This is a genomic window from Allobosea sp. (genome assembly GCF_030695125.1).
Classification (GTDB): domain Bacteria; phylum Pseudomonadota; class Alphaproteobacteria; order Rhizobiales; family Beijerinckiaceae; genus Allobosea.
In genome coordinates this window covers 1-56825 of record NZ_JAUYTP010000045.1, presented here as the reverse complement: position 1 = coordinate 56825, position 56825 = coordinate 1, and the positions used below count along the sequence as shown (strand labels likewise).

At 68.5% G+C, this 56825-nt stretch carries 51 protein-coding genes (1 of these 51 running past the window's edge); 21 read left to right on the top strand and 30 right to left on the bottom strand.

What is annotated here, in order from left to right; genetic code table 11:
* The 6 genes from bchZ to pufM form a co-directional block, all read left to right on the top strand.
* On the top strand, positions 1-1027 hold the 3' portion of the coding sequence (gene bchZ / locus Q8S38_RS16385; protein ID WP_305681446.1) for a chlorophyllide a reductase subunit Z. It extends 425 nt beyond the left edge of the window; the window shows 1027 of its 1452 coding nt (coding positions 426-1452); its start codon lies beyond the left edge, outside the window; the stop codon is at positions 1025-1027.
* Positions 1024-1347, top strand: a complete 324-nt coding sequence (locus Q8S38_RS16380; protein WP_305681445.1) for a hypothetical protein — start codon at positions 1024-1026, stop codon at positions 1345-1347. The genes bchZ and Q8S38_RS16380 overlap by 4 nt, the downstream gene beginning before the upstream one ends.
* Positions 1348-1474: 127 nt before the next feature.
* Positions 1475-1693 (top strand): light-harvesting antenna LH1, beta subunit, encoded by a 219-nt coding sequence (pufB, locus tag Q8S38_RS16375; protein ID WP_305681444.1) that lies wholly within the window; start codon positions 1475-1477, stop codon positions 1691-1693.
* A 16-nt stretch (positions 1694-1709) separates the two neighbouring features.
* Positions 1710-1910 carry a light-harvesting antenna LH1, alpha subunit gene (pufA, locus tag Q8S38_RS16370; protein ID WP_305681443.1) on the top strand — a complete coding sequence of 67 codons (201 nt, stop codon included), beginning with the start codon at positions 1710-1712 and terminating at the stop codon, positions 1908-1910.
* A 126-nt stretch (positions 1911-2036) separates the two neighbouring features.
* Positions 2037-2861, top strand: coding sequence for a photosynthetic reaction center subunit L (gene pufL / locus Q8S38_RS16365; RefSeq protein ID WP_305681442.1), 825 nt, complete (start codon positions 2037-2039; stop codon positions 2859-2861).
* Positions 2862-2938: 77 nt separating this feature from the next.
* Positions 2939-3907, top strand: a complete 969-nt coding sequence (gene pufM, locus Q8S38_RS16360; protein ID WP_305681441.1) for a photosynthetic reaction center subunit M — start codon at positions 2939-2941, stop codon at positions 3905-3907.
* A gap of 343 nt (positions 3908-4250) precedes the next feature.
* Here pufM and hemA read toward each other — a convergent pair whose 3' ends face one another.
* The 14 genes from hemA to bchF form a co-directional block, all read right to left on the bottom strand.
* Positions 4251-5462 (bottom strand): 5-aminolevulinate synthase, encoded by a 1212-nt coding sequence (gene hemA, locus Q8S38_RS16355; RefSeq protein WP_305681558.1) that lies wholly within the window; start codon positions 5460-5462, stop codon positions 4251-4253.
* A 51-nt stretch (positions 5463-5513) separates the two neighbouring features.
* Positions 5514-6389, bottom strand: coding sequence for a putative photosynthetic complex assembly protein PuhE (gene puhE / locus Q8S38_RS16350; protein WP_305681440.1), 876 nt, complete (start codon positions 6387-6389; stop codon positions 5514-5516).
* A gap of 12 nt (positions 6390-6401) precedes the next feature.
* Positions 6402-7481, bottom strand: a complete 1080-nt coding sequence (acsF, locus tag Q8S38_RS16345) for a magnesium-protoporphyrin IX monomethyl ester (oxidative) cyclase (RefSeq protein WP_305681439.1) — start codon at positions 7479-7481, stop codon at positions 6402-6404.
* Positions 7478-7768, bottom strand: a complete 291-nt coding sequence (locus Q8S38_RS16340) for a hypothetical protein (RefSeq protein WP_305681438.1) — start codon at positions 7766-7768, stop codon at positions 7478-7480. Before Q8S38_RS16340 ends, acsF begins: the two co-directional genes overlap by 4 nt.
* Positions 7769-7794: 26 nt before the next feature.
* Positions 7795-8268, bottom strand: a complete 474-nt coding sequence (gene puhC, locus Q8S38_RS16335; RefSeq protein ID WP_305681437.1) for a photosynthetic complex assembly protein PuhC — start codon at positions 8266-8268, stop codon at positions 7795-7797.
* A 13-nt stretch (positions 8269-8281) separates the two neighbouring features.
* Positions 8282-8947 carry a photosynthetic complex putative assembly protein PuhB gene (gene puhB / locus Q8S38_RS16330; protein ID WP_305681436.1) on the bottom strand — a complete coding sequence of 222 codons (666 nt, stop codon included), beginning with the start codon at positions 8945-8947 and terminating at the stop codon, positions 8282-8284.
* Entirely contained in the window at positions 8944-9720 is a 777-nt protein-coding gene (puhA, locus tag Q8S38_RS16325; protein ID WP_305681435.1) for a photosynthetic reaction center subunit H, read from the bottom strand. Before puhA ends, puhB begins: the two co-directional genes overlap by 4 nt.
* A 40-nt stretch (positions 9721-9760) precedes the next feature.
* Complete coding sequence (locus Q8S38_RS16320) at positions 9761-11194, bottom strand: BCD family MFS transporter (RefSeq protein ID WP_305681434.1); 1434 nt, start codon at positions 11192-11194, stop codon at positions 9761-9763.
* On the bottom strand, positions 11191-11892 hold the full coding sequence (bchM, locus tag Q8S38_RS16315) for a magnesium protoporphyrin IX methyltransferase (protein ID WP_305681433.1): 702 nt from the start codon (positions 11890-11892) through the stop codon (positions 11191-11193). Before bchM ends, Q8S38_RS16320 begins: the two co-directional genes overlap by 4 nt.
* A complete protein-coding gene (bchL, locus tag Q8S38_RS16310; RefSeq protein WP_305681557.1) occupies positions 11892-12722 on the bottom strand; it encodes a ferredoxin:protochlorophyllide reductase (ATP-dependent) iron-sulfur ATP-binding protein in 831 nt (276 codons plus the stop codon). Before bchL ends, bchM begins: the two co-directional genes overlap by 1 nt.
* Positions 12723-12817: 95 nt before the next feature.
* Positions 12818-13027 (bottom strand): hypothetical protein, encoded by a 210-nt coding sequence (locus tag Q8S38_RS16305; protein ID WP_305681432.1) that lies wholly within the window; start codon positions 13025-13027, stop codon positions 12818-12820.
* A complete protein-coding gene (gene bchB, locus Q8S38_RS16300) occupies positions 13002-14675 on the bottom strand; it encodes a ferredoxin:protochlorophyllide reductase (ATP-dependent) subunit B (RefSeq protein ID WP_305681431.1) in 1674 nt (557 codons plus the stop codon). The genes Q8S38_RS16305 and bchB overlap by 26 nt, the downstream gene beginning before the upstream one ends.
* A 2-nt stretch (positions 14676-14677) precedes the next feature.
* Positions 14678-15967 carry a ferredoxin:protochlorophyllide reductase (ATP-dependent) subunit N gene (locus Q8S38_RS16295; RefSeq protein ID WP_305681430.1) on the bottom strand — a complete coding sequence of 430 codons (1290 nt, stop codon included), beginning with the start codon at positions 15965-15967 and terminating at the stop codon, positions 14678-14680.
* Positions 15964-16482 carry a 2-vinyl bacteriochlorophyllide hydratase gene (bchF, locus tag Q8S38_RS16290; protein ID WP_305681429.1) on the bottom strand — a complete coding sequence of 173 codons (519 nt, stop codon included), beginning with the start codon at positions 16480-16482 and terminating at the stop codon, positions 15964-15966. The genes Q8S38_RS16295 and bchF overlap by 4 nt, the downstream gene beginning before the upstream one ends.
* 460 nt (positions 16483-16942) lie before the next feature.
* Here bchF and Q8S38_RS16285 point away from each other — a divergent pair, with 460 nt between their 5' ends.
* From Q8S38_RS16285 to Q8S38_RS16265, 5 genes are all read left to right on the top strand, one after another.
* A complete protein-coding gene (locus Q8S38_RS16285) occupies positions 16943-17845 on the top strand; it encodes a cobalamin B12-binding domain-containing protein (protein WP_305681428.1) in 903 nt (300 codons plus the stop codon).
* 150 nt (positions 17846-17995) lie between these two features.
* Positions 17996-19366: a transcriptional regulator PpsR gene (gene ppsR, locus Q8S38_RS16280; RefSeq protein ID WP_305681427.1), complete on the top strand. Its 1371-nt coding sequence runs from the start codon at positions 17996-17998 to the stop codon at positions 19364-19366.
* A 188-nt stretch (positions 19367-19554) separates the two neighbouring features.
* Positions 19555-20889: a BCD family MFS transporter gene (locus tag Q8S38_RS16275; protein WP_305681426.1), complete on the top strand. Its 1335-nt coding sequence runs from the start codon at positions 19555-19557 to the stop codon at positions 20887-20889.
* A 5-nt stretch (positions 20890-20894) separates the two neighbouring features.
* Positions 20895-22106 carry a geranylgeranyl diphosphate reductase gene (locus Q8S38_RS16270; protein WP_305681425.1) on the top strand — a complete coding sequence of 404 codons (1212 nt, stop codon included), beginning with the start codon at positions 20895-20897 and terminating at the stop codon, positions 22104-22106.
* The gene (locus tag Q8S38_RS16265) at positions 22106-22390 is read left to right on the top strand and encodes a hypothetical protein (protein ID WP_305681424.1); all 285 of its coding nucleotides are present in this window, start codon (positions 22106-22108) and stop codon (positions 22388-22390) included. Before Q8S38_RS16270 ends, Q8S38_RS16265 begins: the two co-directional genes overlap by 1 nt.
* Before the next feature lie 52 nt (positions 22391-22442).
* Here Q8S38_RS16265 and ppsR (Q8S38_RS16260) read toward each other — a convergent pair whose 3' ends face one another.
* Positions 22443-23924, bottom strand: coding sequence for a transcriptional regulator PpsR (gene ppsR, locus Q8S38_RS16260; protein ID WP_305681423.1), 1482 nt, complete (start codon positions 23922-23924; stop codon positions 22443-22445).
* 741 nt (positions 23925-24665) lie between these two features.
* Between ppsR (Q8S38_RS16260) and Q8S38_RS16255 the strand changes: the two genes are divergently transcribed.
* The 4 genes from Q8S38_RS16255 (at position 24666) to hemC (ending at position 32003) form a co-directional block, all read left to right on the top strand.
* Positions 24666-28445: a magnesium chelatase subunit H gene (locus tag Q8S38_RS16255; RefSeq protein WP_305681422.1), complete on the top strand. Its 3780-nt coding sequence runs from the start codon at positions 24666-24668 to the stop codon at positions 28443-28445.
* Positions 28442-29368, top strand: a complete 927-nt coding sequence (gene chlG, locus Q8S38_RS16250; protein ID WP_305681421.1) for a chlorophyll synthase ChlG — start codon at positions 28442-28444, stop codon at positions 29366-29368. Before Q8S38_RS16255 ends, chlG begins: the two co-directional genes overlap by 4 nt.
* A gap of 21 nt (positions 29369-29389) precedes the next feature.
* Positions 29390-30943 (top strand): alpha/beta hydrolase, encoded by a 1554-nt coding sequence (locus tag Q8S38_RS16245; RefSeq protein WP_305681420.1) that lies wholly within the window; start codon positions 29390-29392, stop codon positions 30941-30943.
* A 115-nt stretch (positions 30944-31058) separates the two neighbouring features.
* On the top strand, positions 31059-32003 hold the full coding sequence (gene hemC / locus Q8S38_RS16240; protein WP_305681419.1) for a hydroxymethylbilane synthase: 945 nt from the start codon (positions 31059-31061) through the stop codon (positions 32001-32003).
* Here hemC and Q8S38_RS16235 read toward each other — a convergent pair.
* The 15 genes from Q8S38_RS16235 to Q8S38_RS16165 all read right to left on the bottom strand — a co-directional run bounded on the left by Q8S38_RS16235 (position 32000) and on the right by Q8S38_RS16165 (position 48748).
* Positions 32000-32494: a TspO/MBR family protein gene (locus tag Q8S38_RS16235; RefSeq protein WP_305681418.1), complete on the bottom strand. Its 495-nt coding sequence runs from the start codon at positions 32492-32494 to the stop codon at positions 32000-32002. The genes hemC and Q8S38_RS16235 overlap by 4 nt on opposite strands.
* A 163-nt stretch (positions 32495-32657) precedes the next feature.
* The gene (locus tag Q8S38_RS16230) at positions 32658-32795 is read right to left on the bottom strand and encodes a DUF2474 domain-containing protein (RefSeq protein WP_305681417.1); all 138 of its coding nucleotides are present in this window, start codon (positions 32793-32795) and stop codon (positions 32658-32660) included.
* Positions 32795-33799 carry a cytochrome d ubiquinol oxidase subunit II gene (gene cydB / locus Q8S38_RS16225; protein ID WP_305681416.1) on the bottom strand — a complete coding sequence of 335 codons (1005 nt, stop codon included), beginning with the start codon at positions 33797-33799 and terminating at the stop codon, positions 32795-32797. Before cydB ends, Q8S38_RS16230 begins: the two co-directional genes overlap by 1 nt.
* A gap of 13 nt (positions 33800-33812) precedes the next feature.
* Positions 33813-35228, bottom strand: coding sequence for a cytochrome ubiquinol oxidase subunit I (locus Q8S38_RS16220; RefSeq protein ID WP_305681415.1), 1416 nt, complete (start codon positions 35226-35228; stop codon positions 33813-33815).
* A gap of 173 nt (positions 35229-35401) precedes the next feature.
* The gene (gene ppk2, locus Q8S38_RS16215) at positions 35402-36301 is read right to left on the bottom strand and encodes a polyphosphate kinase 2 (protein WP_305681414.1); all 900 of its coding nucleotides are present in this window, start codon (positions 36299-36301) and stop codon (positions 35402-35404) included.
* Positions 36302-36534: 233 nt separating this feature from the next.
* The gene (gene copM / locus Q8S38_RS16210) at positions 36535-37020 is read right to left on the bottom strand and encodes a CopM family metallochaperone (RefSeq protein WP_371125900.1); all 486 of its coding nucleotides are present in this window, start codon (positions 37018-37020) and stop codon (positions 36535-36537) included.
* A 22-nt stretch (positions 37021-37042) separates the two neighbouring features.
* On the bottom strand, positions 37043-37417 hold the full coding sequence (locus Q8S38_RS16205; RefSeq protein ID WP_305681413.1) for a hypothetical protein: 375 nt from the start codon (positions 37415-37417) through the stop codon (positions 37043-37045).
* A gap of 20 nt (positions 37418-37437) precedes the next feature.
* Entirely contained in the window at positions 37438-40563 is a 3126-nt protein-coding gene (locus Q8S38_RS16200; protein ID WP_305681412.1) for an efflux RND transporter permease subunit, read from the bottom strand.
* Positions 40564-40575: 12 nt separating this feature from the next.
* A complete protein-coding gene (locus Q8S38_RS16195; RefSeq protein WP_305681411.1) occupies positions 40576-42282 on the bottom strand; it encodes an efflux RND transporter periplasmic adaptor subunit in 1707 nt (568 codons plus the stop codon).
* A gap of 62 nt (positions 42283-42344) precedes the next feature.
* Positions 42345-42785, bottom strand: coding sequence for a hypothetical protein (locus Q8S38_RS16190; RefSeq protein WP_305681410.1), 441 nt, complete (start codon positions 42783-42785; stop codon positions 42345-42347).
* 188 nt (positions 42786-42973) lie between these two features.
* Positions 42974-43903, bottom strand: a complete 930-nt coding sequence (locus tag Q8S38_RS16185) for an FAD:protein FMN transferase (protein WP_305681409.1) — start codon at positions 43901-43903, stop codon at positions 42974-42976.
* On the bottom strand, positions 43893-46106 hold the full coding sequence (locus tag Q8S38_RS16180; protein WP_305681408.1) for a PepSY domain-containing protein: 2214 nt from the start codon (positions 46104-46106) through the stop codon (positions 43893-43895). Before Q8S38_RS16180 ends, Q8S38_RS16185 begins: the two co-directional genes overlap by 11 nt.
* 18 nt (positions 46107-46124) lie before the next feature.
* A complete protein-coding gene (locus Q8S38_RS16175) occupies positions 46125-46604 on the bottom strand; it encodes a DUF2271 domain-containing protein (RefSeq protein ID WP_305681407.1) in 480 nt (159 codons plus the stop codon).
* A 99-nt stretch (positions 46605-46703) separates the two neighbouring features.
* Positions 46704-48059, bottom strand: coding sequence for an ATP-binding protein (locus Q8S38_RS16170; protein WP_371125906.1), 1356 nt, complete (start codon positions 48057-48059; stop codon positions 46704-46706).
* Positions 48059-48748: a response regulator gene (locus Q8S38_RS16165; protein ID WP_305681405.1), complete on the bottom strand. Its 690-nt coding sequence runs from the start codon at positions 48746-48748 to the stop codon at positions 48059-48061. Before Q8S38_RS16165 ends, Q8S38_RS16170 begins: the two co-directional genes overlap by 1 nt.
* 146 nt (positions 48749-48894) lie before the next feature.
* On the opposite strand from Q8S38_RS16165, the gene Q8S38_RS16160 reads away from it, so the two are divergent.
* The 6 genes from Q8S38_RS16160 to Q8S38_RS16130 form a co-directional block, all read left to right on the top strand.
* Positions 48895-49170, top strand: coding sequence for a PepSY domain-containing protein (locus tag Q8S38_RS16160; protein ID WP_305681404.1), 276 nt, complete (start codon positions 48895-48897; stop codon positions 49168-49170).
* A gap of 270 nt (positions 49171-49440) precedes the next feature.
* On the top strand, positions 49441-50490 hold the full coding sequence (gene phnD, locus Q8S38_RS16155) for a phosphate/phosphite/phosphonate ABC transporter substrate-binding protein (protein WP_305681403.1): 1050 nt from the start codon (positions 49441-49443) through the stop codon (positions 50488-50490).
* A gap of 35 nt (positions 50491-50525) precedes the next feature.
* Positions 50526-51311, top strand: a complete 786-nt coding sequence (gene phnC / locus Q8S38_RS16150; RefSeq protein WP_305681402.1) for a phosphonate ABC transporter ATP-binding protein — start codon at positions 50526-50528, stop codon at positions 51309-51311.
* Positions 51308-52936 carry a phosphonate ABC transporter, permease protein PhnE gene (gene phnE / locus Q8S38_RS25000; RefSeq protein WP_371125899.1) on the top strand — a complete coding sequence of 543 codons (1629 nt, stop codon included), beginning with the start codon at positions 51308-51310 and terminating at the stop codon, positions 52934-52936. Before phnC ends, phnE begins: the two co-directional genes overlap by 4 nt.
* A 486-nt stretch (positions 52937-53422) precedes the next feature.
* Positions 53423-55972: an autotransporter outer membrane beta-barrel domain-containing protein gene (locus tag Q8S38_RS16135; protein WP_305681401.1), complete on the top strand. Its 2550-nt coding sequence runs from the start codon at positions 53423-53425 to the stop codon at positions 55970-55972.
* A gap of 261 nt (positions 55973-56233) precedes the next feature.
* Positions 56234-56825: VIT1/CCC1 transporter family protein (locus tag Q8S38_RS16130; protein WP_305681554.1), on the top strand; the 592-nt coding region annotated here is incomplete at its 3' end.

The window sequence follows — 56825 nt, the reverse complement described above, 5'->3', positions numbered from 1 at the left end:
CGGCATCGTGCCCAAGGCCAAGCCCCGCAAGGAGGGCGCTAAGCCCAAGGTCAACATCATCGGCCCGGCCTATGGCATGTTCAACATGCCCTCCGACCTCGCCGAGGTGCGCCGCCTGATCGAGGGCATCGGCGCCGAGGTCCACATGACCTTCCCGCTCGGCTCGCATCTCGCGCAGGTGCAGCGCCTGGCCGATGCCGAGGTCAATGTCTGCCTCTACCGCGAATATGGCCGGCTGCTCTGCGAGGCGCTGGAGCGCCCCTATCTCCAGGCGCCGATCGGGCTGCATTCGACGACCGCCTTCCTGCGCTCGCTCGGCGAGCTGCTCGGGCTCGATCCCGAGCCTTTCATCGAGCGCGAGAAGCACACCACGATCAAGCCGCTCTGGGATCTCTGGCGCTCGGTGACGCAGGATTTCTTCGGCACGGCCTCCTTCGCCATCGTCGCCAACGAGACCTATGCGCGCGGTATCCGCCACTTCCTCGAGACCGAGATGGGGCTGCCCTGCACCTTCTCGGCCTCGCGCTGCGCGGGGAAGAAATCCGACAACGACACTGTCCGCGCCTCGCTCAAGGAGAAGCCGCCGCTCGTGCTGTTCGGCTCCTTCAACGAGCGCATGTACATGGCCGAGGCCGGCGGGCGCGGAATCTACATTCCCGCCTCCTTCCCCGGCGCCGTGATCCGCCGGCACACCGGCACGCCGTTCATGGGCTATGCGGGCGCGACCTACCTGGTTCAGGAGGTCTGCAACGCGCTGTTCGACGCGCTCTTCCACATCCTGCCGCTGGGCACGCAGATGGATGCCGTCGAGGCGACGCCGTCGCGGCTGCACCGGGAGCTGCCCTGGTCGGAAGAGGCCAAGGCCCTGCTCGACGGGGTGCTCGACAAGCAGCCGGTGCTGGTGCGGATTTCCGCCGCCAAGCGCCTGCGCGACGCCGCCGAGGCGCGCGCCCGCCGGGACGGCGCCGAGCGCGTCCAGCCCGATCATCTCGACGCCATCGCCAGCCGGGAAGGAGCTCTCGCATGACGAGCCTCGCCCTGTCTCGACGCCGCGAGGGGCCTTCGGCCGCCTCGCCAACCAGAACAGCTTTCCAAGGGGAGAACACGACCATGACCATGCAGTTCACGGCGCGCCACTCGGAGCAGGACCATGTTCGCCGGGTGAAGTCCCTGGCTTCCGACCGGCGGATGTGCCGTCGGCTGACCGCCCTGTCGATGCCCTTCTTCCTCGTCTCCACCCTGGTGCAGCGGGCGGTCCGCCCCGCCGCCGGGGGGCACCGGCTTTCGATTTTCGCGCAGGCGCGCGCCAACGCGAATGCCACCATTCCCTTCATGTTCATGGGCTGACGCCCCGGGCAGCGAAGGTCACGCGCTTTCGCCCAGCTCGGGCGGGAGGAACTGCCGGGGGTCATAGCCTGGCAGCCAGCCGCACGGCTTCGTGCGGTAACGGCCGCAAGGCCAAAGGAGAAAAATCATGACAGAACGAGACACACTGTCAGGGTTGACCGAAGCAGAAGCCAAGGAATTCCATGGCTTCTTCATCACGAGCTTCATCGGCTTCACGGTCATCGCCGTGATTGCGCATTTCCTCGTCTGGTCGTGGCGCCCCTGGTTCCCCGGCCCGAATGGATATGCCTCGCTCGATGAGGGCGTGAAGACGGCCCTGACCACCGCCGTTTCGCTGATCTCGTAACCAAGGAGCGAAACCCATGTGGAAAATCTGGCTGCTGTTCGATCCGCGTCGCACGCTGATCGCTCTTTTCACCTTCCTGTTCGGGCTCGCCATCCTGATCCATTTCATCCTGCTCTCGACGAACAGGTTCAACTGGATCGAGGGCCCGCGCAAAGCCGCTGCGGCGCTGCAGATCGAGGTCCCGGCCTCGGATGTGACGATCACCCGGATCGGCTGACGACACTGGCGGACGGGGCGCGACCTTCGCGCCGCTCCCGTCCGCCGCTCGACCCGACGACGCGCACACGAAACCGTTCAGACGAGGCGCGGCCGCACTGGCCACCGCCCGTGGAGGGATGCGACCATGGCCTTGCTCAATTTCGAACGCAAATACCGCGTCAGGGGCGGCACGCTGATCGGGGGCGATCTCTTCGATTTCTGGGTCGGCCCCTTCTATGTCGGCTTCTTCGGCGTCGCGACGGCCTTCTTCGCCGCGCTCGGCACGGCGCTGATCTTCTACGGCGCGGCCCTGGGCCCGACCTGGAACCCCTGGCTGATCTCGATCAACCCGCCCGCGCCCGAATACGGGCTCGGATTTGCGCCGCTCAAAGAGGGCGGGCTCTGGCAGGTCATCACGATCTGCGCCACCGCCTCGTTCGTCTGCTGGGCGCTGCGCCAGGTCGAGATCTGCCGCAAGCTCGGCATGGGCTACCATGTCCCGGCGGCCTATGGCTTCGCGATCCTGTCCTATGTGACCCTGGTGATCTTCCGTCCGTTCCTGCTCGGCGCCTGGGCCTATGGCTTTCCCTACGGCATCTTCAGCCATCTCGAATGGGTGTCGAATGTCGGCTACCAGTATCTCCAGTTCCATTACAATCCGGCGCATATGATCGCGGTGACGTTCTTCTTCACCAGCGCGCTGGCGCTGTCGCTGCATGGCGGCCTGATCCTCTCGGCGACGAACCCGAAGAAGGGCGAGCCCGTGAAGACGCCCGAGCATGAGAACAGCTTCTTCCGCGACACGATCGGCTACTCGATCGGCACGCTCGGCATCCACCGTCTCGGCCTGTTCCTGGCGGTGTCGGCCTCGTTCTGGAGCGCGGTCTGCATCATCATCAGCGGCCCCTATTGGAGCGAGGGCTGGGCCGAATGGTGGGATCTGTCCCGCCACTTCTCGATCTGGCGCTGAGGCTGCGCGCCCCGGCGCGCGCCACCCCACGAGGCATCCGGCTTTCCAAGGATTCCGGCTTTCCAAGGATCAAGGCGATGGCAACCTATCAGAACATCTTCACCCGGGTTCAGATCCATGGCGCGCCCGACCTCGGCGTCCCGATCCCCGGCCGGGGCACGCGGCGCGGCACGGCGACCCGGGTGAACCATCTGTTCGGCATGATCGGCGACGCCCAGATCGGCCCGATCTATCTCGGCTGGACCGGGGTGACCTCGATCGTCTGCGGCATCATCGCCTTCGAGATCATCGGCCTCAACATGCTGGCCTCGGTGAACTGGGACCCGATCCGCTTCGTGCGCGAACTGTTCTGGCTGCAGCTCGCGCCGCCGCTGCCGCAGCACGGCATCAGGGTGCTGCCGCCATTGCAGGAAGGCGGCTGGTGGCTGCTCGCCGGCTTCTTCCTGACGACGTCGATCCTGCTGTGGTGGGTGCGAACCTATAACCGGGCCCGCGCGCTGGGCATGGGCACGCATGTCGCCTGGGCCTTCGCCTCCGCGATCTGGCTTTACCTCGTGCTCGGCTTCATCCGGCCGCTGCTGATGGGCAGCTGGAGCGAGGCGGTGCCCTTCGGCATCTTCCCGCATCTCGACTGGACGCAGAATTTCTCGCTGCGCTACGGCAATCTCTTCTACAACCCCTTCCACGCCCTCTCGATCGCGTTCCTCTACGGCTCGGCCCTGCTGTTTGCGATGCATGGCGCGACCATCCTGGCCGTGTCGCGCTATGGTGGCGATCGCGAGATCGAGCAGATCGTCGATCGTGGCACGGCCTCCGAGCGCGCCGCCCTGTTCTGGCGCTGGACGATGGGCTTCAACGCGACGATGGAATCGATCCATCGCTGGGCCTGGTGGTTTGCGGTGCTGTGCACGCTGACCGGCGGCATCGGGATCCTGCTGACCGGAACGGCCGTCGACAACTGGTACGAATGGGCGATCAAGCACAAATTCGCACCCGCCGATCCCAGCATGTGGCAGCAGACGCCGGTCCCGCCGCCGCGGGTCTGAGCCCAGGCCCAGAACGCCACCAGGCGACAACCGAGACAGATCCAGGGAGGCCGGAAACGGCCTCCCTCTTTCGTTGTGTCCGGGGGGGGCCGTCGCGGGCGGTGAAACCGCGCGCTGCGGCGCAGCGGCGTCTCTCGGCCGCCCCGGGCCGCCACAGGTTCAAGGGGGCGCGGACGCCGGCCGGAGACGGCCGTGCGACCGAGGGAGGTTCGGTGAACAAGGGAATGGCGCCGTCGCGCCCGACAGCGGGGCCGGCTCGGCCGGGCGGCGGCTCACAGAAAACGGCCGGGCTCCGAGAGCCCGGCCGTGATGCCGTGATGTGCGCTGTGCCGGAGCGGTGGGATCAGGCGGCGCGCGCGAGGCCGACCTGGCTCCAGATCGCAGTGAGGGCGCCGACCAGATGGGCGATGTCGGCGTCTGAATGCAGCGGCGAGGGGGTGATCCGCAGCCGCTCTGTGCCGCGCGGGACGGTCGGGTAGTTGATCGGCTGGACATAGATGTGGAAGCGCTCGAGCAGTTCGTCGCTGATGCGCTTGCACAGCACGGGGTCGCCGACCATCACCGGCACGATATGGCTGGGGTTGGGCAGATGCGGAATGCCCGCCGCATCGAGCCCCGCGCGAACCGCGGCAACACGGTTTGCATGGCCGTTGCGCTCGGTCTGGCTGGCCTTGAGATGGCGCACCGAGGCGAGCGCGCCCGCCGCCAGCGCCGGCGGCAGCGAGGTCGAGAAGATGAAGCCGGAGGCGAAGCTGCGGATGAAGTCGCAGGTCGCGGCGCTGGCGGCGATATAGCCGCCCATGATGCCGAAGCCCTTGGCCAGCGTGCCCTCGATCACGTCGAGGCGGTGGCTCAGCCCGTCGCGCTCGCTGACACCGCCGCCGCGCGGACCGTAGAGCCCGACCGCATGGACCTCGTCGATATAGGTCATGGCGCCGAACTCGTCGGCGAGATCGCAGAACGCGGCGATCGGGGCGATGTCGCCATCCATCGAGTAGACCGACTCGAAGGCGAGCAGCTTGGGCCGCCGCGGATCGATCGCCTGCAGCTTGCGGCGGAGGTCCTCGGGATCGTTATGGGCGAAGACGACCTTGTCGGCGCGCGAATGGCGGATGCCCTCGATCATCGAGGCATGGTTGAGGCCGTCGGTCACGACCACGCAGTTGGGGATGCGTGCGGCGAAGGTCGAGAGCGAGGCCCAGTTCGACATGTAGCCGGAGTTGAACAAGAGCGCCGCTTCCTTGCCGTGGAGGTCGGCGAGCTCGCGCTCGAGCAGCACATGGTAGTGGTTGGTGCCGCCGATGTTGCGGGTGCCGCCGGCGCCAGCGCCGCAGCCATCGAGCGCGGCGTGCATCGCGGCGAGCACGTCGGGATTCTGGCCCATGCCGAGATAATCGTTCGAGCACCAGACGGTGACGTCGCGCGGGCCGTCGGCCCCATGATAGGTCGCACGCGGAAACTGCCCGGCCTGCCTCTCCAGGTCGGCGAAGACGCGATAGCGACCTTCGCTGTGGAGCCCGTCGAGTTCCTTGCGGAAGAACATCTCGTAGTTCAGGGGCAAATTCATCGGCATGTTCATGGGCGGCCTCCTGAAAGCGCTATCGACCTAAGCGACGAGGGTTGACGGTTTGACGGCGCGCGCTGGCGCAAGGCCGGCAGGGGCGGGCGTCGAAAGGGCGGCCGGCCTTGCGGAGGCCGCCGTGGTCTCGAGCGGGGACCGCGCCTGCGCATGGGAGCGCAGGCCCCAGGCCCAGAGATCGGCGACCGGCAGCGGCACGACCAGGAACCAGTGTTCGATCAGGCCCAGCACGGCGAGCGTCGCCAGCAGGACGAATCCCGTCGTCAGGAAGGGATCGCCCGCGAGCGCGATCTTGTGGACGAGCCAGGCGCTGAGCAGCGTCGCGGCGGTGACCGAGAGCGGAAACAGCAGGTTCATCGGCTTCTGGCGGAAATAGGTCTTGAGATAGGCCAGATGCTCGGGGAGGAACTCGACCGTCGTGTTGGGCACGCCGAGGAAGATGTTGAGCTTGGTCGAGAGACGCATCGCAAACAGCAAGGCGAAGGTCGCCATGCCGAACGGATTGGCGCCGTCCCAGGTCAGGGCGGCGATCGCCGCCAGCGAGGCCAGCAGCGCGAGCTCGTGATGCAGGATCGCCCGCGTCGCGCTGGTGAAGCGAGCCCAGCCGCGCAAAGCGGGGTCGCAGGGCTCGCGGCTGGAGCCGGCGATATAGCCGAACAGGAAGGCCATCTCGTTCCAGCCCCAGACCAGCACGGCGCTGAGCACGGCGAGATAGGCCCCCGCCACGCTGGTGTCGCCGGCGGTGGCGTGGAGGCCCCACAACGCCGCCAGCCCGATCAGCGTGGCCGCCCCGAAACTCCAGCGGAAGGTCGCCCGCGGCAGGCCGTCGAGATACAAGATCGCACCGGTGGAGAACCACCAGGTCAGCAATGTCGCGACGATCGGCAGGCCGTAGGTGACCAAGATCACGCCTCCTCAATAGGCCGGCTGAAGCCGGCTGGTCGCGGGGAGCTCGTTCTTGATCGTCGGCATCAGATAGAGCCGCAGCAGGGTTGCCCCGACCTGCGCCTGATAGGCGCGCATCCGCATCCGCGCGGCGAAACCCTCCTGCTCGGAGGCTTCCGCGATCTTGCCCGCCAGGATCCGGACCCGCTCCAGGCCGGCCCGGAACTTGGGATTGTCCGTGTCGAGCATCAGCGGGAAGCACTGGCGCGAGATCTCGGAGGTGGTGCGGAAGACGGTGAAATCATACTCCGTCGGGTCGATGTCCAGCGCCTTGTGGAATTCCGGCCGGACATGGTCGCGCACATACATCGTCGCGTAGACGGCCAGGAGGAAGAACCGCACCCAGAGCTTGTTGGGGCCGGTCAAAAGATGCGGATTGGCCCGCATCAGCAGCGAGAAGGCCTCGCCATGGCGGAACTCGTCGTTGCACCACTCCTTGAACCACTTGAAGATCGGGTGGAAGCACTTGTCCGGGTGCTTCTCGAGATGCCGGAAGATGGTGATGTAGCGCGCATAGCCGATCTTCTCGGAAAGATAGGTCGCGTAGAAGATGAATTTCGGCTTGAAGAAGGTGTATTTCTTGGCCTTGGTCAGGAAGCCGAGATCGACGCCGATGCTGAACTCCTTCAGCGCGTCATTGATGAAGCCGGCATGGCGGGCCTCGTCGCGGCTCATATACTTGAAGAGCTCGCAGATGTCGGGGTTGGTGCCGCGCTTGCGCATCTCGGCATAGAGGACGCAGCCGGAAAACTCGGCCGTCAGGGAAGACACCAGGAAGTCGATGAACTCCTTGCGCAGCGGCTCCGGGATGCGCTCCAGCTCGAGCTTCCAGTCGGCGTTGCGGGTGAAATGGCCCTTGTTCGGGTCGCTCTTCATCTCGGCGATCAGCACATCCCATTCCGCCCGGACGGGGGTGACGTCGATCTTGTCGAGCTCCTCGAAATCGGTGGTGTAGAAGCGCGGCGTCAGCATGGTGTCCTGCTGGGCCATGCGGGTGGCTTCGTTGGGGGCCTGGCGCATCGCGCCGGCTGACAAGGTCGCGGCCGTCATAGCTTGGTCCTTTCCGAGAAGCTGAACTCCAGCAGCTCCATGAATTCCGCGCGGCCCGAGATCTTGGTCCAGATCTGCTCCAGCCAGCCGGCGCGCTTGACGGTCGCGACGCGGCGGAAGGTCTGGACCTCGCCATAGGGGACCTTGATCGGCTCGCCATGCACGACGACCTCGTCGCCGGGACGGATCTTGATGTCGCCGTCGAGAGTCACGTGAGCATGCAGGCTGTCGAAGGTGTGCGAGACCTCGATTGTGCAGGGGACGTCGAACTGTCTGGGTTCGGCCATGGTGCTGTCCGTCAACGAGAGATCGGTCATGGACGGGTCTCCCGGGCCGGCAGGAAGCGGGCGAAGGTCGCTGCGTTCCCGGCCCCGAAGGCGTCCAGTTCGATCCTGCCTCCGGTCGAGGGATCGCTCAAGCTCAAGCGGCCATTTTCCCGCCGCTCCAGAAGGAAGGGCAGCTCATGCGGCAGGCCGGCCTGTTTGCGCTGCCGCGCCAGGCTGCGCATCGTGCCGCGAATGAAGCCGTCGGCGCTGACGGGAATGGTATCGAGCACCCGGCCGACACCGTCGCGAACCACGACCGACCCATCGGCGCGATCCTCGAAGCGCAGAGCGACATGCGCGACAGTCCGGCTCTCGGGAACGCCGGTGACGCCGATGCCGGTCTGGCGCGCCAGGCCGGCGATCGCGATCGTGGAGACGACGAGCATGGCCATGCCGAGCAGGGCCCAGCGCGGAGGCGAGAGGCTCGTCGATTCCGGAGGGGGCAGGGCTGTGTCGCTCATGGTCGTGATCTCCTCAGCCAGCCGCCGCCATGCCTTGCGGCAGGCGCTGGTCGTTCGCTGCGATCGCAGCCGGCTGGCGCATCGGAACGGCGCTGCCGACATGGGCTGCCAAAGCGCGCGCCAGGATATCGGCGACGCGGGCGGCCTCGGGCACATCCCGCAGCATCGGCGCCGGCCGGCTCAGGCGCCAGGGTCGCACATGCGGCCAGACCACGATGTAGGAGACGCGCTCGCCCGCGACGATGCCGACCGGGATGTCTCCCGTGCCACCGCGGCGCAGGCGCAGGCCGGCCTCGCCGATGACGGAAAAGGGCAGGTTGATCGTCATCGGCAAGGCGATGCCGAAGCGCATCACCAGCCGCCGGCTGGTGATGGTGTAGACGGTGCCGCGGGCCGAGAGCCAGGCCAGGGTGCCAAGCACGGCGCTCGCGACGCAGCCCGCCATGCCGATCCAGAGCATCGGCAGGAGCGAGGCGACAACGGGCGTGCCCTGCATCAGCGCCAGCACCGGCTGGGCTGCGACCAAGGCGGCGAAGTAGAAGCCGACCTCGCGCAGATGAAAGGCGCGCCAGGCCAGGCCGCGCCAGTCCGGGGCGCCCTGCCAGAGCACGGTCTCGCCCTCGGGTGGCAGGGCCGGCAGGCCGGGGATCGGCTCGAAAGCGAAATCGTCGTGGCTCATATCAGGGGCTCCGCGCGCTGTGGCGTCGCGTAGAGCGTCCCGGCGCCGTAATAGGCGCAGATCTTCTCTTCCTCGAGCCGGGTGACGGAATCGGGTTTGCGGGTGGCGGGGACGTCGGCGAACTGCCTGGCCAGTAGCGCCTCGACCTTGATGCGGCCGACGCCGGGTCTGGCTCCGCGCGTGATGTCGGAGAAGGTGACCGGCAGCAGCACGCTGCGGCCGCCGGGCAGGGCGACCTCGAAATAGCGGATCAGCGCCTCCGAGCGATCGACCCAGAGATCGACGACCTTGCCCGCGACCTTCATGTCGGCGCCGATGACGTCGTAGCCGCGCGGGTCCTCCTTGGCGGAGCAGGCGTAGCCCGTGGCGACACGCACGGGGAGGATCTTGACGTGATTGTCGTAGGTCATCTCCGGGACGTCGGCACGCTCGGCCCAGGAGCCGGGGCCGACCGAGTCGAGCATCGGGTTGGCGCCGGTGGGCGCCAGCGGTGCGCCGGGGAACTTCGCCGTGGGCTGCGCTGCGAGCAGACGGCTGTCGCGCTGGCCGTTGGGCGCCTGGACGCTGGTGCCGTTGGAGAGCCTGAAGGTCTTGGGCGCCGGGTAGAAGACCAGGCTCGGCGCCAGCATCTTGCCGGGATGCGTGTCGGATTCGAGCGGGTAACCCTCGCGTCGATCCTCGCGGCGCAGGTAGACGACCAGCCCGGCGAAAAACAGCCAGAACAGCCAGATCGCGACCTGGGCCACGTCGATATATCCCATGATCTCACCCATCAGAGAGCCCTCCTTGCAAGGCTGTCGGCCTGAAACGTTGTCAGCCTGGAAATTCCGCGAGGCCAAAACGGGTTGACGGAACGCTGCGGGCCGCGCCGGCGCTGCGCACCAGCGGGCCGATCGCGATGAGCGTGGCGAAAAGCAAAGCAACTTCAATGTGATAGACGGTGTTATAGGCCGCCGATGCGTCGGAGAAGCCGGACCCGAGCGCCCCGGTCGCGATCAGCGCCTCGACGCCGTCCTTGACGCCGCCGCCGAGCGCGATCGCGATGCCGGCCGCGCTGGCCTGCACCGCGCCCCAGATGCCGACCGCGAGTCCGTTGTGGACGCCCTCTTCGAGCTCCATCGCGATGGTGAGCGTGCTGACCGCAAACAATCCGCCGCCGAAGCCGATCAGGGCCGTGCCTAAGCGGAACAGCGCGGGGGCGTCGATCGCGCCGGCGAAGATCACGCAGGGGAATGCGACGAGTCCCGAGACGAGGCCGAGACCGGCAAGGCGATAGGGATCGACTCCAGCCGCCAGCATCCGGGCGGCGAGCGCGAAGGCCGCCAGCGACCCCGCCGCGAGCAGCGCGGTCAGGATTGTTGTGCCGCTGACGCTAAGCTTCAGCACCTGTGCGCCATAGGGCTCGAGGATGATGTCCTGCATGTTGAAGGCGGCCGTGCCAAGCGCGACCGCGACCAGGAAACGTGCGGCACGCGGCCGGGCGATGAACTGGCGAAACATCGTGCGGAAGGCCGGGCGCTCGAGATGGGCGGCGGTGCGGGCGGGGTTGCGGACCTCCTGCTTCCACAAGGCCACGACATTGAGCGCCATGGTGACGACGGCGGCGCCCTGGACGACCTGAATCAGCCGCAGCGGCGTGAAATCGGCGAGCAGCCAGGCGAAGACGAGCCCGCTTGCGACCATGCCGACCAGCAGGGTGACATAGAGCAGCGCGACGACGCGGGCCCGGGTCGCGGGCGTGGCGAGGTCGGTGGCGAGCGCCAACCCCGCGGTCTGCGTGGTGTGGAGCCCGGCGCCGACGAGCAGGAAGGCGAGCGCCGCGCCGATCTGGCCATAGAGGACGGGGCCGACCCCGTCTCCGGACAGGACCAGGAGCGCGAAGGGCATGATCGCCAGCCCGCCGAACTGGAGCAGCGAGCCGAACCAGATATAGGGCACGCGTCGCCAGCCCAGCACCGAGCGGTGGGTGTCGGATTTGTAGCCGATCAGCGCGCGCAAGGGCGCAAACAGGAAGGGCAGGCAGACCATCGTCGCGACGAGCGCGGCGGGTACGTTGAGCTCGACGATCATGACCCGGTTCAGCGTGCCCACCAGCAGAACGGTGGCCATGCCGACCGCAATCTGGAAGAGCGAGAGCCGCAGGATGCGTCCGAGCGGCAGTTCCGGTGAGGCGGCATCGGCAAAGGGCAGCCAGCGCGGACCGATCCGCGTCAAACCCTTCACCAAGGCCGCCGAAACCGGGTTCATCTGGCGACAAGCTCCAGGGCCTGGGACTTGTAGAAGGCGCTCGAAATCCGTTGCGTGCGGCCGGCGCGCCAGGAGGCAAGGGCGCCGTCGCCGTCGATCTGGCGGCCGAGCTTGCGCTCGCTGACGGGTTCGATCGCCGGTGCCCGGTTCGAGCGCGGGAAGGCGAGGCCGACCCAGTGCATCAGGGTCAGCGCCGGGGTGCGCGGCGCATGGGTGATCAGCATGGAGCCGCTGGTGCGCGCGGCGAACTGGGCGAGCACGCGGACGATGTCGGCGGTCTTGTAATGGATCAGCGAATCCATCGCCACGACATGGTCGAAGCGGCCGAGCGCCGGATCGAGCATGTCGCCGGAGCGGAAGGTGATCGAGCCGCCGCGCAGGTCGCGCGGGCTGCGGTCCTGAGCGAGCGCGACCAGCGTCGGAGACAGGTCGATGGCGGTGACATGGGCGCCGCGCAGCGCGCATTCGACCGCGAGCGCGCCGGTGCCGCAGCCGGCATCGAGAATGCGGGCGCCGCGGATGTCGTCGGGCAGCCAGCCCAGCAGCGTGCCGCGCATCGCGTCGCGGCCGGCGCGCACGGTGGCGCGGATGCCGCTGACCGGCGCATCCGTCGTCAGCTTGGCCCAGGCCTCGACAGCGGTGCGGTCGAAATAGGTCTTCAGCTCGCTGCGGCGCCGGACATAGGTCGCGTCGGTCATCATTCGTACCCCAGGAAGTCGAAGATCTCGCGATCCTTCATCGGCCGGGCCTCGAGCGCCGGGCCGCCGGCCCACATCTGCTCGGCGAGGTTCATGTATTCGCGCTGGACGGCGAGCACCTCGGGCGCGTCGCCCATCTCGAACAGCGTCGCCTTCTTCAGCCGCGAGCGGCGGATGGCGTCGAGATCGGGGAAATGGGCGAGGCGCTTCAGGCCGGTGGCGGCGTTGAAGCGGTCGATCTCGTCGGTGCCGGCGGAGCGATTGGCGATGACGCCACCGACGCGGACCTCGTAGTTCTTCGACTTCGCCTTGATGGCGGCGACGATGCGGTTCATCGCGAAGATCGAGTCAAAGTCGTTGGCGGTGACGATGACCGCGCGCTCGGCATGCTGCAGGGGCGCCGCGAAACCGCCGCAGACGACGTCGCCGAGCACGTCGAAGATCACCACGTCGGTGTCCTCGAGCAGGTGGTGCTCCTTGAGCAGCTTGACGGTCTGGCCGACGACATAGCCGCCGCAGCCGGTGCCGGCCGGCGGCCCGCCGGCCTCGATGCACATGACGCCGTTATAGCCCTCGAAGCAGAAATCCTCGACGCGCAGCTCTTCCGAATGGAAGTTCACAGTCTCCAGCACGTCGATGACCGTCGGCATCAGCTTCTTGGTCAGGGTGAAGGTGGAGTCATGCTTGGGGTCGCAGCCGATCTGCAGGACGCGCTTGCCCATCCGCGAAAAGGCGACCGAGAGGTTCGACGAGGTCGTCGACTTTCCGATGCCGCCCTTGCCGTAGACGGCGAAGACCTTGGCGGTCTCGCAGCCCATCAACTGGTCCATCTGGACCTGCACCGAGCCCTCGCCATCCTCGCCCGGGGGCGGGGGTGTCTTGGCGCGATAATCGGCCTTGAGGCCGGGATGCTGGAACAGGACGGTCATGCCATGGCCTCGCTGCCGCATTCGACGCGGCGGTCGCGGCGGCGCCGGCTTCCGGCGCGGCGGGGTGTCGGGCCGGCGGCGTCGGTGTCCGCCCGGCCGTCGCCGGCGGATTCGGAGCCATCGCCCATCAGGGCGCGGCGGCGGTCGAGCATGACCATCGCCAGCATGGTGGGGACGAAATCAGCGGCCGAAATGGGCTTTGGCATCGTAAAGTGTCTCCACCGTGATCGGGCTGATCCCGCGTTCGCCTGCGAATTTCTCGGTGTTCCGCCGAGCCTTGCCGCGCACGAAGAACGGGATCTTCTTGAGTTCCAGCTCGGCCTCGGCGGCCCAGCTGAGGACGATCGGCTTGTCGACAAGTTCGCCGTCATTCCGGGGCGGCCCGTCGGGGTCGAACCCGGACTCCACGACGGGGTGAGCCCTGTCGTCTGGCCGGCCATCCGCGTTGAGCCCGGTCGTGGGTTCCGGGTTCGGCGCTTCGGGCCGTCCCGGAATGACAGGCTTGGCGCCATGCCCGAGATGCGAGGAGCCGGCGCCGTCGTTGAACTCGAAATCGTCGCGGAACATGCCGAGCAGATGCTCTTCCAGCCCCATCATCAGCGGATGGACCCAGGTATCGAAAATGACGTTGGCGCCCTCGAAGCCCATCTGCGGCGAGTAGCGCGCCGGGAAATCCTGGACATGGACCGGGGCCGAGATCACCGCGCAGGGGATGCCGAGGCGCTTGGCGATGTGGCGTTCCATCTGGGTGCCGAGCACGAGCTCGGGCTGGAGCTCGGCGCAGGCCGCCTCGACCTCGAGATAATCGTCGGTGATCAGGGCCTCGAGCCCAAGCCGGGTGGCGGCCTCGCGGACGTCGCGGGCGCGCTCGCGGGAATAGGTGCCGAGCCCCACGACCTTGAAGCCGAGCTCCTCGCTGGCGATGCGGGCGGCGGCGATGGCGTGCGTCGCGTCGCCGAAGATAAAGGCGCGCTTGGCCGTCAGATAGGTCGAGTCGACCGAGCGCGAATACCAGGGCAGTCGCGAGGTCTCGTCGGCCAGCACCGCCGTGGCATCGACACCGGCGAGGCGGGCCACCTCGGTGATGAAGTCGCGGGTCGCACCGACGCCGATCGGCACGGTGGCGATGGTCGGCTGGCCGAAGGCGCGCTTCAGCCATTGCGCCGCGAGTCCGGCGATCTCGGGATAGAGCACGACGTTGAAATCGGCCTGGCCGAGCCGGGCGATGTCGGCGGCGCTGGCCTGCCAGGGCGCGACGACGTTCACTTCGACGCCAAGCCGCGCTAGCAGCTCTTTGACGGCGCGGACATCGTCGCGGTGGCGGAAGCCGAGCGCGGTGGCGCCGAGGATGTTGCAGCGGGCCGGCTCGCCGGGCTTGCGTGCGGGGCGGGCGGTCCCCGGCGTCGGCATGTGAGGGCCGGCCAGGCTTCGCACCAGCTGGTAGAAGGTCTCGGCCGCGCCCCAGTTCTCCTTGCGCTGATAGGAGGGCAGTTCAAGCGGGATCACCGGGATCGGCAGCCCGAGCGCACGCGCCAGCCCGGCCGGATCGTCCTGGATCAGCTCGCCGGTGCAGGAGGCGCCGACCAGCATGGCAGCCGGCTTGAAGCGCTCATAGGCGTCATGGGCGGCGCGCTGGAACAGATCGGCGGTGTCGCCGCCGAGATCGCGGGCCTGGAAGGTGGTGTAGGTCACCGGCGGGCGCTTGCCGCGCCGCTCGATCATGGTGAAAAGCAGGTCGGCATAGGTGTCGCCCTGGGGGGCATGCAGCACGTAATGCACGTCGGTCATCGCGGTGGCGATCCGCATCGCGCCGATATGGGGAGGGCCTTCATAGGTCCAGACGGTGAGGTGCATCGCTACACCTCCAGCAGGGCGCGGCGATTCAGCGGCCGTGCGAACAGCTCGGCAAGGTCGCCGGCCTGTTCGAAGCCCTGGATCGGGGTGAAGACGAGCTCGATCGCCCATTTCGTGGTCAGGCCGCGCTCTTCCAGCGGATTGGCGAGGCCGAGCCCGCAGACGGTGATGTCGGGCGCTGCGGCCAGGCAGCGGTCGAGCTGGCGGTCGACGTCCTGGCCCTCGCTAAGCTGGACGCCGGCCGGCAGCAGCGCGAGATCGGCTGCGAGATGGTCCTTGTGCAGATAGGGCGTGCCGACCTCGACCAGCTCCATCTCGAGTTCGCGGGCGAGGAAGCGCGCGATCGGGATCTCGAGCTGGCTGTCGGGGAAGAAGAAGATGCGCCGGCCGCGCAGCGTCGCGCGCGAATGCTGCAGCGCCTTGTGGGCCCGCTCGCGCGGGGCGGAGATGGCCGCCTCGAAGACGTCGTCCGCAACGCCGAAGGCGTCGGCCGCGGCCCGCAGCCAGGCGGCGGTGCCTTCGGCGCCGAGCGGGAAGGGGGCGGCGAGCCGTGTCGCGCCGCGGTTTTCGAGCGCACGGGCCGTCTCGCCGAGGAAGGGCTGGACCAGGAGGTAGCGCGTCTGCGGCCCGACCGCCGGCATGTCGGCGGCGCGACGGGCGGGCAGGAAGGCGACACGGGTGATGCCCATCGCGGCCAGGAGCCGCCGGAACTGGTCCTCGACCGCATCCGCCAGCACGCCGACGATCAGCAGCGAGGCCTCCGCATCGACGGGCTGTGCCGGCAGGGTCGGGACGAGCGCGGTCAGGCAGGCGTCTTCGCCCTGGGTGAAGGTCGTCTCGATGCCGCTGCCGGAGTAGTTGAGGACCCGGACCTGCGGTGCGAAGCGCTGGCCGAGCCGCAGCGCGGCGCGCGACAGGTCGAGCTTGATCACCTCGGAGGGGCAGGAGCCGACGAGGAAGAGCATCCGGATCTCGGGCCGCCGGGCCAGCAGGCGCTCGACGACGGCGTCGAGCTCGGCATTGGCGTCGGCGAGGCCCGCGAGATCCTTCTCCTCGATGATCGCCGTGGCGAAGCGCGGCTCGGCGAAGATCATGACGCCCGCGGCCGACTGCATCAGATGGGCGCAGGTGCGCGAGCCGACGATCAGGAAGAAGGCGTCCTGGATCTTGCGGTGCAGCCACATGATGCCGGTCAGGCCGCAGAAGACCTCGCGCTGGCCGCGCTCGCGCAGGACCGGAGGCGCGCTGCAGCCCGATGCGGGAACCGGCGTGGCAAGCAGGGGCGCGTTCATGAGGCCAGCTCCAGCCGGTCGTCGAGCGTGCCGGGGGCTGCCGCCGCCTGCAGGCGGGCCGCGCGCAGCTTCAGCAGGAACTGGGCGGCGTTGACGACATAGGTGGCGTAGGCGGCGAGCGCGATCAGCATCTGCTCGGTCGGCGTCAGCCAGCCGGTGACGATGGCGACGAGATAGGCCGTGTGCAGGCCGATCACGATGAAGCTGACCGCGTCTTCCCAGAAGAAGGCGGGGGCGAAGAGGTAGACGCCGTAGACGTCGCGCTCCCACAGGGCGCCGGTGACCATGATGGTGTAGAGCACCAGGGTCTTGGCGATGATCGACAGATTGGCCGCGTCATACCCTTCGCCCGTGGCGAGGTAGCGCAGGACGAGGCCGAGGCTGACCAGGAAAACCACGAACTGCAGCGGGGCGAGGACGCCCTGAACCAGCGTCCACGGCGAAGCGTCGCGACGCATGCGCTGCTCGGGCGTATAGAGCGGCTTGGCGCTGGCTTGCCTCGCTGGCGATGGCATCGGACGTCTCCGGTCCGTCGCGCCGCTGGCGGAAAGCCATGGCGCCGAGGCCCGAAGATTGGCGCGACAGGTTTCGAGTGTCAACTAGACGTGACACTATTTATTTCAGTTATGTCATTTGATCTGGACATGTCGTGGCCGCGCCGCTAGCGTGGAAGTCGCCGGATCGTGAGTGGCGTTTGCGGCCACGCTCGCCCTATCGTCCGCGCCGGTTTCGCGGCGACGAAACGCGCCAGGATTCACTGGCCCTTTTGTTATGGTCAGGCCTCAAATCCGCACGAATATTGTCTGGAACCATAGTAATTTCATGATTGCGGACCGACAGGCGGCGTGCTTCACTCTGAGGCAATAGGTCGAGAGGAACTGCCATCCAGACCGTTGGACGCTCCGGCGCCCACAACGTAACAGGACCATCAGAGTTCCTGGCTGGATCCGGCGGTTGCCTCAGGGAGGTGACCTGATGTCTGATTCAGGACGCGGGTTTTTGGCGGCACGCGCGCCATATCTCGATGATCAGAGCCGATTGTCGGAGCTGCCGGGCACCAACTGGTGTCCGCTGGAGCCAGCCGGCCCTGCGCCGGAGTTGCGCACGGAATTGGCCCGGACGATCGAGACCGAGATCATCCCGCGCCTGATGCTCGCGCACCGGGCGCTGGGAGAAAGCCGCGCCGCTGCCCCGGCCGTGGCGCCGATCGTCATCACCGACGCCGATGTCGCAGCCTTCGCGGAAATGATCGTGCGCAAGCCGCTCAGTGCGGCGCGCGCGCATCTCGACGGTTTGCGCGATCGCGGGCTGACGACGGAGGCGCTGATCACCACCGTCCTGTCCGCGACGGCGCGCCATCTGGGCGTGCTCTGGGAGCAGGATCGCTGCACCTTCGTGGATGTCACGGTCGGTCTTTCCCGCCTGCAGCAATTGCTGCGGGTCTATGGGCCGGCCTTCGAGATCAGCCCGGCGCCCGAGGTCGAGCGGGGCCGTGTCCTGCTGGCCGTCGTGCCGGGTGAGCAGCACACGTTCGGCCTGGCCGTGGTGGAGGAGTTCTTCCGTCGCGCAGGCTGGCATGTTCAGTCCGAATTCCTGCCGTCGAGGCCGATTCTGATCGAGCATGTGCGGACCGAGTGGTTCGATCTGGTCGGCCTGTCGGCCAGCGGCGAGGTCTCCGCCGCCGGTGTCGCCGCTGTCGTCAAGGCGGTGCGCGGCGCCTCGCTCAACAAATCCGTTCATATCATGCTCGGCGGCAATCTGTTCGTCGCGGATCCGGCGCTGGCGGTGTCGCTCGGGGCCGATTTCGGCGCTCGCGACGCAGCGGAAGCCGTCAACCGCGTCGACTGGATGCTCGAGACGAAAAAGATGTCTTGTTGAAGATCGGCTACGCCATTATTTGCTAAGCGCCTCTCGACGCCCGTCACAGGCAGGAACCGGGTATCCGTCGTTATGAACGTCTTTGCTCCCCAGGCTCCTACGCTTGGTTTCAAGGGTCCCTCCGGTTGGCTTGGTCGGCTTGCGCCGGAGGTGGCCGGGAGCCTGATCACGGCTGCCAGCGACATTGCGCTCGTGCTCGATCGCGACGGCGTCATCCTTGATATCTCCCTGGGTACGGAAGATCTGCGGCGCGAAGGGCTTCGCGCCTGGATCGGCCGGAACTGGATCGATGTCGTCACGGTCGAAAGCCGGCCGAAGGTGCTCGACCTGATCGACAGCGCCGGCAACGAGACTTCGCTGCAGTTTCGCGAACTGAACCACCCGATGGACGGCGGCGCCGACGTGCCGATCCGGTATTCGGCAATGCAGGTCGGCGAGGACGGCACGATCGTCGCGCTCGGCCGGGATCTGCGCAATCTCGCCAATCTCCAGCAGCAGCTCGTCGAAGCGCAACAGGCGATGGAGCGGGAGTATGCCCGGCTTCGCATGGCGGAGACGCGCTATCGCATGCTGTTTCACCTCACCTCCGAGCCGGTGGTGATCGTCGAGGCTGCCAACTTCCGGATCGTCGAAGCCAACCCGGCGGCGCAGCGCGAGCTCGAACTGCCGAGCGACCGGCTGGTCAGCACGTCGCTTCTGACGAGCCTCGCGCCGCAAAGCAGCGAGGCGCTGCAGGCGATGCTGCGCATGGTGCAGGCCACGGGCCGCGCCGACGAGGCGGAGATCGCCCTGGCGTCAGGTTCGAAGCGCTTTCGGGTTCTGGGCTCGGCCTTTCGCCAGGACAATGCCGGTTACCTGCTGATCCGCCTGACGCCGATCAGCGGCGCAGCACTTCCCGATTCGGCCGCCCAAAGCGGCATCCTCGACGTGCTGGAAAAATTCCCGGACGGCTTCGTCGTGATCAGCCCCGAGATGAAGGTGCTCGAGGCCAACCGCGCCTTCCTCGATCTCACCCAGCTCGCAACCAAGCAGCAGGCGCTGGGCGAGCCGCTTGAGCGTTGGCTCGGGCGACCGGGGATCGATCTGCCGCTGCTGATGGTGACGCTGACCGAGCATGGCGTCGTGCGCAACTTCACCACGATCATGCGCGGCCAGTTCGGGACGGTCGAAGAGGTTGAACTGTCGGCGGTGCCGGCGCTGTCGGGCAGCACGCCGTCCTATGGTTTCGTGATCCGCAGCCTTGGCGTCCGCACGGCTCTGGCCGGGCATCGCGGCCGATCGCTGCCGCGTTCGGTGGAGCATCTGACGGAGCTGGTCGGCCGGGTTTCGCTGCGGGACCTGGTGCGCGAGACGACCGACGTGATCGAGAAGCTCTGCATCGAGGCGGCGCTCGAGCTCAGCCGCGACAACCGCGCCTCCGCCGCCAACATGCTGGGCCTCAGCCGCCAGAGCTTCTATGCGAAGCTGCGTCGTTACGGGCTGGGCGATCTGGACGATGCCGATCTCGGCGAGCCCAACTGACGGGCCGCAACGAGCGTCAATTTGTCTTGACGTTTTTGCCCCAGGCGGTGTCAGTTTTAATTGACAGTCACAGGGCCTGCGCCTAGCCTTCGGGCCATGACGCGCTGCTGCATTCCCTCTCGAACGGCCTCGCTTCCCTCGCTGGCAGGCGTTCCCGCCTCGCCCGCCTCTGGCCAGGCTGTGCCGCGATGACGGCGCCGCTGGGCTGGCTCGGCATCGCCCGGCTCGGTCTGGTCCAGACCGCGATCGGCGCGATCGTCGTCTTGACCACCTCGACGTTGAATCGCGTCATGGTCGTCGAACTCGCGCTGCCCGCCACCCTGCCGGGCCTGCTGATTGCGCTGCATTATGCCGTGCAGGTGCTCCGGCCGCGCTGGGGGCATGGCTCGGATGTCGGCGGCCGGCTGACCCCCTGGATCATCGGCGGCATGGCGGTCCTGGCGCTCGGCGGCTTCGGCGCGGCGGTCGCGACCGCGCTGATGGAGACACTGTTCTGGCCGGGCGTGGCTCTGGCCGCCCTGTCCTTCACCCTGATCGGCATGGGCGTGGGTGCGAGCGGCACCTGCCTGCTCATCCTGCTCTCGCGCCGGGTCGCCGATGCGCGCCGGCCGGCTGCGGCGACGGTGGTCTGGGTGATGATGATCGCCGGTTTCATCGTGACGGCGGGGCTCGCCGGGCAGGCGCTCGATCCGTTCTCGACGGGCCGCCTCGTCGCGGTCTCCGGCGTCGTCAGCGCGATCGCGCTGGCCGTCACCGTTGTGGCCGTCCGCGGTGTCGAGGGCCCGCCGCCGGCGATGCGCTCGCTCGACATGCCGGCGCCCGTCTCCTTCCGGATCGCGATCGGCGAAGTCTGGAGCGAACCCCAGGCGCGGCTCTTCGCGATATTCGTCTTCGTCTCGATGATCGCCTACAGCGCCCAAGACCTGATCCTCGAGCCCTTCGCCGGCACGGTCTTCGGCTATACGCCCGGCGAGAGCACCAAGCTGGCCGGCATCCAGAATGGCGGGGTGCTCGCCGGCATGGTTCTGGTCGCGCTGGTCACGACGCTGGCGGGCCCGAAAGCCGGCTCGCTGCGGATCTGGGCGGTCGGCGGCTGTCTCGCTTCGGCGCTGGCGCTCGCCTGCCTGTCCGTCGGGGCTTTTGCGGGGGCTGGTTTTCCGCTGAAGCCGATCGTCTTCGCGCTCGGCGTCTCCAACGGCGCCTATGCCGTCGCCGCGATCGGTTCGATGATGCGGCTCGTCGGCCAGGGCCGGCCCGATCGGCAAGGCGTGCGCATGGGGTTGTGGGGGGCGGCGCAGGGCGTCGCCTTCGGCCTCGGCGGCTTGCTGGGGGCGTCGGCCACGGATCTGGCGCGGCAGCTCTGGGGCTCGCCGGCGCCGGCCTACGCCACCGTCTTCACCCTCGAGGCGCTGCTTTTCATCGTCTCCGCCGGGCTCGCACTCGCCGTCGCCAGGCAGGCGACGGACAGCGAGCGCAAGCGGCCGCGCAACCCCGACACCCTGCTCGTCCCCAACCCAGGATGACCGTCATGACCCAGACGCCACCGATGCCGCAGGAAGCCGACCTCATCTATGACGTCGCCATCGTCGGCGGCGGGCCGTCGGGCGCGACCGCGGCCGATGATCTCGCCAGGGCAGGGCACAGGGTCCTGCTGCTCGACCGGGCCGGACGCATCAAGCCCTGCGGCGGTGCGATTCCGCCGCGCGCGATCCGCGATTTTGCGATTCCACCGTCGCAGATCGTGGCGCGCATCGCCTGCGCGCGCATGGTCGCGCCTTCCGATACGAGCGTCGATATGCCGATCGACGATGGCTATGTCGGCATGGTCGATCGCGAGCATTTCGACGAATGGCTGCGGGTGCGGGCCGCGGACGCCGGTGCGCACCGGATGACCGGGACGTTCGAGCGCTTCGAGCGCGATCCCGACGGCACGGCGCGCCTGCAGATCCGCCCCAAGGATGGCGGCCCGCTGACCAGCATCCGGGCCCGCATGGTGATCGGCGCCGACGGGGCCAATTCGAGCCTCGCGCGCGCGGCCATGCCCGACAGCAAGCGGCCGCCCTTCGTCTTCGCCTATCACGAGATCGTCCGCGTCCCCGCCGAGGCCAGCGCGCGCTATGACGCCAAGCGCTGCGACGTGATCTACCAGGGCCGGATTTCGCCGGACTTCTATGGCTGGGTGTTTCCGCATGGCGAGACTGCGAGCATCGGCACCGGCAGCGCCCATAAGGGCTTTTCGCTCAAGGACGCGGTGGCGCGGTTGCGCAGCGATACCGGGCTCGACGGCGCCGAGACGATCCGGCGCGAAGGGGCGCCGATTCCGATGAAGCCGATGAAGAAATGGGACAATGGCCGCGACGTCCTGCTCGCGGGCGACGCCGCCGGCGTGGTCGCGCCGGCCTCGGGCGAGGGCATCTACTACGCGATGCTGTGCGGGCGGCTGGCCGGTGAGGCGGTGCAGCTCGCGCTGCGCACGGGCGATGCGCGGGCACTCGCCACCGCCCGCAAGCGCTTCATGGCCGATCACGGGCGCGTCTTCTGGATCCTCGGCCTGCTGCAGTGGATCTGGTATCGCAACGACAAGCGCCGCGAGCAGTTCGTCAAGCTCTGCCGCAACCCCGACGTGCAGAAGCTGACCTGGGATTCCTACATGAACAAGGAGCTGGTACGCGGCAAGTTCATGGCGCATGTCCGGGTGTTCTTCAACGATCTCAGCCACCTGCTCGGCATGGCGCGTTGATGCCGCTGCCGCCGCTCGTCGCCACGATCGACCTGGCGCTGGCGGTCATCGCCATCGAGATGCTGGTGATCGGTCTGGCGGCGTGGCGGGGCGCGCCGTCGTCGCGGCCGGCCCTGCTGCTGACGGTGCTGTCGGGCCTGGGCCTCCTGCTGGCCCTGCGCACGGTCGCGGCCGGGGCCGATCCGCGCCTGACGCTGGCTGCGCTGACGCTGGGCGGTGTTGCCCATGCCGCCGACATCGCGACAAGGCTGCGCAGGGGGGCTGGCGGCTCTCTGGAGCCCTGACCGGGAAACCTTGGCGCGTTGAGACCTTGCCGCTGTCCCCGGTTGTCCGGTTTCAGAGACGCTCGTCCTCACCGTCGAGGTCGCCCAGGCCGTGGCGGCGCAGCTTGGCGTAGAAGCTCTGGCGGCTGAGGCCGAGCATCTGCGCGGCGGCGGCGCGGTTGTCCTTGCTGAGATCGAGCGCCGATTCGATGCAGAGCTTCTCGATCACGTCGCTGGTCTCGCGCACAATGTCCTTCAGCGCGACCGTGCCGACCAGTTGCGACAGCTGCTCCACCGATCGCGGCAGGCCCTGACCGCGCGGAGCCTGAAGGGCGCCTTGGGCCCCCTTGCTGCGGATGATCAGCCCGGTCGAGCCTGCGTCTCCGGCCCAGGCGGTGACGGCCGAGAGTTCGACCGCCTCGACGCTGCCGAAGGCGCCGCGGATGATCGTCGGGAAATTCCGGATGACACCGTGGTCGGCCAGGGTTTCCTGGATCAGGGGCAGGTCGATCCCCGGCCGTCCGAGCCAGCGATCAAGCGATTCGCCGATGGCCTGATGGCGCGAGGCGAGCTGCGCCAACTCCAGAAATGCGCGATTGGCGTGCAGGACGATGCGATCCGGGCTCATGATGACGCAGCCGTCGGGCGTCTGCTCGACCATGCCGTGCAGATGCCGCAACGGGGTGTCGCCGGCCGGCGCTCCCGTCTCCTGCCCATCGGATCGGAGCCGGACCAGCAGATTGATGGCGCCGTCCTGGCGGAAAGCGGTGGCGCTGACCCAGGTCTTGCGCTTGGCGCCCGGGCGCGACACCTCGGTCTCGTGCCCTTCGCCCGACAGCCTGGCCGTGGCCAGCATAGCTTCCAGCGCGTCGCCGCTCGTCGGGGCGAACAAGGATGGCAATGTGATCTTGCCGAGCCGGTCGGCGGTGATGGCGAACTCGTTCAACGCCGCGGGGTTGGCTTCGACGAGCCGCAAGGTGGTGGCGTCCGCGATGAGGATCGGCTCCGACGAGGAGTGGAAGATCATCCGGTAGCGTGTCTCGGCCAGCCGCAGCCGGGCATATTCCCGCTCCATCGCCTGCTGGGCTTCGACGAGTTGCTGCTGCAGCGCCGCAACGGACATCAGGTCGTGCCCGACCAGACAGCGCGCGCTGCTGCTGTCGTCACGGACGAGGCGGTAGCGGAAGGGACGATGCGCGCCGGCCTCGGCGGGGTGGTTGATCTCGCTGCCCCGGCCGGCCTCGGTGGCGGAGCTCCCGAGCAGATCCCTCGCCTTGGCCTGGCTGTCGGGGGAGACGACGTCGATGAAGTGCCGGCCGAGCCAGCTGTCGTGGTCGCCGGGTGGACAGGCCTCCCCCTTGAGCACCTGTTCGATCACGCCGTCGGGATCGACGAAGAGGGCGATGTCGGACGCGGCCGCAATTACCTGGCGCGCAAAGGACGAGAGGCGTTCCGGCCGAGGCTCGTGAGCCGGTCGCGACGTCGTGGAGTCCTGTAACGGTGCGGAGGACATGGCGACGAAGGCCCGTTCCTTGTTGAGAAGGCCTGCATTCATGCGGGATCGTCGCGACACCGGCGCTTCGGGATGCGCGATGCCGTCTCCGAAACCCGCCGGGGTCTCCGGTTCGATATCGACAGGCGAGGTCCTCCGGTCGGGGCGCCCTCCGGTCGCAGCGCCGCGCCTGGCTCGCCAGGTCGACGCGTTGACGGGTGGCGCTCCGGTCGTTGCGGCCACTCCTGCCCCATTCTTGGTCAAGCCACGGATATGGCGAGATTGTTTCAGCAACATGCCGCTCCCGTCAGGGGAGCGGAACCGTTCAGACGTGATCTCGCCCCACGCATTTCGACGGGGAGCATCGCGATGGGCGAACCCCTCGCCAAGCGCGCAAACCTGCTGACTGAAGACCGTAGCGAAAGTCGACTGATTGTAAAGTAGTCGAGACATTTTTTTGTTCCATGAGCGTCAATCAAACTTGACACATAGGGTGCTTGGCTTCAGCTTCACTGGGCCGCGAGCGCAACCGCCACCCGGTTGACGTCGTCGGCAGGAGGCGTCCCATGACGTTTCGTGCAGAATCCATCCGGCCCGCCGGCGACGGCGCCGCCACCCCCCTTTCCCTCCCCTCCGCCTATCGCCCTCATCAAGCGGCGGCGCCGATGGCCTGGACCGAACTGCGGTCCGGCCCGATGATCGGCTGTCCCACGCGAAGGCTTCTCGCTTCGTCGGCGTCACGGTCCCAAGGGCGGCCCGCCGGCGTCCCTGCGCCGGCGTCCGCTACGCCCGAGGTGCCGTGACATGGGCCTGATCGACAGGGCCGGCCCCCGCAAGGCCGAGATCGCCGCCACGCCGGTCCGCGTCGTCATCGTCACCATGGATACCCATGTCGCCAGCGCGACGGCCCGGGCGCATCTGGCGCTGAAGCGGGATCTGCCGGGCCTGGAACTCAGCGTCCATGCGGCGTCCGAATGGTCCGCCGATCCGCGCACGCTCGCGCGCTGTCTCGAGGCGATCGCCGGCGCCGACATCGTGATCAACACGATGCTGTTCATGGAAGATCATTTCCTGCCGCTGATGCCGGCGCTGCAGGCGCGGCGGGAGGCCTGCGACGCGATGGTCTGCATCATGTCGGCCGGCGAGGTCACCAAGATGACCCGGCTGGGTCGCTTCCGGATGGACGGCCCATCGAGCGGCCCGATGGCCCTGCTCAAGCGGCTGCGCGGCAACAAGGGCAAGCCGGCCGGCGGCGGCGGCGGCGCCAGCCAGATGAAGATGCTGCGCCGGCTGCCGCAGATCCTGCGCTTCATCCCCGGCACGGCCCAGGATGTGCGCGCCTATTTCCTGACCCTGCAATACTGGCTGGCGGGGTCCGAGGAGAACATCGCCAATCTCGTGCGCTTCCTCGTCGACCGCTATGCCGATGGCGAGAGGCGGGTGCTGCGCGGCACGCTGAAGGTCGGCAAGCCGGCCGAATATCCCGAGACCGGCGTCTATCATCCAGCCATGCCCGGTCGGGTCAGCGCCGATACGCAGGCCCTGCCGATGGCGGCGGGGGCCAGGGGCACGGTGGGGCTTCTGGTGCTGCGCTCCTATGTGCTGGCAGGCAATTCCGCCCATTACGACGGCGTGATCCGGGCGTTCGAGGCGCGCGGCCTCAACGTCCTGCCGGTCTTCGCGACCGGGCTCGATGCGCGCGAGGCGATCGACGCCTTCTTCTTCAAGAACGGCCGCCCGGTCATCGACGCGTTGGTCTCGCTGACCGGATTCTCGCTGGTGGGCGGCCCCGCCTACAACGATTCTCAGGCGGCGCAGGATGTCCTGGCGCGGCTCGACGTGCCGTATATCGCGGCGCATCCGGCCGAGTTCCAGACGCTCGACCAGTGGGGCCCATCGGATCGCGGCCTGCTGCCGGTCGAATCGACCATCATGGTCGCGATTCCCGAGCTCGACGGCGCGACCGGGCCGATCATCTTCGGCGGCCGCACTGAGAACGCCGGGCACTGCACCGGCTGCAGCCGCGCCTGTCAGTTCCCGCCCAGCGAAGGCCAGCGCGACATGCATGTCTGCGCCGAGCGCGCCGAGGTGCTGGCGGCACGGACCGAGAAGCTGGTGGCGCTGCGGCGCTCGGCCCGGGCCGAACGCAAGGTCGGCATCGTGCTGTTCAACTTCCCGCCCAATGCCGGCAACACCGGCACGGCGGCCTATCTCTCGGTGTTCGAATCGCTGCACCGGACGCTGCTGGCGATGCGGGCCGAGGGCTACAGCGTCGACGTTCCCGACAGCGTCGATGCGCTGCGCCAGGCGATCATCGAGGGCAATGCTTCCCGTTATGGCGCGATGGCGAATGTGCATGTCCGGATCGGCGCGGGCGAGCATATCCGGCGCGAGCGCTGGCTCTCCGAGATCGAGGCCCAATGGGGCCCGGCGCCCGGCCGCCAGCAGAGCGACGGCTCCTCGATCTTCGTGCTCGGCGAGCGCTTCGGGAATGTCTTCGTCGGCATCCAGCCGAGCTTCGGCTATGAGGGCGACCCGATGCGCCTGCTCTTCGAGAAGGGCTTTGCGCCGACGCATGCCTTCTCGGCCTTCTACCGCTGGATGCGCGAGGATTTCGGTGCCCATGCGGTGCTGCATTTCGGCACCCATGGCGCGCTCGAATTCATGCCTGGCAAGCAGAGCGGTCTCTCGGCCCAGTGCTGGCCCGACCGGCTGATCGGCGACCTGCCCAACATCTATCTCTATGCCTCGAACAACCCCTCCGAAGGCGCGATCGCCAAGCGGCGCGGGGCGGCGACGCTGATCAGCTATCTGACGCCACCGGTGGCCTCGGCCGGGCTCTATCGCGGGCTGATCGAGCTCAAGGGCTCGCTCGACCGCTGGCGCGGCCTCGCGCCGGAGGAGATGCGCGAACAGGGTGAGCTGGCTGTTCTAGTCCAGGCCCAGGCGGCCGCGCTCGATCTCGCGCCTGCCGAGCCGGCCTGGAGCCGACAGGAGCTTCCGCCGCGCATCGCAAGGCTGACCGAGACGGTGCTCGAGCTGGAATACACGCTGATCCCGCATGGGCTGCATGTCGTCGGCGAGCTGCTGTCGACCGAAGAGCGCGTCGACATGCTGCTGGCGATGGCGGAATCGAGCCATGGCCAGCGGCCCGACCGGGCGCTGATCGAAGAGCTCGTCGCCGGCGGAAGCCCGGAGCGGGCGCTGAAGGCGCTGGGGCACGAGCCGCAGGACGCGATGCTGGCGATGCTGACCGAACTGGCGGCCGCCGATGCGCTCCTGGCTGAGGATCATGAGATCCAGGGCCTGATGCGCGGGCTGGACGGGCGCTTCATCCGCCCGGCACCCGGTGGCGACCTGCTGCGGACGCCGGCCGTGCTCCCGACCGGGCGCAATCTGCACGGGTTCGATCCGTTCCGCATTCCCAGCGCCTATGCGGTGCAGGATGGCGCGAAACAGGCTGCGCGGCTGCTCGACCGCCATCTGGCCGACGGCAACCCGTTGCCGGAGACCGTCGCGCTGGTGCTGTGGGGCACCGACAATCTGAAGACCGAGGGCGCGCCGATCGCCCAGGCGCTGGCGCTGATGGGCGCCGCACCGCGCTTCGACGGCTATGGCCGGCTCGCGGGTGCGCAGCTCATCCCGCAGGACCAGCTCCAGCGTCCGCGCATCGACGTGGTGATGTCGCTCTCGGGCATCTTCCGCGACCTGCTGCCGCTGCAGATCCGGCTGCTGGCCGAGGCCGCCTTCCTCGCGGCATCAGCCGACGAGCCGCCGGAGCGGAACTTCGTGCGCAAGCATGCGCTGGCCTATCAGGCGGAGCATGGCTGCGATCTTGAGACGGCGTCCCTGCGGGTGTTCGGCAATGCCGAGGGCGCCTATGGCTCCAACGTCAACAATCTCGTCGAGAGCGGCCGCTGGCAGGACGAGGACGAACTGGCCGAGACCTATACGCGCCGCAAGGGCTTCGCCTATGGCCGGGGCGGGCGGGCGGTGCAGCAGCCCGACCTCCTGAAGAGCGTGCTCGGCGGCGTCGAACTCGCCTATCAGAACCTCGATTCGGTCGAGCTCGGCGTCACCACGGTCGACAACTATTTCGATACGCTGGGTGGCATCAGCCGGGCGGTGCGGCGGGCGCGAGGCGGGGCCTCGACGCCGGTCTATATCGGCGACCAGACCCGCGGCGAGGGCACGGTGCGGACGCTCTCCGAGCAGGTCTCGCTGGAGACGCGCACCCGCATGCTCAACCCGAAATGGTACGAGGGCATGCTCAAGCACGGCTATGAGGGCGTGCGGCAGATCGAGACCCATGTCACCAACACGATGGGCTGGTCGGCGACGACGGGCCAGGTCGAGCCCTGGGTCTATCAGAAGCTGACCGAGACCTATCTGCTCGACCCCGCCATGCGCGAGCGGCTCGCGGCGCTCAACCCGACGGCCTCCGCCAAGCTCGCCAACCGGCTGATCGAGGCGCAGCAGCGCCAATATTGGCAGCCCGATGCGGCGACGCTGGCGGCGCTGCAGCAGGCCGGCGACGAGTTGGAGGACCGGCTCGAAGGCATCGGCATGGAGGCGGCGGCATGAGCGAGACCGGCGCCACGCTCAGGCCCGGCACGGGGCCCGTGGCCTATCCCGCGCCATCGGCCGTGCTCGAACTGCTCAAGCCGATCACCTGGTTCCCGCCGATGTGGGCCTTCGCCTGCGGGGTGGTGTCGTCGGGCGTGTCGATCGCCGACAATCTCTTCGTCGCGCTGTTGGGGGTCGTGCTGGCCGGGCCGCTGGTCTGCGCGATGAGCCAGGCCATCAATGACTGGTACGACCGCGATGTCGATGCGATCAACGAGCCGCACCGGCCGATCCCCTCGGGCCGCATTCCCGGGCGCTGGGGGCTCTACATCGCGGTGATCTGGACCGGGCTGTCGCTGGCGGTGGCCTCGCTGCTCGGCTTCTGGGTGCTGATCGCAACCTGCCTCGGCCTGTTCCTGGCCTGGGCCTATAGCGCGCCGCCGTTGCGGCTGAAGCGCAATGGCTGGCTCGGCAACGCGGCTTGCGGCTTTTCCTATGAAGGGCTGGCCTGGGTCACGGGGGCTGCGGTGATGCTCGGCGGCGCGCTCCCGCCCTGGCCGGTGCTGACGCTGGCGCTGCTCTACAGCCTCGGCGCCCACGGCATCATGACCCTCAACGATTTCAAGGCGATGGACGGCGATCGCCAGATGGGCATCCGCTCGCTGCCGGTCCAGCTCGGGGCCGAAGGCGCGGCGCGCGTCGCCTGCGCCATCATGGCCGCCCCCCAATTCGTGGTGATCGCGCTGCTGCTGCAGTGGCAGCGGCCGGTCGAGGCTGTCGTGGTCGGCGCCTTCCTGGCGGGGCAACTCGTGCTGATGGCCCGCTTCCTGCGCGATCCGGTCGGCAAGGCCCTGTTCTACAGCGGCTTCGGCGTGCCGCTCTTCGTCTTCGGCATGATGGCGAGCGCGGTCGCGGTGCGCAGCCTGCCCGCGGGCTTTTGAGGCGATGGGTTCGCGCGCGGCATGACGATGCGCGAGCCGGGCCGGCCTGCCCTGGGATGGATCCGGCTTTTGCTCGGCGGTCTCGCCGTCGTCGCGATCGGTGTCGCGCTTGCGCAGTTGCAGGATACTAGGCGCGGCGTCACCACCGAATCGATGGCCGTGGACGGCACGCCGATGACGGTGTTTCGCCCGGTCCAGACCGGGGCCGCAGCCCCAGTCGTCGTGATCGCGCATGGCTTCGCCGGCTCGCAGCAACTGATGCAGCCCTTCGCCGTCACGCTGGCGCGTGCCGGCTATGTCGCGGTGACCTTCGATTTCGCCGGCCATGGCGCCAATCCGAAGCCGCTCACGGGCAGCATCTCCCGGGAGGACGGCGCGACGCGCCGGCTGGTCGACGAGACCGCGCGCGTCGCCGACAGGGCCAGAGGGCTGGGCGACGGGCGGCTCGCCCTGCTCGGCCATTCGATGGCGACCGACATCATCGTGCGCGTCGCCCAGAGCCGGGCCGATGTCGCGGCAACGGTGGCGGTCTCGATGTTCTCGCCGGCCGTCACCGCGGCGAGCCCGCGCAACCTGCTGGTCGTCGCCGGGGAATGGGAAGGGGGCTTGCGGCGCGAGGCGCTGCGCGCGGTCGGGCTGGTCTCGGCGCCGGCCTCGCCCGAGGCGGGCGTCACCTATGGCGATATCGCGGCGGGGAGCGCGAGGCGCGCCGCCGTCAGCCCCCGGGCCGAGCATGTCGGCGTGCTCTACAACGAGACCAGCCTGAGCGAGGCCCTGGCCTGGCTGGATGCGAGCTTCGGCCAGCCCACTGCAGCAAACCCCGATCTCGACGGCCGGGGCGTCTGGATCCTGCTCCTGCTCCTGGGCGTCGTCGTTCTGGCTTCTCCGCTCTCGGCCCTCCTGCCGCGCGCGGCCTCGCCGCCGGTGGGTGCGGGGCTGGGCTGGCGGCGGATCGCGCTGCCGCTGATCCTGCCGGCGCTGCTGACGCCGGTTGTGCTGCGCTTCGTGCCGACGAACTTCCTGCCCGTCATCGTCGGCGACTATCTCGCCGTGCATTTTGCGGCCTATGGCGTGCTGACGGCGCTCTGCATCGCGTTCGTCCAGCGCGGGCGCACCTCTCCGCGTTCAACCGTGTCGCGCGGCGCGCTGGCCACCGGGACGCTTGCGCTGCTGCTGTTTGGCCTCGTCGCCCTGGCCTGGCCGATCCACAGCTATGTGACGGCATTCGTGCCTACGGGCCATCGCCTGCCGCTCTTTGCCGCGACGCTGGTGGGGACACTGATCTATTTTCTCGCCGATGAATGGCTGACGCGGGGGGCGGGGGCGGCGCGCGGGGCGTACCTCGCCTCGAAACTCGCCTTCCTGGTTTCGCTCGGCCTTGCGGTCGCGCTCGATTTCCAGCGGCTGTTCTTTCTCTTGATCATCGTCCCGGTGATCGTGCTGTTCTTCCTCGTCTACGGGCTGTTCAGCGCCTGGGCGTTCCGGCGCTCCGGCCATCCCTTCATGGCCGGGATCGCCAACGCCTTCGCCTTCGCCTGGGCCATCGCCGCCACCTTTCCGCTGGTGGCGCGATGACTACATGCCTTGCGATGGGAAAGCAGTTGACGTTGCCTCGGCGACTTGCTCGGCTGATAGAGACTTCGTTCGTCAATGAGTGCGCCCAAAAGGCCCAAGGCTAGGTCATCCGTCCATGCTTCTGAAAATCGGTACGCGCCGCAGCCCTCTCGCCATCGCGCAGACGAACTACATCGCCTCGCTGATCAAGGCGAAGCATCCCGACACCGAGTTCTCGCTGCATCCGATTGCGACGATCGCGGACAAGGACCGGGTTTCCGAGTTCCACCAGTTCGGCATCATCGGCGTGTTCTCGACCGAGCATGAGGACCAGCTGACCTCGGGCGAGGTCGATATCGTCGTGCATTCGCTGAAGGATCTGCCGACGACGCTGCGCGAGGGCCTGGTGCTGGCGGCGGTGCCCGAGCGCGTCGACCCCCGCGACGTGCTCTGCGGCGCGACGCTGGCGGATCTGCGCCAGGGCGCGCGCGTCGGCACCGGCTCGCTGCGCCGGCGCTCGCAGATCCTGAGCCTTCGGCCGGATGTCGAGGTCGTGCCGATCCGCGGCAATGTCGGGCCGCGTCTGGCCAAGATCAACGGCGATGACGGGCTCGACGCGGTGATCCTGGCGCAGGCCGGCCTGCAGCGGCTCGGCCTCGAAGGCGCGACCTCGGAACTGCTCGATCCCGTGCTGTTCCCCTATGCGATCGGGCAAGGCGCGCTCGGCGTGCAGGCGCGCGACGACAACCCGACGATCCTGGCGATGCTGAAAGACATCGAGCATCCCAGGACGCGCGCCGAGGTCGATTGCGAGCGGGCGATGCTGCATGCGCTGGGCGCCGGCTGCAGCCTTCCGGTGGGCGCGAGCGCGACCTGGCAGGGCGACAGGCTGTACCTGCACGCCCAGATCACCTCATTCGACGGCGGCAAGCGGATCACCGCCAGCGATGAGCGGCCGGGCCGCGAGGCTGTCGAACTCGGCCTCGCCACCGCCGAGGCGCTGCGGCTCGCCGGCGGCGTCGATGTGCTCGAGGCGTCCTATCGCAGCGTCGGCGCCCATTTCAAATATGTCGGCGCCTAGGCGGGGCGGTTCCGGGGCGATGCGTCGGGGTTCATCCGCCAGACCGTGAAGTTCAGGCACGCCGCGAAGCTCACCCAGACGAGATAGGGGACGAGCAGCCAGGCTGCGAGCGAATCGATCGGCGCAAACAGTACGACCAGCGCCAGGATCGAGAGCCACAGCGCCGACACGTTGACGAAGGCGAGGTCCATCCGGCGCAGGCCGAAGAACATCCCCGACCACATCGCGTTCAAGACGAGCTGGAGCCCGTAGACCGTGAGCGCCAGCCCCGCGCCGGCAAAGCCGGCCTTGCGCCAGACCAGCCAGCCCGATGCCGCGATCATGCAGTAAAGCAGCGTCCAGGCCGGCGGAAAGAGCCAGTTCGGTGGCCGCCACCAGGGCTTGGCCAGGCCTTCATACCAGGCGCCGGGCTTGAAGATCGCCCCCGAACTCGCCGCCACCACGCAGGCCACCACGAACCCCGCCAATCCCAAGCCATCGGTCAACGTCATGAAGTGCAGAGCCCGCTTGTTCGCGTCAGGGACAGGTGGTCAGGCTAGCACATCTGCGGTGCGGGGTGCTGTCGAAACATGGCCGCCGGTCATGCTGTTCGTTTTGGCGAGCGTCAGCAGCATGCGGGCATCGATGCCCGCATCGCCTGGATCTGCGTGCCCGTCAGATGTTCAGCGCCCAGCGGATGGCGAGGCCGACCACGGTCAGGCTGAGGACGCCGGCGGCCCAATAGGCAACGAACCAGCCCAGGCGCGCGAGCGTCCCGGGCTTGTCGGCGGTGTCCCGGCGGCCGGCGGCCATCAGTGATAGCCCCCGACCGCGTTCACCTTGCCGCGGAAAACCCAATAGGAATAGGCGGTGTAGGCCAGGATCAGCGGGATCAGGACGACGGCGCCGACCAGCAGGAAGGACAGCGAGTTGTCCGGCGCGGCCGCCTGCCAGATCGTGACGCTGTTAGGCACGATATGCGGGTAGAAGCTGATGCCGAGTCCGATGAAGCACAGAACGAACAGCCCCTGCGCCGCCAGGAAGGGGCTGAGTTCGCGTCGCCGGGTCAAGCCCCGCCAGAGCACGAAGCCGAGCGCCATCACCGCCAGCGGCACCGGGCCGACGAGCAGGATCTGCGGCCAGACCAGCCAGCGCTCGAGGTAGTTCGCGCTGAGCATCGGCGTCCAGGCGCTGACCAAGCCGATCAGCAGCAGCGTCGCGGGCGCGACCCAGCGCGCGATGGCATAGGCCCGGTGCTGGACGTGGTTTTCGGTCTTGAGGATCAGCCAGGTCGCGCCCAGCAGCGCATAGCCGATGACCAGCGCGACGCCGGTGACGAGGCTGAACGGCGTCAGCCAGTCCCACCAGCCGCCGGCATAGGCGCGCCCGACGACCGGGATACCCTGCACGAGCGCGCCAAGCGCGACCCCTTGAGCGAAGGCGGCGACGATCGAGCCGAAGGCGAAGGACCAGTCCCAGAGAAACTGGCCGCGCTTCGTCTTCCAGCGGAACTCGAAGGCGACGCCCCGGAAGATCAGGCCGAGCAGCATGACGGTCAGCGGCACATAAAGTGCCGGCAGGATGATCGCATAGGCGAGCGGGAAGACGGCGAGCAGTCCGCCGCCGCCGAGCACCAGCCAGGTCTCGTTGCCGTCCCAGACCGGCGCAACCGAATTCATCATCTCGTCGCGATGGGCCTCGCCGGGGATCAGCGGAAACAGGATGCCGACGCCGAGGTCAAAGCCGTCGAGCACGACATAGGCCAGGACGGCGAAGGCGATCAGCGCCGCCCAGATGAAGGGGAGATCGAGCATCATGGCATCGGCTCCTTCAAGGGGCGACCGGAAGGGCGCCTTTGGCGTCCATCACGGGGCCGGGCATGATGCCGCCGGCGCGCACCGGCTCGTCGGGCGCAAGCCCGCTTTCGGCGACATGCGGCGGGTGGTTCATCAGGCGCAGGATGTAGAAGGTGCCGGCGCCGAACAGGGCGAAATAGACCACGATGAAGGCGACGAGCGAGGCGCCGACGGCCGCGGCGTCGATCGGCGAGACCGATTGCGCCGTCGTCAGCAGGCCGTAGACCGTATAGGGCTGACGGCCGACCTCGGTGGTGATCCAGCCGGCCAGCACCGCGACGAAGCCGGCCGGCCCCATCAGGATTGCTGCCCGCAGGAACGGCCTGGCATCGTAGAGCTGGCGACGCCAGCGCAGATAGAGGCTGAGGGCGCCGATGCCCAGCATGGCGAAGCCGATGCCGACCATGACGCGGAAGCTCCAGAAGACCACGCCCACCGGCGGCTGCAGATGCTCGGGGATCGTGTCGAGCCCGGCCAGCGGCGCATTGAGGTCGTGCTTGAGGATCAGCGATGAGAGCTTGGGGATCTGGATCGCATAGTCGATGCGCTTCTCGGCGCTGTTGGGGATGCCGAACAGGATCAGCGGCGCGCCGTCCGGATGGCTCTGGTAGTGCCCCTCCATCGCCATGACCTTGGCGGGCTGGTGCTCGAGCGTGTTGAGGCCGTGGAGGTCGCCGGCAAAAATCTGGATCGGTGCGACGATCGCCGCCATCCACATCGCCATCGAGAACATGATGCGCGCGCCTTCATTGCCGCGATCGCGCAGAACATGCAGCGCCCCCACCGCGCCAACGACGAAGGCGGTCGTCAGATAGGCGGCCAGCAGCATATGGACGAGCCGGTAGGGGAAGGACGGGTTGAAGACGACCGCCCACCAGTCGGTGGCGACGAACTGGCCGACCTCGTTGATGGCGTAGCCGGCGGGCGTCTGCATCCAGCTGTTCACCGACAGGATCCAGAACGCCGACATGAAGGTGCCGAGCGCGACCATCAGCGTTGCGGCGAAATGCAGGCGCGGGCCGACACGCGACAGGCCAAACAGCATCACGCCCAGGAAGCCCGCCTCGAGGAAGAAGGCCGAGAGCACCTCATAGCCCATCAGCGGCCCGATCACCGGGCCGACCTTGTCGGAGAACACGCTCCAGTTCGTGCCGAACTGGTAGCTCATGACGATGCCGGAGACGACGCCCATGCCGAAGGCGACGGCGAAGATCTTCTTCCAGTAGTTGAACAGGTCGAGAAAGACTGACCGTCCGGTCCACAGCCAGAGGCCGTTGAGGACGGCGAGATAGCTCGCCAGGCCGATCGAGAACGCCGGGAAGATGATGTGGAAGCTGACGGTGAACGCGAACTGGATGCGCGCCAGCATCAGGGCTTCGAGACCGAACATGTTCGCCTCTTTCAAAATCCGCTAGGGCGCCTGAGTGATAGAACGATCCTCCGACAAAGCAATTTTCATCACAAAGCCTTGATGTCGCAGGGGCGCGGCGCCCCCCGCGGCGGCCCGCGCCGCTGTCATGGCGATGAGCCGCCCGCCGCAGGCAACCGGCCCTTCAGCTCCCCTCAATACCGGTCGGGGACGTGCAGCTCGGGCGGGACGGCCTGGCGCTGATAATCGGGGTGGCGCACGCGCGCCGGCAGGGTGATGTCCTGCTTGGGCACGTCCTCATAGGGGATCTGGCTGAGCAGATGGGCGATGCAGTTCAGCCGCGCCTTCTTCTTGTCGACGGCCTGGACCACCCACCACGGCGCATATTCGGTGTGGGTGCGGTCGAACATCTCCTCCTTGGCGCGGGTGTAGTCCTCCCAGTGGACGCGGCTTTCCATGTCCATGGGCGAGAGCTTCCACTGCTTGAGCGGATCGGCGATCCGCATCTGGAAGCGGAACTCCTGCTCCTCGTCGGTGATCGAGAACCAGTACTTGATCAGGATGACGCCGGAGCGCACCAGCATGTGCTCGAACTCGGGCACAGAGCGGAAGAACTCCTCGAGCTCGGCGGGCGAGCAGAAGCCCATGACGCGCTCGACGCCCGCGCGATTGTACCAGCTGCGGTCAAACAGGACCATTTCGCCGGCGGTCGGCAGATGCGGGACATAGCGCTGGAAATACCACTGATGCTTCTCGCGCTCGGTCGGCGCCGGCAGCGCCACGACGCGGCAGACCCGCGGATTGAGGCGCTGCGTCACGCGCTTGATCGCACCGCCCTTGCCGGCGGAGTCGCGCCCCTCGAAGAGCACGACGACCTTGAGCTTCTTGTACTGGATCCAGTCCTGCAGGCGCACGAGCTCGTGCTGCAGCCGGAACAGCTCGCGGAAATAGACCTTGCGGTCCACCGTCGATCCGGCCGGGCCGATGCCCTCGGCAACCAGGTCATCGAGCCGGTCCTCCTCGAGCTGCATCTCCAGTTCTTCATCGAAGCTGTCGGCGATCTCGGCTTTGATGCGGTCTAGATCAGCAGTCATGGAAGGGGGCCTTCGAGCTGGCTTTGGCGGGGAGATCGGCTTTCGGCCGCTGGCCAGGCGAGGGGCGCCCGGGATCCTCGGCCGCAGGGTCACGGCGGGCGATCATGACTGTGTCGATGGTTTCGATGACGGTACGATGAAACCGCATCGCGCGAGCCACAGGCTCCGCATCGACGCTCGCCTCAGGCCAGGGGCTGCGGGGCTGACCAGAAGCCCGCCCCGCCTCCGCCGCGTTACTTCGGCGCGTTCTTGCGCAGCCATTCGCGCATCTCGGCGATCTCGCGCTCCTGGTCCTTGATGATCTGCGCGGCGAGCGTCTTCGTCGTCTCGTCCTTGGCGTGAGCCAGCGCGACTTTTGCCATGTCGATCGCGCCTTGATGATGCGGGATCATCTTGGTGCGGAAGTCGATGTCGGCATTGCCGGTGTAGGGCACGGCCATGTCGTGCATCATTGTCATGTCGGCGCTCTTGAAGTCCTTCGTCGAGGCCGCGTCGCCGGGCGCCGGCATCATCGTCTTCATCATGGCCTGCATGGACTCCATGCTCATCGTGCCTGCGCCGGCGCCCATCTGACCCATCGGCGCAGCGGCGCCGGGCTTGGGAGCGGCGCCGTGCCCGCCATGCCCCTGGTGGGAGGATTGCGCGACAGCGGGAGCGGCAAGGGCGAGGAGGATCAGCGCGGTCGGGATCGAACGTGTGATGGGTGTTGAACGGGTCATGGGTCGTGTCCTTCTTCGGGGGTCAGTTGTTGGTGAAACGGGCCTGCAGCGCGTGGCCGTCGGCGAGCGTGGCGGAGATGACGATGCGCGCGCCCGTCCCCAGCGGTTGGGCGAGCGTCCCGACCAGCTTGTTGGGCTCGACGGCGCTGAGCGTCACCGTCGCGGTCTTGCCAGCGTCCTGGACGATGGCGCGCGCCGCCTTCGTGCCCGCCGAGGCCAGGGGCTTGTCGACGGCGTCCGTCAGGTAGAGGACGAGCTCGGTTCCCTTCGCGACCATCTCGACATGGCGCCCGGCGACATCGACGAGCGGGCCGCCATTGGGGCCTTTCGACAGTTCATGGGCCGAGGCGCTCGAGACGAGGCCGAGAAAGGCGATGGCGGTGATCCTGTTGAGCATGGCTGGTCTCCTTGGACGGTTCAGAAGGCTTCCTGGGGCGATGAGCCGTCGTCGCTCGCCATGCGGCTGGCGACGATGCGCTCGAGCGGCTTGCGGCCGAAGGTCAGGAACAGGACGGGCGTCAGCACCGTGTCGATGATCGTCGCCGAGATCAGGCCGCCGAAGATCGTGATCGCGACCGGGTGCAGGATCTCGCGTCCGGGCTGGTCGGCACCATAGAGCAGCGGGATCAGCGCGAGCCCCGCCGAGAGCGCCGTCATCAGGACGGGCGTCAGCCGCTCCAGGCTGCCGCGGATGACGAGCTCGCGCCCGAAGCGCTCGCCCTCGTAGAGGGTCAGGTTGATGTAGTGCGAGACCTTGAGGATGCCGTTGCGGGCCGAGATGCCGGCGAGCGTGATGAAGCCGACCATCGAGGCGACCGAGAGCGGCTGCCCCGCGAGGTGCAGCGCCACGACGCTGCCGATCAGCGCGAGCGGGATGTTGCCCATGATGATCAGCGCCAGCACCGCCGACTGGTAGCGGGTGAACAGCACCACGAAGATCAGCGCCAGCGACACCAGGCTGAGCAGCCCGATCCGCAGCGTCGCCTCCTCCTGCGCCTGGAAGGTGCCCTCCATGCGGGTGACATAGCCCTGCGGCAGCGGCGTCTGCGCGACGACCCCGCGGATGTCGGCGATGATCGCCGCCATGTCGCGCTGGCCGTCACCATTGCCGTAGACCGCGATGCGGCGCTGGCCGTTCTCGCGCTGGATCTGGTTGGGACCGTCGGTCTCGGAGACCGAGGCGATCAGGCGCAAGGGCAGGTGGCCGCCGGGCGTCGCGATCAGCAGATCCTCGAGCCCGGTTGTCGAGCGGTCCTGGTCGGAGAGCCGCAGCACGACGTCGTAGCGGCGGTTGCCGTCGACGATCTGCGACACGGTGCGGCCGTTGGAGAGCGTCTCCAGCGCCTGGGTGACGCTGGCCGGCGTCAGCCCGTAGAGCGCCGCCTTGTCATGGTCGACGTCGATGCGCAGCTGCGGGATGCGGACTTGCCGCTCGATCTGGAGATCGACGAGGCCGGGCACGGAGGCGAGCCGCTCGCGCAGCGTCTCGGCGAGGCTGCGGATCGTGTCGAGGTCCTCGCCATAGACCTTGAGCGCGATCTGGGCGCGCACGCCCGAGAGCATGTGGTCGAGCCGGTGGCTGATCGGCTGGCCGATATTGACCGAGACCGGCAGCACGCTCAGCGCCGTGCGGATATCGGCGTGGACCGCTTCCTTGGGCCTGTCCGAACGGTGGAGATCGATGTCGACCTCCGAGGAATGGACGCCCTCGGCGTGCTCGTCGAGCTCGGCGCGGCCCGTACGGCGGCCGATCGACTTCACCTCGGGGACCCTGAGGACGAGCTGTTCGGCGAGCAGCCCGAGGCGGTGGCTTTCGGCCAGCGAGATGCCCGGGTTGTATTGCAGCGAGACCACCAGCGTGCCCTCGTTGAAGGGCGGCAGGAAGGTCCGCGGCAAGAGCGTCGCGCCATAGACGGCCAGCGCCACGCCGATGCCGACGACGGTGACGAGCAGCGCGCGGGTCTCGAAGGCGAAGCGCAGCAGCGCCGCATTGCCCCGCTTGAGATGGCGCACGACGAAGGAGTCGCGCTCATGGCCGCTGGGAGCGCGCGACAACAGGTAATAGGCCATCACCGGGGTCAGCGTGATCGAGACGATCAGCGAGGCCAGGATCGAGACGATGTAGGCGATGCCGAGCGGCGCGAAGAGCCGCCCCTCGATGCCCGACAGCGCAAAGAGCGGGATGAAGACGAGGATGATGATCGCGGTGGCGTAGACGATGCCCGACCGGACCTCCTGCGAGGCGGCCGCGATGACCGCCAGCAAGGGCCTGGGCGCGGCGCTCTCCCGGTTCTGCTTCAGCCGCCGCAGGATGTTCTCCACATCCACGACGGCATCGTCGACCAGTTCGCCGATCGCGATGGCGAGCCCGCCGAGCGTCATGGTGTTGATGGTCAGGCCGAAGGCCTGGAAGACCAGCACCGTCGTCAGGATCGAGACCGGGATCGCCGTCAGCGAGATCAGGGTCGCGCGGATGTTCATCAGGAAGAGCAGCAGGATGACGGCGACGACGCCGGCCGCCTCCAGCAGCACGCGCTCGACATTGGCGATCGAGGTCTCGATGAAGCTCGCCTGCCGGAACTGGACATTCGTCGCGGAGATGCCGGCGGGCAAGGTCTTCTGGATCTCGGCCAGTGCCGTCTCGACCTGGCGGGTCAGCGCCACGGTGTCGGCTTCGGGCTGCTTCTGAATGCCGATGATCACTGCCGGCCGGCCCTGGTAGCCGGCGTCGCCACGCTTGACCCGGGCCGCGAAGTCGACGCCCGCGACCTGATGCAGCAGGATCGGCTGCCCCTGTCGCTGCAGCACGACGGTGTTGCGCAGGTCCTCCAGCCGCTGCGTCAGCCCGACATTGCGGATCAGGTATTCGCGCCCCTGCTGGTCGATGAAGCCGCCGCCGGTGTTGGTGCCGAAGCGGGTGACCGCCGCCTCGATCTGTTCGGGCGAGACATCGAGCGCCTGCATGGCGGCGATGTCGGGCGTGATCCGGTACTGGCGGACCTCGCCCCCCATCGGGATGACCTGCGAGACGCCGGCGATGTTCAGGATCTGCGGCCGGATGATGAAGTCGGCGATCTCGCGGACCTCCATCGGGGAGGCGCGGTCGGCCGTCACCGCGACCAGCATGATCTCGCCCATGATCGAGGAGACCGGGCCCATCTGTGGGTTGACGCCGCGCGGCAGCTGCTCGCGCACCAGCGACAGCCGCTCGGCGACGAGCTGGCGCGACCGGTAGATGTCTGTGCCCCAGTCGAACTCGACATAGGTAATCGAGAGGCCGACGCCCGAGACGGAGCGCACGCGCAGCACGCCTGGCATGCCGTTCATCGCCGTTTCCAGCGGATAGGTGACGAGCTGCTCGACCTCCTGCGGCGCAAGCCCCTCGGCTTCCGTCATCAGCGTGACGGTCGGGCGGTTGAGATCGGGGAAGACGTCCACGGGAACGCGCGGCAGCACATAGCTGCCATAGGCCATCAGCACGAGCGCGGCGGCGATGACGAAGAGCCGGTTTCGCAGGCTGGCCGAGACGAGGAGGTTGAACATCGCGCCCTCGTCTCAGCGGATCTGGTTGAGATGTTCGGCGCCGCGCACGACGATGCGTTCGCCCGGCGCGACGCCGGAGCGGATCACCAGCCTTGTCGCGTCGAACGGTTCGGTGCGGACGGGCCTGGGCTCGAAGCGCTCGGGATCGGTATGGCGCCAGACCAGCGCCTCGCCATTGCCGCCGCGCACGACGGCATCGCGCGGCAGGATGATGCCGCTGACGCTGGCGCCGTTGCGGGCCGTCACCCGGACAGGCTGGCCGATCGCGACCGTGGCGGGCGGGTCCTCGACGGCGAAGTGCACCAGTGTCGCCTGCTGCTGCAGCGCCCGTCCGGTGCCCCGGAAGGACAGGCTGAGCGGCTTTCCGCCGGGCAGCAGCGCCGAGGCGCCGTCGAGCTGCGAGAGGTCGACATCGCCATAGGACAGGGCCTCGACCCACAGGCCCGCGGGATCGACGATCTGGAACAGGACGTCCTGCGAGCCGACGACCTGCCCCGCCACGACCCGCACCGCTGAGACCACGCCGTCGAGCGGCGCGCGCAGCAGTTCGGGCTCGATCCGGATGCGCCCGACGATCTCGCGCCGCCGCATCAGCCCGGCGAGCTCGATCTCGAAATCGATGACCTGGCTTTGCGGCGCGATGGCGCGCTCGGCCAGGCTGCGCGAGCGCTTCAGCTTCGCCTCGACCATGGCGATCTGCTGTTCGATCTCGCCGACGCGCTCGGCGATGGTGGTGCGGTCGGCCTGCGGCACGGCCTGCTCGACGGAGGCGAGGATGTCGCCGCGCCGGACGCTCTGCCCTAGCCGCGGCAGGCCGCTCTCGGGCGCAACGATCCGGCCGCCGGTGATGCTCTGGACCTGGCCCGAGCGGTTGGGATCGGCGATCACGCGGCCGACCAGGGCCAGGGTCTTGCGCGCTTCCTCGCTCTTGGTGACCTGGGTGCGGATCTCCAGCAGCCGCTGCGTTGGCTTCGGCGCGAAGACCGACCCATCCGCGAGACGGCGGGGGGTGTCGCCGGCGGGCGGTGCCGCCTTCGCGGCCTCGCCATGATCATGGCCCTCATGGGCGCTCGCCAGGTCCGTCCCCGCGATCAGCAGCACGAGGACGAGGCCGGTCAGGGACAGGGCCGGGCGCGAGCGGCGGAGTGTGGCGCCGAGCAGGAGCCCGACAGCCAGCGCCGCGCCCATGGCCAGGTAAAGGACCGGCACTGGCCGGCCCGCGATGACGACGCTCGCAGCCTGAGCGGAGGCGTGGCCCGATCCGGCAGGAGCGCCGGCCGCCGGAGCGGGGGCGGCCGGGCGGTCCAGCGTCCCGATCAGGAGGTCGTCGCCGCCGGGATGGGTGATGGCGAAGACGAGTTCCAGCGGGCCCGCGCCGACGAGCCGGTCCGAGGCCAGCACATAGGTCCCCTCCGGCGTCTGTGTCGCCGCGATATCCGCGCCGGTGCCGATCGTCACGACGAGGCCGGCGTCGGTGACGGGGGCGTTGCCGGCATAGCGGTCCAGGAACAGCGTCAGCCGGTCGCCACGCAGGATGCCGACGAGCTCATAGGCGTCGGAGTGCAGGGCGATCCGCGGCGAACCCGTCGTGGCGACGGGAGCGGGCGGAGCGCCATGGTCGTGGCCCTCATGGGCCGCGAGCGGGGCAACGGACAGGAGGGAAGCCAGCGCCAAAGGCGCCATCAGGCAGCGTGCGAGGCTGCGGACGAACGAAAACATGAAACGAACCCATCACGATCGGCATGACCATCCGGCGGCGCGGCTGGTCAGCCGGCCGACGCTCAAGCGATGTCGATGGTTCGTGGAGGTCTCGCCTGCAGGCCCGGCTCCCGGACCGGAGAGGCGCGCTCGGGCGCCATGTCGAGCCGGATCTGGTGAGGGATCCGCAGCGGGAGAGACACGACGTCGTGCTCAATCGCGGCGACGGTGCAGATCGTGCCGCAGCAACTCCGGCCCTGCGCGCTTTCGTCCGGCGGGCAGCCCGTCGGAAGCGGTGTGCCGATCGCCTCCGGGTCACAGGGGGCGGCCGTCTCGGCCGCGCGCGGAGCGGCGGCGATCGGCGCGCGCGCATCGTGCTGCCGGGGTTCGGCCGCTGGCGCAACGGCCCTGGGCGCCGCGCCATGGCCGGCATGCGCGTTCGCCGGCAAGGCCCAGGCGAACGACAGCAGGACGACCAGCGCGATCGCCTTCAGTGCCTTGGCCAGGACGTCGAATGCCGCCACGTTGCTGCGCCGATCCAGTATGAGCAGACGGTGAGATGGAGCTTCCCATGGGGGAAGGTCAAGAGGCGGCGTGAAGAGTCGGCTGCCGACCGATGCGCGTGGTGAACGGCCGGGCAAAGCTGCTCGCGCTCGCCCGCGGCCCTGCTGAATCTCGCGCAATCGCGACGCGCAGACGATATGATCCGATCTCAGAGCGTTGTCTCGACCGTTCCGTCGGTGCGGACGAAGATGACGTCCTTGCCCATCGCTTGCGCGAGAGGCAGCCCTTTCTGCGCTCCCATCACCAGCAGGGCCGTGGCCCAGGCATCGGCCTCCAGGCAGGTCTGCGCCAGCACCGTGACGGACGCCAGCCCATTCTCCAGCGGCAGGCCGCACCGCGGATCCATGGTGTGCGAGATCGTCCGCGCGCCGATATCGCGATAATGGCGGTAGTTTCCGGAGGTCGCGACGGCGCGGTCCTCGAGTTCGATGACGCCCATCGCCTCGCGGACGCCCCGCACCGGACGCTCATGGGCGACGGCCCAGGGCGTTCCGTCGGGCTTGGCCCCGCCGGCGCGCATTTCGCCGTCGATGCCGACCAGCCAGGCGGGGATCGAAAACTGGCGCATCACGTGCGCCATCTCGTCGACCCCGTGCCCCTTGGCGATGCCCGACAGGTCGAGCGCGAGGGGCGCGTGCTTGCGCGCCCGGCGCAGGTGCGGATCGAGTTCGAGCGCCTCTGCCGTGATCGCCGGTTTCGGCACGGCAGGGCCTCCCGGAAGGCCGTCGCCGGGGGCCGGTCTGGCCCCGAAGCCCCAGGCGCCGACGAGGTCGCCGACGCCGATGTCGAAGGCACCCTGCGACTGCCGGCCGATCCGCAGGGACGCCTGCAGGACGCTCATCAATTCCGCGGGAACGGGCACCCAGACCCTGATGGCCGCATCATTGAGGCGGTTGAGGTCCGATTCAGGCTTCCAGGTCGACATCTGGCGGTCGACCCGATCCAGCGTCGACTGCAGGGCGGCGGCGAGCCTGCGCTCATCGACATCGCCGGAGCCGTAGAAGACCGCCGAATAGCGCGTGCCCATCGTCGGCCCGCTGAGGCTGCGGCGCTCCGCCGCCGGGTGGTCAGTAGACATCTTCGCGGTAGAGCCCGCTCGCCTTGAGCGCGATCGTGCTCAGGCCCATCGGGGCCAGGATCGCGTCGAGCGCCTGGGAGACGCCGCCGGACATCTCGCGCCCGCCGCAGACCATGATCTGGGCGCCGCGCTGTAGCAGCGCAGCCAGATGCGGGCCATCGCTCGTCAGCCCGTCCTGCACATAGCCGCCCGCTGCGACCCGCGAGAAGACGGCGTTCAGCGCAGTCAGGCGCCCGTCGGCCATGCAGGAGGCGAGATCTTCGCGGTAGAGGAAGTCGGAGGCCGGGGAACGCCCGCCCCAATAGAGATGCGCCTCGCGATGCGACCGGTTGGCGCGCAGGAACCCCATCAGCGGCGCGATGCCGGCCCCGGCGCCGATCAGGATCAGCGGCGTAGCCTGGGCATTGGGCCGGAAGGCGGGGTTGGCCTTGATGAAGCCGTCGATCCGGCCGCCGAGCGGCAGGTCGTTGAGAAAGCCCGAGCAGAGGCCGCCGGGCTGCTTGCGCACGCAGATCTCGAGGATGCCCTCGCGCGCCGAGGAGGCGAGCGAATAGTAGCGCGGCACGGTGCTGCCGGGCGGGAGGATGCCGACGAGATCGCCGGCCTCGAAGGGCGGCAGCGAGGCCGGGAACAGGCGCCTCCACAAGGGGAGCCCGGGCTGCGCTCCCGGCAGGCGGAAGGTCAGGATGGCGGTCGGCGCCTGGACCTCGGCGCCGTAGTCCACGCGCTTCACCAGTTCGAGCGCCGTGGTCTTCGGCCGTTCCGCGACATGGGCGAGCGTGAGGGCGTGCCCGAGCGCGGTCCCCAGCCTGTCGCCCCAGAGGGCGAAGGACTGCGCCGACTGGCGGTCGATCCGGTCGATCTCGATCAGAGCCGGCCAACCCTTCTTGGCCAGGGCTGCGCCGACATCCTCGGCGAAGCGGCAGAATCGGGGGAAGCTGCGGTCGCCGAAGCCGAGCACCGCGAAGGGCAGCGTCAACGCGCTGCGGTCGAGCCTCGCCAGGAAGCCGCTGGCGCTCGCGGGCGCCGTGCCGTCGCCATAGGTCGCGGTCAGGATCAGCATCCGCGTGGCTTTCGGATAGGCGGGCGCCAGCGCGTTCATCGGCGCCGCGTGGACCTTGTGACCGGCCTGTGTCAGCGCGGCATGGAGCGTCCTGGCAAAGCCCCAGGTGCTGTTGCCCTCGCTGCCGACCAGGATGATCGTGTCGGCCGCGGAGGCCGGGCGGTTGTCGGCGATCCGGGGCAGCGAGCGGCGGCGCTGCCACCAGATCATCGCGCCGGTCACCGCAAAGACCGGAACCGCCAGGGCGGACAGCCCCAGCAGCAGGCCCAGCGGCCACAGGCCCTGGCCGGTGTGGAGCCTATAGATCATCTCGTAGAGCTGCCGGGCGGTCGAATGCGGCTGGAAGGACAGCGCTTCGCCAGTGGTCGCATCGATCTGCGTCACGCCGGCCGCGGTGGTCAGCCGATAGGTGTCGGTCGGGTCGGCCGCATAGGGAAAGGCGAGTTCGCGCAATTCGGCGAGGTCGACGGCCTGCAGCGCCACAAGACTGCCGACTGAGGCGCGCTCGCCGCCAATGCCGGATGACGTCGCCACGGGATCGGCCGAGCCGTCTGGGATCAGCTCGAAACTGGTCAGCGACAGGAAACACCCGGTCATCGCGGTCAGCAGCAATCCGACGATGGCGAGGCGTCCGGCCTGCGCATGCCAGCGCTGGCGGGCGCTGCCGCGGATCGGCCGCAGCCAGGCCGACCAGCCGCCTTGGCGAGCGGCCAGCATCATCGCGCCGGTGACGGTGAGAACCACCATCGCCAGCGCGCCCAGGCCCGCCGCGACGCGGCCGGCCGTACCCAGCAGCAGCGAACGGTGCAGGTTGGTGATGAAGCGGATGGTGGCCGACGGCGTATGCGGGCCCATCACCCGTCCCGTGGCCGGATCGACGACGTCCGCGCCGGCCTTGTCGCCCTCGAAATAGCTCACGACGAGCGATCCGGAGGCGGTTTGGACGATCTTGTCGATCTCGGCATGCTGCGCGCGGGCGGCCTCGGCCAGTGCCGCGACGCTGATCGTTCCCGTGACGACCGAAGGCGCTGCGAAGCGCTCGAGCGCCGGCTGGACCGACAAGACCGCGCCGGTCAGCGCCAGCACCGCGACGAGCAGCGCGGCGACGAGGCCGGGCAGGGAATGGATCTGGCGCAGCATGGCGAAGTCCCGTCCCGGTCACATGTCGAAGGTCAGGGATTTCACATAGCCGCGCCCGGCGACGGGCTTGCCTGCACCAGCCGTCGCCAGCGGCGCCACCGCGTCGCCCGGGACGTCGCTTTCGTTCTCGACGGCACTGTCGACGCGGATCTCGTAGCCGGCGTCGATCAGCGCATCGGCAATCTCGATGCTGACCGTGAGCGACTGTCCGCTGCCGACGCTGGCGCCGGTCGTGCCGTCGATCTTGCCGCCCGAAAGCCTGTTCCAGGCGCTGAGATGCTTGTGATACTTGGCCTTGCCGCCGGCGATCCTGACCGTTTTGGCGAGCTTGCCCTGCGGATCGGTGATGTAGATCGCCAGATAGGCGCCGTCCCCGCCATAGGGCTTCAAGGTCGTGGTGATGCGGACGGGCCGTGCCTCGGCGGCGGCGCTGTGCGCGAGGACGCCGGCGAGACCGAGCGGGAGGGCGAGCGCCAGGGCGCGGGCGAGAGATCTCATGGCAATTCTCCTCATGGCAACGCTCGGGGTTGCGGAAGCGATGCGAGGAGAGATGCGCCGCCAAGCTGACAGCGACCTGAAGACGATCGAGAAAGACGCTCAGCCGGCTTTCAGCGTCGCAGCGGGGAGCCGCACCACAACCTCGAGGCCGCCGGCCTGTCCTGTTGCGGGCGAGATGAAGGCGATCTCGCCGCCGACCCCTTGTGCGATCGCCTGGACGATCGAGAGACCCAGTCCCGCCCCCTCGGCCATGGTGGTGCCGCGCACGAAGCGCTGCGTCACGGCCGCGAGAATCGCTGGTTCCAGAACCGGCCCGGGGCTGACGACGCTGAAGCGCCCGTCATCCGTCAGCGCCACACGCACCGGCTGGCTGGCATCGCCATGCTTGAGAGCGTTCTCGATCAGGTTGCGGGCCAGGATCGCGAAGGCGTCCATGTCCAGCGTCGAGACGAACCGGCCCACCGGTGGCAGCGCGACGGCGACCGCGCCCTCGGCCGACAGATCGTGCAGGACGAGGCGCAATGCCGGCACCAGGTCCTGCGGCGCTTCACCGATCAGGCCGGCGCCCTCCGCCCGGGCGAGCTGGAGCAGCTTTTCCGACAGCCGCGCCAGCCGCTTGAGCGCGCTTTCGATCTCGACCGTCCGGGCGCGGGCGGCACCTTCCGGCAGTTCGGCCCTGAGACGCTGTGCCTGCGCCAGAGCAGCCGCCACCGGCGTGCGCAGTTCATGGGCGCTGTTGGCAGTGAAGCTGCGCTCGGCGTCCAGCGCCCGGCGCACTCGCGCCATCAGCGCGTTCACCGCCTCGGCCACCGGCGCGATCTCAGAGGGGAGGTGGCTGACGGACACCGGCGCCAGATGACCGCTGCCACGCGCCTCGATCTCGTGCCTGAACGCCACGACCGGGCGCAAGGTGACGGCGACCAGAACCCAGGTCCCGGCGATGCCGAGCGGCAGCAGCAGGATCAGCGGCCAGGCGAGGACCTTGATGGCATCGCGGACCGCCTTCTGGCGATGGCCGGGACGCTCGGCAGCGGTGACGACGATCGTCCCGCTGACGGCAATCTCGGTATAGAGCCGCGAACTCGGCCCGTCGCTGAAGCCATGCGCCGGGTTCGGCGGAAACTGGGCGAGATCGGCGTCGTGGGATTGCAGCAACCGGCGGCCCGACGCATCGCGCACGATGTAGGTGATGTACTCGCGGTGTGCGCCGACCGAGGCGATCCGTTGCGGGTCGGAACCGGCATCCGCCTCGCGCGCGAGGATCTCGGTGTAGGCCAGCGGCAGCACCCGCTGCACCACCTCCTGCAGGGCGCTGTCGAAGACCTCGTCGATCTCCCGGCGCAACAACAGGCCCGCGGCCACGGTCGCGAGCAGCCACAGCGCCGTGACCCCGCCGGTGAGCGCCAGCGCGAGCCGCCGCTGCAGACTGCCCCTGGGCGGCCAGGCGACGCGCATCATGGCGGGCTTTTTCCCGTTCCGGCCAGGGTCGCGGCGCCCAACCGATAGCCCATGCCGCGCACGGTTTCGATCACCTCCGCCCCGAGCTTCTTGCGCAGGCGCCCGACATAGACCTCGATCGTGTTGCTCTCGACCTCGCTATCGAAGGTGTAGAGCCGCTCTTCGAGCAGCGCCTTGGAGAGCAGCATGGTCGGGCGCTGGATGAAGGCGTCGAACAGGGCCCATTCGCGCGCGGTCAGGGAGATGGAACAGCCGTCCCGGACAATGCTGCGCGCCGCCAGATCCAGCGTCAGCCCGCCGATCTGCATCAGCGGATTCGGGTTGCCGCCATAGCGGCGCGCCACCGCGCTCAGGCGTGCCGAGAGCTCTGCCAGATCGAAGGGCTTGACCAGATAGTCGTCGGCACCGGCATTGAGGCCGGCGATCCGGTCGGAGACCTGGTCGCGCGCCGTCAGGATGATCACTGCGGTCGTGTCGCCGGCCTGTCGCCGGGCGCGCAGGAAATCGAGACCGCGCCCGTCGGGCAGCATCAGATCGAGCAGGATCAGGTCGTAATGCGCCAGCCGGACAAACGCGCCGGCGTCCGCCAGCCGCTTCGCCCAGTCGACGCCATGACCATCGGCGGCGACCTGGTCGCGCACGGCAGACCCCAGAATCGGGTCGTCCTCGACGAGGAGCACGCGCATGTCGTCATCTGCCTTCCGGAACGGATACCCTCGGTTATGGCACGAAGCTGACAGCGGGCTGAACGCAATCGCGCCGGCCATTCAGGTGAGCGTCAGCTTGGCATGGTTGATGGCGCCATCGCCGCCCTGAGCGGAGGAGGCATCCCATGAAACTCATCCTGCCGATCGTGGCGCTGACGATCCTCGTCGGCCTTGCCGCTCCCGCCCTCGCCAGCCAGCGTTGTTCGGCGCCCATGGCGGAGTGGAAGCCACGCGAGGCGCTGGTCGAAAAGCTGCGCGCCGAAGGCTGGACCATCCGCCGGATCAAGACCGACGATGGCTGCTACAAGGTCCGGGCTGTCGACGCCGAGGGGCGCCGCGTCAAGGCCAAGTTCGACCCCGCCACGCTGGAGCGCGTGGCCCGGGACGGCGACGACGACTGAGGCCTTACGGGCAGCTCCTGCCGGACGAGCGCCGCGGAATCGGCGATGGCCCTGGCCCGACTCAGGTCGCGTGGTCATGCCGTCCTCCGTCCCGTCGTGCCCTTCTTTCCGCCCTTCTGCTCAGCGCAGGAGGCTGGTTTTCGGCGCTGATCTGACCGAGCCTGTCCTGCCCGCTGTGGTTCCATCGCCGCCGCCGGGTTGAATATGACAGTTTTGTGTCACATACCTAGGGCAAGCCGGGTGAACCGGCGCCTTTGGGAGAAGCGTTCGATGAACCTGAAAATCACCTCGATGGCCGCAGCCGCCTCGCTCCTGGCAGGCCTCGGCGCAGGCTGGAGCGGTGCCGCCCTCGCGCAGGACACCTGTCCGCATACCGGCCAGCTCGACACGATGTACTGCGACGCCAACAAGGATCTCGTGGCGGATGCGCCCACCGATCCGAAGAAGTGGAAAGACCCCTCCGCGCTGGTCTGGGCCTATACGCCGGTCGAGGATCCGGCCGTCTACGCCAACATCTTCAAGCCGCTGAGCGACCATCTCGCCACCTGCACCGGCAAGCGGATCGTCTATTATCCGGTCCAGTCCAATTCGGCCGAGATCGAGGCCATGCGCTCCGGGCGGCTGCATTTTGCCGGCTTCTCGACCGGCCCGACCGGCTTTGCCGTGAACCTCGCCGGCGCCGTCCCCTTCGCGGCGAAAGGCTCGTCCGAGGGTGTGCGCGGCTACAACCTCGTCGCCGTGGTCAAGGCCTCGAGCCCCTATCAGAAGCTCTCCGACCTGAAGGGCAAGAAGGTCGCTCACACCTCGCCCTCGTCCAACTCGGGCAATCTCGCACCCCGGGTGCTCTTCCCCGAGCATGGCTTGACGGCGGAGACCGACTACAAGCCGCTGATGTCGGGCGGGCACGACAAGTCGATCCTCGGCGTCGTCTCGGGTGACTACGACATGGGCGCGGTCGCCGGCGACGTCTATGAGCGCATGATCGTGCGCGGCACGATCAAGAAGGAGGATGTGCGCGAGATCTACCGCAGCGCCATCTTCCCGACCTCGTCATTCGCCTACGCCCACGACCTCAAGCCGGAACTCGCCAAGAAGCTGACCGACTGCTTCTACTCCTTCCGCTTCACGCCCGAGATGACCAAGGAGTTCAACGGCGACGACCGCTTCCTGCCGATCACCTACCAGAAGGACTGGGCGGTGGTGCGCGATGTCGCCGAGAAGTCCGGCACGCCCTACAACAAATCGGCCTATGACGCCGAGGCCAAGCGCGAGGCGGACGCGCTCGCCAAGAAGAACGCGGCGCCGGCCAAGGCGCCCTGATCAGCACACGCCGTCGTCAACGAGGTTTTCCCATCATGAGCGCCCTGCCTGTGGCGTCCGGCCAGGGCCGGGCGCTCGTCATCCGAAACCTCGTCAAGGAGTACCGGCCCGGACAGCCGGTGCTGCGCGACATCTCGCTGACGGTCTCCGAGCCGGGCATCGTCGCGATCATCGGCCCGTCGGGCACCGGCAAGTCGACGCTGATCCGCTGCATCAACCGGCTCGTCGATCCGACATCGGGCTCGATCCTGCTCGGCGGCCTCGACCTGGCGAAGCTCCAGGGCGAGGCCCTGCGCCAGGCGCGGCGCCGTCTCGGCATGGTCTTCCAGGAGTACAACCTCGTCGAGCGCCTGACGGTGATCGAGAACGTGCTCTGCGGCCGGCTCGGCTATGTGCCGGTCTGGCGCGCCTGGACCCGGCGCTTTCCGGAGGCCGACATCGCGCGCGCCTTCTCGCTGCTGGAGTCGGTGGGGCTGGGCGAATTCGCCACCCGGCGCGCCGACCAGCTCTCGGGCGGCCAGCGCCAGCGCGTCGGCATCGCGCGTGCCGTGATGCAGGATCCCGATCTGGTCCTCGCCGATGAGCCGACCTCCTCGCTAGACCCCAAGACATCGGTCGAGATCATGGAACTGCTGGCCCAGGTCGGGCGCGACCGCGACATCCCCGTGCTGGTCAACATCCACAACGTCGCGCTGGCGAAGCGCTTCGCACTGCGGATCATCGGCATGTCGAAGGGGCTCGTCGTCTATGACGGCCCGCCGGCCGGGCTGCAGGACAGCCATCTGGCGGAGATCTATGGCGGCGAAGGCTGGATGGAATGAGCGCGCCTCCGCTCGACTCGGGAAGCCTGCGCGCCCGCGCCTTTCCGCCCAACTGGCCGCTGCGCATCGGCGCGGCGCTGTTTCTCGTCTATGTCGCCTATGCCGCGCAGATCCTCGACATCCGCTGGGAGCGTTTCGTCCTGGGGCTCGACAATGGCGCCCGCTTCCTCGGCCGGATGTTTCCGCCCAACACTGCCGCCGACAAGATGCAGCTGCTGTGGTCGGGGATGCTCGAATCGCTGCAGATCGCGATCATCGCGACGGCGGCGGGCGTGCTGCTGGCCCTGCCGCTCGGATTGTTCGCCGCGCGCAACCTGATGCCGCTGCCGGTGACTGTCGCGGCGCGCGGCGTCATCGCGCTGTGCCGCACCTTTCATCCGGTCATCGTCGCCATCCTGTTCGTGAAGGCGGTCGGCTTCGGCGCGCTCGCCGGCGTGATGGCGCTGGTGGTCGCGACGCTCGGCTTCATCGCCAAGCTGATCGCCGAGGCGATCGAAGAGATGTCGATGAAGCCGATCGAGGCGCTGCGCGCCGCCGGCGCGCCCTTCCTGTCGGTGGTGACGATGGGCGTGGTGCCGCAGGTGCTGCCGCGCTTCATCGGTTTCGCGGCCTATCAGCTCGATTCCAACCTGCGCAATTCCGCGCTCGTCGGCCTCGTTGGCGGCGGCGGTATCGGCGCGACGCTGTTCACCGCCTTCCAGCGCTTCGACTATGATTTCGTCCTGACCATCATCATCGCGATCATCGTCACGGTGATGGCGGGCGAGGTGCTCTCCGCTTTCATGCGGCGGATCTACCAGGACGAGGCCCCGTCCGGCCTCGTCGTCGAGAGCCCGAAAGGGCGGCTCTGGCGCCGGTTCACCCCCGTGGAGCGGGGCTTGCGCCTGGCCTTCTGGGGGCTGGCGGGCCTGGCGCTCGGCTGGTCGGTGCAGACCATCGAGGTCATCCCGGAATTTCTCTACGACGCGCCGCAGCAGACCGCCGACCTGTTCGGGCGGATGTGGCCGATCGACTGGCGCTATTTCGGCACGACCGTGGGCACGGCCCTGGTCGAGACGCTGCACACCGCCACGCTGGGCACGATCCTCGCCATCCTGCTGGCCACGCCGGTCGCGCTGATGTGTGCCCGCAACGTCGCTCCGTCGCCCTGGGTCAATGCGCTCGGCCGCTTCATCCTGGTCGCGACGCGCTCGGTCCATACGCTGGTCTGGGCACTGCTCTTCGTCGCCGTCTTCGGGCCGGGCGCACTGGCGGGCGTGATGGCGATCGCCATCCACTCGATCGGCTTCACCGGCAAGTTCCTGTCGGAGGCGATCGAGGAAGCGAAAGCGGGCCCCATCGAGGCGCTGCGCGCCGCAGGCGCCTCGCGCCGCGCCATCCTGCTGAAAGGCTTCTGGCCCCAGGTGAAGCCGGCCTTTCTGGCTGTGAGCTTGTTCCGCTGGGACATCAATGTCCGCGAGAGCGCGGTCCTCGGGCTGGTCGGCGCGGGCGGGCTCGGCGTCGCGCTGCAAGCCTCGATGGACAACCTTTACTGGGATCAGGTCGGCCTCGTGCTCCTGGTGATCTTCGCGGTCGTCGTCGTGACGGAGATTGTGACTGCGACGATTCGATCGCGGGTGATCTGACGGGTAGCGCTTGTGAGCAGCGCGCCCGGGCCGGCATCAGCGGGCGTGACCCCTTTTGGGAGCCCAGCGGCGAAAGGCAGGGCGCAGACGATCACGGCGCGGCCGACGCGGCTCCCGCGCAGGTCGCGGATCGGGCTGCCCCGGATCGTCAGGATGCCAAGCGCGACGAGCCCTGCCGGCCCATGGCCGGGATCGCGCCGTTTCGCCCGTCGCCGTCACCGCGATTCCCCCGCTCGGCCGCCCCGCCGCATCATCAGCATGGGCCCTCAGCGTGGCCCCCCGCGCAACCTGTCTGGCGCGGCCTCGGCAGGCCGGTCTGCGGGCCTCTGCCCGGTTCGTCGATAATCCAGCCCGTTTCGTCGAAATGACGTGGCGTCAGCCATGCCGCTGCCGTGAAGAAAGGCGGGCCGTGCGTTCCAGGACGATGCGCGGCCGGCGCGGGCGCTCGCCCGCAGGGTTGACGGTGGAGACCGCCTCGAAATGGCTATGACACAGGTTTCGGGGCGCGGCATGCGCCAGGCCGGCAAGGCCCGCGCCGCGCTTTTCGGCAGTGTTTCGCTGATCGCGCTGGCCGTGACCGGCGGCGAGGCCGTGGCGCAGATCGTGGAGACCTGGAAGGCGGTGCCGGTCGACGGCGTTTACAGCAACGGCGGCAACTGGGTCAGTGGGACCGCGCCAGTGAACTCCCGGATCGCCGAGTTCGACGCCTCGAACCTCACAGCGATTGACATAACGGGGTCGATTTTCCCCTACGGTATCCGCGTCCTCAGCGGGGATTATGTGTTCGGAATCGGCAATGGTGTCGTGCTGGGCATCAGTGACGGCGGATTCGTCGTTCAAGGCGGGAGCGCAACCATCAATAATCGGGCTGGGGGAACGCTACAGCTCACTAGTATTGGCGTCGTCCGAGGTGCAGTCGTCAACAACGATGCAGGAGCCATCATCTCTCTTGGAGGGGGCGCGTCTCTTGATAACACGGCCATCGCCAATGCCGGCCAGATATCTTTCTCCGGAGGCGCGCGCCTCGGCAACGCCACGCTCGCGACCTCGGCAGGAGGATCGATCACGGTGACAGGCTTTGTCGCCGGCGGAACCGCAGCGCTCAGCTTCACCGGAAATGGCAAGCTCGACATCTCCGGCCTCAGCTCCGCAGGCTTCGCTGTCGGCTCGTTGGCGAGCGCGAGCGCGACCAGCGAGATCATTCTCGGCGCGAAGGGATTGTCGATCGGCGGCAGCAATGCCAGCACGACATTCGCCGGCAAGATCTCGGGCGCCGGCGGGTCTATCACCAAGACCGGAACAGGTATCCTGACCCTGACGGGCAGCAACAGCTACACCGGCGCGACCACAGTCAACGACGGAACGCTGGTGGTCAATGGCGCCATCACGGCCTCGTCGGGCCTCACGGTCGCGGCGGGCGCGACCATCGGCGGCTCAGGGCAGTTGCCCTCGCTGACGGTCAACGGCACGCTCTCGCCCGGCAATTCACCGGGCACGCTCAGCGTCAACGGCAATCTGACGCTCGGCGCGGGCTCGGTCTATGTCGCCGAGGTGCAGGGTGCAGTCTCCGACCGGATCAACGTGACCGGGACGGCCGCGCTCGCCGGCACGCTGCGGATCGTCCCGCTCGGCGGCGCCTATCTGTTTGGCACAGCCTACACGCTGCTGTCGGCCCAGGGCGGGCGCAACGGTTCCTTCGGCTCCGTCGATACGACCGGTTCCTTCGGCGACGGCGTCACCACCGGCGTCGCCTACACCGCGACCGACGTGCAACTGACCCTGACGCCAAAGCCGCTGGCACTGATCGTTGCCGATCCCGCGCCGATCGCCGCCGTGGCCGCGGCCCCTGCAACCCTGGGGCTAGGCTCCGGCCAACGAGCCAATGCCTATGCGGTGGCACAGGGCATCGACTGGGCCGTGGCCGGCGGCGTCGACCCGTCTGCGCTGTTTGCGATCTACAATCTGCCTGCGGCCGCCATCCCCGCTGCCGTGAACCAGCTCTCGGGCGAGGCCCACACTGCCGCTCCCGCCATGGCCAACAGCGCCGCGGGGCAGTTCCTCCACACCATGCTCGATGGATCGGGCGCCGGCAGGCTCGCGGGCGCCTCGGGTGGCCCCGGCGGTGCGGCCGGCTTTACAGCCGACCTGCCGTTGCGGCAGGACGGGCCCGGGCGGGCGCGCTTCGACCCGGCGCGCTTCTCGCTCTGGGGCGCGACATTCGGTTCGACCGGGCGCACCGACGGCGACCGGGTCGCGGGCTCGGCGAGCCGCAACCTCTCCGATGGTCATGTCGCGGTCGGAGCCGATGTCAGGCTCGGCTCCAGCACGGTCGCGGGTCTCGCTGTCGCCGGTGGCCAGTCACGCGCCTCGCTGTCGGGGGGGCTCGGCGAGGCGATGGCCGATGTCTTCCAGGCCGGGCTTTACGGGCGCACCACGCTCGGCACCGTCAATCTCGCCGCGGCGCTCGGCTATGCCCGTCTCGATACCGACACCCATCGCGCGATTCCCGCGCTCGGCCGCACCGGCGTGGCCGCCTCCTATGTGACGCAGGCCTGGAGCGGCCGGATCGAGGCGAGCCTGCCGGTCATGAGCTGGAGCGGCGTCACGCTCTCGCCGCTGGCCGCTTTCCAGCTGGTGCGGGCGAGCAGCCCTGCTGCCGTCGAGCGCGATGGGACGGGCGCCGGTGCTGGCATGCTGACGCTGGCGCGGCGCTCCGACACCACCAGCCGCAGCGAACTCGGCCTGCGGCTGGATGCCGATCTGATCGCTGGCGCCACGCCCGTGACGGGCTTCGTCCGCGCCGCCTGGGCGGCCTATCACCAGCGCGATGTCGAGCTGACCGCCTCGATCAATGGGCTTGCCGGCGCCAGCTTCAGCGTCACGGGCGCGAGGCCCAGCCGCAACGCCGCCCTGCTGGCGGCCGGGGCCGATATCAAGCTCAGCCCCAGCGTCAGCCTCGGCATGCGAGTCGACTCCGAGCTTGCGGCGCATACCCGCCGCATCGGCGGCACAGCCCAGTTGAGAGTCAGCTTCTGAGCCAAGCGACCGCAACGGGACCGCGGCCGGCAGTGGGCTTCTGCCAGTTCCTGATCCGACCTTCCCCTGGAACCCAGCCGAGGTTGCTCCTGCTCGACCTCAGGCGCCATCGGCGCGGCGTCAGGGCGCGGTTCGACCCCGCCTGACGTTTCCTTGACGCGCTCATGGGACGGTTGCCGCATCGGACAAGACAGGTCGTCCTGGTCCATGGTGCCAGCCGGGGACGGCTTCCGCCTCCGGCCAACCGGAAGGACCGCTACCATGCACCCGCTCCACCGCGAGAACCACCTGATCGATCGGATCGGCTGGCTTCGGGCCGCCGTGCTCGGCGCCAATGACGGCATCATCTCGACGGCGAGCCTCGTTGTCGGCGTCGCGGCAGCGGCGAAAAGTGCCGACGAGGTCCTGGTCGCGGGCATTGCCGGTCTTGTCGCGGGCGCCATGTCGATGGCGGCGGGAGAGTACGTTTCCGTCAGCTCACAGTCGGACACAGAACAGGCAGACATGGCCCGCGAGCGCCGCGAGCTTGCAGAGCAGCCTGAGGCGGAATTGGCCGAGCTGACGCAGATCTATGTCGCGCGCGGAGTTGAGCCGGGGCTGGCCCGCGAGGTCGCGGTACAGATGACGGCCAAGGACGCCTTTGCAGCGCATGCGCGCGACGAACTCGGCCTAGCTGGCCATACGATCGCGCGGCCGGTGCAGGCGGCCCTGACGTCGGCGGCCACCTTCGCGGTCGGGGCCGCCATACCCCTGGCGATCGCCGTCACGGTTTCCGCCACCTCAATCAGTTGGGCGGTCTCGGGCGGCTCATTGATCTGCCTTGCTCTGCTGGGCGCGCTCGGGGCCCGCATCG

Excerpts from the sequence above, each read along its gene's own strand:
- Q8S38_RS16380 (WP_305681445.1), top strand. The coding sequence starts at position 1,024 with ATGACGAGCCTCGCCCTGTCTCGACGCCGCGAGGGGCCTTCGGCCGCC.
- pufB (WP_305681444.1), top strand. The coding sequence starts at position 1,475 with ATGACAGAACGAGACACACTGTCAGGGTTGACCGAAGCAGAAGCCAAG.
- pufA (WP_305681443.1), top strand. The coding sequence starts at position 1,710 with ATGTGGAAAATCTGGCTGCTGTTCGATCCGCGTCGCACGCTGATCGCT.
- pufL (WP_305681442.1), top strand. The coding sequence starts at position 2,037 with ATGGCCTTGCTCAATTTCGAACGCAAATACCGCGTCAGGGGCGGCACG.
- pufM (WP_305681441.1), top strand. The coding sequence starts at position 2,939 with ATGGCAACCTATCAGAACATCTTCACCCGGGTTCAGATCCATGGCGCG.
- acsF (WP_305681439.1), bottom strand. The coding sequence starts at position 7,481 with ATGACGGCCGCGACCTTGTCAGCCGGCGCGATGCGCCAGGCCCCCAAC.
- Q8S38_RS16340 (WP_305681438.1), bottom strand. The coding sequence starts at position 7,768 with ATGGCCGAACCCAGACAGTTCGACGTCCCCTGCACAATCGAGGTCTCG.
- puhC (WP_305681437.1), bottom strand. The coding sequence starts at position 8,268 with ATGAGCGACACAGCCCTGCCCCCTCCGGAATCGACGAGCCTCTCGCCT.
- puhB (WP_305681436.1), bottom strand. The coding sequence starts at position 8,947 with ATGAGCCACGACGATTTCGCTTTCGAGCCGATCCCCGGCCTGCCGGCC.
- puhA (WP_305681435.1), bottom strand. The coding sequence starts at position 9,720 with ATGGGTGAGATCATGGGATATATCGACGTGGCCCAGGTCGCGATCTGG.
- Q8S38_RS16320 (WP_305681434.1), bottom strand. The coding sequence starts at position 11,194 with ATGAACCCGGTTTCGGCGGCCTTGGTGAAGGGTTTGACGCGGATCGGT.
- bchM (WP_305681433.1), bottom strand. The coding sequence starts at position 11,892 with ATGACCGACGCGACCTATGTCCGGCGCCGCAGCGAGCTGAAGACCTAT.
- bchL (WP_305681557.1), bottom strand. The coding sequence starts at position 12,722 with ATGGACCAGTTGATGGGCTGCGAGACCGCCAAGGTCTTCGCCGTCTAC.
- Q8S38_RS16305 (WP_305681432.1), bottom strand. The coding sequence starts at position 13,027 with ATGCCAAAGCCCATTTCGGCCGCTGATTTCGTCCCCACCATGCTGGCG.
- bchB (WP_305681431.1), bottom strand. The coding sequence starts at position 14,675 with ATGCACCTCACCGTCTGGACCTATGAAGGCCCTCCCCATATCGGCGCG.
- Q8S38_RS16295 (WP_305681430.1), bottom strand. The coding sequence starts at position 15,967 with ATGAACGCGCCCCTGCTTGCCACGCCGGTTCCCGCATCGGGCTGCAGC.
- bchF (WP_305681429.1), bottom strand. The coding sequence starts at position 16,482 with ATGCCATCGCCAGCGAGGCAAGCCAGCGCCAAGCCGCTCTATACGCCC.
- Q8S38_RS16285 (WP_305681428.1), top strand. The coding sequence starts at position 16,943 with ATGTCTGATTCAGGACGCGGGTTTTTGGCGGCACGCGCGCCATATCTC.
- Q8S38_RS16275 (WP_305681426.1), top strand. The coding sequence starts at position 19,555 with ATGACGGCGCCGCTGGGCTGGCTCGGCATCGCCCGGCTCGGTCTGGTC.
- Q8S38_RS16270 (WP_305681425.1), top strand. The coding sequence starts at position 20,895 with ATGACCCAGACGCCACCGATGCCGCAGGAAGCCGACCTCATCTATGAC.
- Q8S38_RS16265 (WP_305681424.1), top strand. The coding sequence starts at position 22,106 with ATGCCGCTGCCGCCGCTCGTCGCCACGATCGACCTGGCGCTGGCGGTC.
- ppsR (WP_305681423.1), bottom strand. The coding sequence starts at position 23,924 with ATGAATGCAGGCCTTCTCAACAAGGAACGGGCCTTCGTCGCCATGTCC.
- Q8S38_RS16255 (WP_305681422.1), top strand. The coding sequence starts at position 24,666 with ATGGGCCTGATCGACAGGGCCGGCCCCCGCAAGGCCGAGATCGCCGCC.
- chlG (WP_305681421.1), top strand. The coding sequence starts at position 28,442 with ATGAGCGAGACCGGCGCCACGCTCAGGCCCGGCACGGGGCCCGTGGCC.
- Q8S38_RS16245 (WP_305681420.1), top strand. The coding sequence starts at position 29,390 with ATGACGATGCGCGAGCCGGGCCGGCCTGCCCTGGGATGGATCCGGCTT.
- hemC (WP_305681419.1), top strand. The coding sequence starts at position 31,059 with ATGCTTCTGAAAATCGGTACGCGCCGCAGCCCTCTCGCCATCGCGCAG.
- Q8S38_RS16235 (WP_305681418.1), bottom strand. The coding sequence starts at position 32,494 with ATGACGTTGACCGATGGCTTGGGATTGGCGGGGTTCGTGGTGGCCTGC.
- Q8S38_RS16230 (WP_305681417.1), bottom strand. The coding sequence starts at position 32,795 with ATGGCCGCCGGCCGCCGGGACACCGCCGACAAGCCCGGGACGCTCGCG.
- cydB (WP_305681416.1), bottom strand. The coding sequence starts at position 33,799 with ATGATGCTCGATCTCCCCTTCATCTGGGCGGCGCTGATCGCCTTCGCC.
- Q8S38_RS16220 (WP_305681415.1), bottom strand. The coding sequence starts at position 35,228 with ATGTTCGGTCTCGAAGCCCTGATGCTGGCGCGCATCCAGTTCGCGTTC.
- ppk2 (WP_305681414.1), bottom strand. The coding sequence starts at position 36,301 with ATGACTGCTGATCTAGACCGCATCAAAGCCGAGATCGCCGACAGCTTC.
- copM (WP_371125900.1), bottom strand. The coding sequence starts at position 37,020 with ATGACCCGTTCAACACCCATCACACGTTCGATCCCGACCGCGCTGATC.
- Q8S38_RS16205 (WP_305681413.1), bottom strand. The coding sequence starts at position 37,417 with ATGCTCAACAGGATCACCGCCATCGCCTTTCTCGGCCTCGTCTCGAGC.
- Q8S38_RS16200 (WP_305681412.1), bottom strand. The coding sequence starts at position 40,563 with ATGTTCAACCTCCTCGTCTCGGCCAGCCTGCGAAACCGGCTCTTCGTC.
- Q8S38_RS16195 (WP_305681411.1), bottom strand. The coding sequence starts at position 42,282 with ATGTTTTCGTTCGTCCGCAGCCTCGCACGCTGCCTGATGGCGCCTTTG.
- Q8S38_RS16185 (WP_305681409.1), bottom strand. The coding sequence starts at position 43,903 with ATGTCTACTGACCACCCGGCGGCGGAGCGCCGCAGCCTCAGCGGGCCG.
- Q8S38_RS16180 (WP_305681408.1), bottom strand. The coding sequence starts at position 46,106 with ATGCTGCGCCAGATCCATTCCCTGCCCGGCCTCGTCGCCGCGCTGCTC.
- Q8S38_RS16175 (WP_305681407.1), bottom strand. The coding sequence starts at position 46,604 with ATGAGATCTCTCGCCCGCGCCCTGGCGCTCGCCCTCCCGCTCGGTCTC.
- Q8S38_RS16170 (WP_371125906.1), bottom strand. The coding sequence starts at position 48,059 with ATGCGCGTCGCCTGGCCGCCCAGGGGCAGTCTGCAGCGGCGGCTCGCG.
- Q8S38_RS16165 (WP_305681405.1), bottom strand. The coding sequence starts at position 48,748 with ATGCGCGTGCTCCTCGTCGAGGACGACCCGATTCTGGGGTCTGCCGTG.
- Q8S38_RS16160 (WP_305681404.1), top strand. The coding sequence starts at position 48,895 with ATGAAACTCATCCTGCCGATCGTGGCGCTGACGATCCTCGTCGGCCTT.
- phnD (WP_305681403.1), top strand. The coding sequence starts at position 49,441 with ATGAACCTGAAAATCACCTCGATGGCCGCAGCCGCCTCGCTCCTGGCA.
- phnC (WP_305681402.1), top strand. The coding sequence starts at position 50,526 with ATGAGCGCCCTGCCTGTGGCGTCCGGCCAGGGCCGGGCGCTCGTCATC.
- phnE (WP_371125899.1), top strand. The coding sequence starts at position 51,308 with ATGAGCGCGCCTCCGCTCGACTCGGGAAGCCTGCGCGCCCGCGCCTTT.
- Q8S38_RS16135 (WP_305681401.1), top strand. The coding sequence starts at position 53,423 with ATGACACAGGTTTCGGGGCGCGGCATGCGCCAGGCCGGCAAGGCCCGC.